The sequence below is a fragment of the Marinobacter sp. genome, from assembly GCF_046484525.1.
Classification (GTDB): domain Bacteria; phylum Pseudomonadota; class Gammaproteobacteria; order Pseudomonadales; family Oleiphilaceae; genus Marinobacter.
Window position 1 is genome coordinate 1 of sequence record NZ_JAWOIS010000054.1, and the last position, 44,208, is coordinate 44,208.

44 protein-coding genes, 2 pseudogenes and 1 riboswitch are annotated in these 44,208 nt (G+C 57.1%); of the genes and pseudogenes, 32 read left to right on the top strand and 14 right to left on the bottom strand.

The window, feature by feature from the left end; translation table 11 throughout:
• Nucleotides 1–707: 707 nt before the first annotated feature.
• The 10 genes and pseudogenes from R6W86_RS11735 (at nucleotide 708) to R6W86_RS11780 (ending at nucleotide 10,600) form a co-directional block, all read left to right on the top strand.
• Complete coding sequence (locus R6W86_RS11735) at nucleotides 708–1,778, top strand: YncE family protein (protein ID WP_410329547.1); 1,071 nt, start codon at nucleotides 708–710, stop codon at nucleotides 1,776–1,778.
• A 181-nt stretch (nucleotides 1,779–1,959) separates the two neighbouring features.
• Nucleotides 1,960–2,616 carry an outer membrane lipoprotein-sorting protein gene (locus tag R6W86_RS11740; protein WP_410329548.1) on the top strand — a complete coding sequence of 219 codons (657 nt, stop codon included), beginning with the start codon at nucleotides 1,960–1,962 and terminating at the stop codon, nucleotides 2,614–2,616.
• 9 nt (nucleotides 2,617–2,625) lie between these two features.
• Entirely contained in the window at nucleotides 2,626–3,312 is a 687-nt protein-coding gene (locus R6W86_RS11745; protein ID WP_410329549.1) for an ABC transporter ATP-binding protein, read from the top strand.
• Nucleotides 3,309–5,822 (top strand): FtsX-like permease family protein, encoded by a 2,514-nt coding sequence (locus R6W86_RS11750; RefSeq protein ID WP_410329550.1) that lies wholly within the window; start codon nucleotides 3,309–3,311, stop codon nucleotides 5,820–5,822. The genes R6W86_RS11745 and R6W86_RS11750 overlap by 4 nt, the downstream gene beginning before the upstream one ends.
• Nucleotides 5,815–6,948 (top strand): hypothetical protein, encoded by a 1,134-nt coding sequence (locus tag R6W86_RS11755; protein ID WP_410329551.1) that lies wholly within the window; start codon nucleotides 5,815–5,817, stop codon nucleotides 6,946–6,948. Before R6W86_RS11750 ends, R6W86_RS11755 begins: the two co-directional genes overlap by 8 nt.
• On the top strand, nucleotides 6,936–7,445 hold the full coding sequence (locus R6W86_RS11760) for a hypothetical protein (RefSeq protein WP_410329552.1): 510 nt from the start codon (nucleotides 6,936–6,938) through the stop codon (nucleotides 7,443–7,445). Before R6W86_RS11755 ends, R6W86_RS11760 begins: the two co-directional genes overlap by 13 nt.
• A gap of 164 nt (nucleotides 7,446–7,609) precedes the next feature.
• Nucleotides 7,610–7,810 (top strand): annotated as a pseudogene (locus R6W86_RS11765) (efflux RND transporter permease subunit); the annotation flags it as partial.
• Nucleotides 7,811–7,961: 151 nt separating this feature from the next.
• On the top strand, nucleotides 7,962–8,456 hold the full coding sequence (locus R6W86_RS11770) for a hypothetical protein (protein ID WP_410329553.1): 495 nt from the start codon (nucleotides 7,962–7,964) through the stop codon (nucleotides 8,454–8,456).
• Nucleotides 8,457–8,544: 88 nt separating this feature from the next.
• A complete protein-coding gene (locus R6W86_RS11775) occupies nucleotides 8,545–10,164 on the top strand; it encodes a BCCT family transporter (protein WP_410329554.1) in 1,620 nt (539 codons plus the stop codon).
• Nucleotides 10,136–10,600, top strand: coding sequence for a universal stress protein (locus R6W86_RS11780; RefSeq protein WP_410329555.1), 465 nt, complete (start codon nucleotides 10,136–10,138; stop codon nucleotides 10,598–10,600). Before R6W86_RS11775 ends, R6W86_RS11780 begins: the two co-directional genes overlap by 29 nt.
• Nucleotides 10,601–10,682: 82 nt before the next feature.
• On the opposite strand, the gene R6W86_RS11785 is transcribed toward R6W86_RS11780, so the two are convergent.
• The 3 genes from R6W86_RS11785 to R6W86_RS11795 form a co-directional block, all read right to left on the bottom strand.
• Nucleotides 10,683–11,591 (bottom strand): cation diffusion facilitator family transporter, encoded by a 909-nt coding sequence (locus tag R6W86_RS11785; RefSeq protein ID WP_410329556.1) that lies wholly within the window; start codon nucleotides 11,589–11,591, stop codon nucleotides 10,683–10,685.
• Between the two features lie 66 nt (nucleotides 11,592–11,657).
• Nucleotides 11,658–12,257 carry an SCO family protein gene (locus tag R6W86_RS11790; RefSeq protein WP_410329557.1) on the bottom strand — a complete coding sequence of 200 codons (600 nt, stop codon included), beginning with the start codon at nucleotides 12,255–12,257 and terminating at the stop codon, nucleotides 11,658–11,660.
• Nucleotides 12,254–13,093, bottom strand: coding sequence for a cytochrome c oxidase assembly protein (locus tag R6W86_RS11795; protein ID WP_410329558.1), 840 nt, complete (start codon nucleotides 13,091–13,093; stop codon nucleotides 12,254–12,256). Before R6W86_RS11795 ends, R6W86_RS11790 begins: the two co-directional genes overlap by 4 nt.
• Before the next feature lie 122 nt (nucleotides 13,094–13,215).
• Here R6W86_RS11795 and R6W86_RS11800 point away from each other — a divergent pair, with 122 nt between their 5' ends.
• The 7 genes from R6W86_RS11800 (at nucleotide 13,216) to R6W86_RS11830 (ending at nucleotide 21,544) form a co-directional block, all read left to right on the top strand.
• Nucleotides 13,216–14,904 carry an HAD family hydrolase gene (locus tag R6W86_RS11800; RefSeq protein ID WP_410329559.1) on the top strand — a complete coding sequence of 563 codons (1,689 nt, stop codon included), beginning with the start codon at nucleotides 13,216–13,218 and terminating at the stop codon, nucleotides 14,902–14,904.
• A 123-nt stretch (nucleotides 14,905–15,027) separates the two neighbouring features.
• On the top strand, nucleotides 15,028–15,744 hold the full coding sequence (locus tag R6W86_RS11805) for a response regulator (RefSeq protein WP_410329560.1): 717 nt from the start codon (nucleotides 15,028–15,030) through the stop codon (nucleotides 15,742–15,744).
• A complete protein-coding gene (locus R6W86_RS11810) occupies nucleotides 15,731–17,194 on the top strand; it encodes an ATP-binding protein (protein ID WP_410329561.1) in 1,464 nt (487 codons plus the stop codon). The genes R6W86_RS11805 and R6W86_RS11810 overlap by 14 nt, the downstream gene beginning before the upstream one ends.
• A 110-nt stretch (nucleotides 17,195–17,304) precedes the next feature.
• On the top strand, nucleotides 17,305–18,564 hold the full coding sequence (locus R6W86_RS11815; protein WP_410329562.1) for an ABC transporter substrate-binding protein: 1,260 nt from the start codon (nucleotides 17,305–17,307) through the stop codon (nucleotides 18,562–18,564).
• A 54-nt stretch (nucleotides 18,565–18,618) separates the two neighbouring features.
• A complete protein-coding gene (locus R6W86_RS11820; RefSeq protein WP_410329563.1) occupies nucleotides 18,619–19,545 on the top strand; it encodes a carbohydrate ABC transporter permease in 927 nt (308 codons plus the stop codon).
• The gene (locus R6W86_RS11825) at nucleotides 19,538–20,407 is read left to right on the top strand and encodes a carbohydrate ABC transporter permease (RefSeq protein WP_410329564.1); all 870 of its coding nucleotides are present in this window, start codon (nucleotides 19,538–19,540) and stop codon (nucleotides 20,405–20,407) included. Before R6W86_RS11820 ends, R6W86_RS11825 begins: the two co-directional genes overlap by 8 nt.
• Nucleotides 20,408–20,425: 18 nt before the next feature.
• Nucleotides 20,426–21,544, top strand: coding sequence for an ABC transporter ATP-binding protein (locus tag R6W86_RS11830; protein WP_410329565.1), 1,119 nt, complete (start codon nucleotides 20,426–20,428; stop codon nucleotides 21,542–21,544).
• Between the two features lie 16 nt (nucleotides 21,545–21,560).
• Here the strand turns inward: R6W86_RS11830 and R6W86_RS11835 are convergent, their stop codons facing one another.
• Nucleotides 21,561–23,093, bottom strand: coding sequence for a cryptochrome/photolyase family protein (locus tag R6W86_RS11835; RefSeq protein ID WP_410329566.1), 1,533 nt, complete (start codon nucleotides 23,091–23,093; stop codon nucleotides 21,561–21,563).
• Between the two features lie 296 nt (nucleotides 23,094–23,389).
• On the opposite strand from R6W86_RS11835, the gene hemN (R6W86_RS11840) reads away from it, so the two are divergent.
• Nucleotides 23,390–24,805: an oxygen-independent coproporphyrinogen III oxidase gene (hemN, locus tag R6W86_RS11840; RefSeq protein WP_410329567.1), complete on the top strand. Its 1,416-nt coding sequence runs from the start codon at nucleotides 23,390–23,392 to the stop codon at nucleotides 24,803–24,805.
• On the opposite strand, the gene R6W86_RS11845 is transcribed toward hemN (R6W86_RS11840), so the two are convergent.
• Entirely contained in the window at nucleotides 24,798–25,748 is a 951-nt protein-coding gene (locus tag R6W86_RS11845) for a TIGR01212 family radical SAM protein (RefSeq protein WP_410329568.1), read from the bottom strand. The two genes, hemN (R6W86_RS11840) and R6W86_RS11845, sit on opposite strands and share 8 nt — an antisense overlap.
• 217 nt (nucleotides 25,749–25,965) lie before the next feature.
• On the opposite strand from R6W86_RS11845, the gene R6W86_RS11850 reads away from it, so the two are divergent.
• Nucleotides 25,966–26,961 carry a peptidase U32 family protein gene (locus R6W86_RS11850; protein WP_410329569.1) on the top strand — a complete coding sequence of 332 codons (996 nt, stop codon included), beginning with the start codon at nucleotides 25,966–25,968 and terminating at the stop codon, nucleotides 26,959–26,961.
• Between the two features lie 13 nt (nucleotides 26,962–26,974).
• Nucleotides 26,975–27,871 (top strand): U32 family peptidase, encoded by an 897-nt coding sequence (locus tag R6W86_RS11855; protein WP_410329570.1) that lies wholly within the window; start codon nucleotides 26,975–26,977, stop codon nucleotides 27,869–27,871.
• Here R6W86_RS11855 and R6W86_RS11860 read toward each other — a convergent pair whose 3' ends face one another.
• Both R6W86_RS11860 and R6W86_RS11865 read right to left on the bottom strand, forming a co-directional pair.
• Nucleotides 27,872–28,342 carry a cytochrome c gene (locus tag R6W86_RS11860; RefSeq protein WP_410329571.1) on the bottom strand — a complete coding sequence of 157 codons (471 nt, stop codon included), beginning with the start codon at nucleotides 28,340–28,342 and terminating at the stop codon, nucleotides 27,872–27,874.
• Between the two features lie 148 nt (nucleotides 28,343–28,490).
• Nucleotides 28,491–28,745: a hypothetical protein gene (locus R6W86_RS11865; protein ID WP_410329572.1), complete on the bottom strand. Its 255-nt coding sequence runs from the start codon at nucleotides 28,743–28,745 to the stop codon at nucleotides 28,491–28,493.
• A riboswitch (cobalamin riboswitch) is annotated at nucleotides 28,706–28,922 on the top strand. Its footprint overlaps the gene before it by 40 nt.
• On the opposite strand from R6W86_RS11865, the pseudogene R6W86_RS11870 reads away from it, so the two are divergent.
• The 4 genes and pseudogenes from R6W86_RS11870 to R6W86_RS11885 all read left to right on the top strand — a co-directional run.
• Nucleotides 28,901–29,170, top strand: a pseudogene (locus R6W86_RS11870) (ribonucleoside triphosphate reductase); the annotation flags it as partial. Its footprint overlaps the riboswitch before it by 22 nt.
• Before the next feature lie 62 nt (nucleotides 29,171–29,232).
• Nucleotides 29,233–29,460, top strand: a complete 228-nt coding sequence (locus R6W86_RS11875) for a hypothetical protein (RefSeq protein WP_410329573.1) — start codon at nucleotides 29,233–29,235, stop codon at nucleotides 29,458–29,460.
• Nucleotides 29,411–29,713: a hypothetical protein gene (locus R6W86_RS11880; RefSeq protein WP_410329574.1), complete on the top strand. Its 303-nt coding sequence runs from the start codon at nucleotides 29,411–29,413 to the stop codon at nucleotides 29,711–29,713. The genes R6W86_RS11875 and R6W86_RS11880 overlap by 50 nt, the downstream gene beginning before the upstream one ends.
• A 36-nt stretch (nucleotides 29,714–29,749) precedes the next feature.
• A complete protein-coding gene (locus tag R6W86_RS11885) occupies nucleotides 29,750–30,112 on the top strand; it encodes a DUF488 domain-containing protein (RefSeq protein ID WP_410329575.1) in 363 nt (120 codons plus the stop codon).
• 313 nt (nucleotides 30,113–30,425) lie between these two features.
• Here the strand turns inward: R6W86_RS11885 and R6W86_RS11890 are convergent, their stop codons facing one another.
• On the bottom strand, nucleotides 30,426–33,185 hold the full coding sequence (locus R6W86_RS11890) for an EAL domain-containing protein (protein WP_410329576.1): 2,760 nt from the start codon (nucleotides 33,183–33,185) through the stop codon (nucleotides 30,426–30,428).
• 335 nt (nucleotides 33,186–33,520) lie between these two features.
• A complete protein-coding gene (locus tag R6W86_RS11895; protein WP_410329577.1) occupies nucleotides 33,521–34,243 on the bottom strand; it encodes an MOSC domain-containing protein in 723 nt (240 codons plus the stop codon).
• Nucleotides 34,244–34,457: 214 nt separating this feature from the next.
• On the opposite strand from R6W86_RS11895, the gene R6W86_RS11900 reads away from it, so the two are divergent.
• The 4 genes from R6W86_RS11900 (at nucleotide 34,458) to R6W86_RS11915 (ending at nucleotide 35,657) form a co-directional block, all read left to right on the top strand.
• Nucleotides 34,458–34,673, top strand: a complete 216-nt coding sequence (locus R6W86_RS11900; RefSeq protein WP_410329578.1) for a hypothetical protein — start codon at nucleotides 34,458–34,460, stop codon at nucleotides 34,671–34,673.
• An 11-nt stretch (nucleotides 34,674–34,684) separates the two neighbouring features.
• The gene (locus R6W86_RS11905; protein ID WP_410329579.1) at nucleotides 34,685–34,888 is read left to right on the top strand and encodes a DUF2892 domain-containing protein; all 204 of its coding nucleotides are present in this window, start codon (nucleotides 34,685–34,687) and stop codon (nucleotides 34,886–34,888) included.
• Nucleotides 34,889–34,903: 15 nt separating this feature from the next.
• Nucleotides 34,904–35,272 carry a hypothetical protein gene (locus R6W86_RS11910; RefSeq protein ID WP_410329580.1) on the top strand — a complete coding sequence of 123 codons (369 nt, stop codon included), beginning with the start codon at nucleotides 34,904–34,906 and terminating at the stop codon, nucleotides 35,270–35,272.
• Between the two features lie 70 nt (nucleotides 35,273–35,342).
• A complete protein-coding gene (locus tag R6W86_RS11915) occupies nucleotides 35,343–35,657 on the top strand; it encodes a hexameric tyrosine-coordinated heme protein (protein WP_410329581.1) in 315 nt (104 codons plus the stop codon).
• A 54-nt stretch (nucleotides 35,658–35,711) separates the two neighbouring features.
• On the opposite strand, the gene R6W86_RS11920 is transcribed toward R6W86_RS11915, so the two are convergent.
• Complete coding sequence (locus R6W86_RS11920; protein WP_410329582.1) at nucleotides 35,712–36,875, bottom strand: cytochrome P450; 1,164 nt, start codon at nucleotides 36,873–36,875, stop codon at nucleotides 35,712–35,714.
• 118 nt (nucleotides 36,876–36,993) lie between these two features.
• The gene (locus R6W86_RS11925) at nucleotides 36,994–37,707 is read right to left on the bottom strand and encodes a succinate dehydrogenase iron-sulfur subunit (protein WP_410329583.1); all 714 of its coding nucleotides are present in this window, start codon (nucleotides 37,705–37,707) and stop codon (nucleotides 36,994–36,996) included.
• A gap of 73 nt (nucleotides 37,708–37,780) precedes the next feature.
• Between R6W86_RS11925 and R6W86_RS11930 the strand changes: the two genes are divergently transcribed.
• On the top strand, nucleotides 37,781–38,014 hold the full coding sequence (locus R6W86_RS11930; protein ID WP_410329584.1) for a hypothetical protein: 234 nt from the start codon (nucleotides 37,781–37,783) through the stop codon (nucleotides 38,012–38,014).
• Between the two features lie 40 nt (nucleotides 38,015–38,054).
• Here the strand turns inward: R6W86_RS11930 and R6W86_RS11935 are convergent, their stop codons facing one another.
• Nucleotides 38,055–38,513: a hypothetical protein gene (locus R6W86_RS11935; protein ID WP_410329585.1), complete on the bottom strand. Its 459-nt coding sequence runs from the start codon at nucleotides 38,511–38,513 to the stop codon at nucleotides 38,055–38,057.
• Between the two features lie 17 nt (nucleotides 38,514–38,530).
• Nucleotides 38,531–39,202 (bottom strand): hemerythrin domain-containing protein, encoded by a 672-nt coding sequence (locus R6W86_RS11940; protein WP_410329586.1) that lies wholly within the window; start codon nucleotides 39,200–39,202, stop codon nucleotides 38,531–38,533.
• A 113-nt stretch (nucleotides 39,203–39,315) separates the two neighbouring features.
• Here R6W86_RS11940 and norR point away from each other — a divergent pair, with 113 nt between their 5' ends.
• Entirely contained in the window at nucleotides 39,316–40,893 is a 1,578-nt protein-coding gene (gene norR / locus R6W86_RS11945; RefSeq protein WP_410329587.1) for a nitric oxide reductase transcriptional regulator NorR, read from the top strand.
• Between the two features lie 16 nt (nucleotides 40,894–40,909).
• Here the strand turns inward: norR and hemN (R6W86_RS11950) are convergent, their stop codons facing one another.
• Nucleotides 40,910–42,289 (bottom strand): oxygen-independent coproporphyrinogen III oxidase, encoded by a 1,380-nt coding sequence (gene hemN / locus R6W86_RS11950; RefSeq protein ID WP_410329588.1) that lies wholly within the window; start codon nucleotides 42,287–42,289, stop codon nucleotides 40,910–40,912.
• Between the two features lie 369 nt (nucleotides 42,290–42,658).
• Here hemN (R6W86_RS11950) and R6W86_RS11955 point away from each other — a divergent pair, with 369 nt between their 5' ends.
• Both R6W86_RS11955 and R6W86_RS11960 read left to right on the top strand, forming a co-directional pair.
• On the top strand, nucleotides 42,659–43,105 hold the full coding sequence (locus R6W86_RS11955; protein WP_410329589.1) for a c-type cytochrome: 447 nt from the start codon (nucleotides 42,659–42,661) through the stop codon (nucleotides 43,103–43,105).
• 15 nt (nucleotides 43,106–43,120) lie between these two features.
• Nucleotides 43,121–44,208: cbb3-type cytochrome c oxidase subunit I (locus R6W86_RS11960; RefSeq protein WP_410329590.1), on the top strand; the 1,088-nt coding region annotated here is incomplete at its 3' end.

Genomic DNA, 44,208 nt, shown 5'->3' on the forward strand with positions numbered 1-44,208 from the left:
GTGGTTCCACATCAAGTGCTGGCAACACCGGTCAGGGGCCCCAGCGCCGCGCCCTTCGGGAGCCACTGAGAGCCTTGATAGCTGCGTTGCTCTGACTCGATTTGGAACCACCAAACCTTCGCCATCGCGCCTTGCTCTCAAGGCTCTCAGTGGCTCAGTAGGTCAGCGAATTAACCAGACGGGACACTAGCCAAGCACCCCCAGCCCAACAAGAGCAACCCTCAGCAAACTCGGTATGCCCCCGGAGAGCAGGATCTGGCATTCGAATGCTCTAACGTGAATGTTATTCCGGTCTTCGTCCAGATAGCTTCCCAGTAAGCGCTATGTTCGCGGAACACGCTCTGCTGCCCGTTGGCGTGGAAGGCAATCACCTGGTAATCCTCCTTCCGACCGGTTTCCATGCCGGGACACTGTCAACAGCAAAACACCCAGCAGGGCTGCAAGCAGTTGGCGCGAGGACATGTCAGTTTTCATGATTTGATTGGCTACACGTTGGCACAACTTGGAACACTGAGAATAGTGTAAAACTTTTAAGCAGGTCATACGTCAAACGACGGAATCGTTGTTTCCGATGGATGGTCGAGGATTTGATTGAGGTCAAGCAGATATATCTTTGGGGCGTGGCTTTCAGTTCTGTTTCAGCTTGGCATGTTGAACTCAGCTTGAGTCATTTCTTTTATTCCGGCTTCTGACCAAAAGGTGATCTTATGAAACTTCAGTTGCGAAAGCCTTGGCTGTCGGGTCTGACCGCCCTGATTTTGATGAGTCTTTCACTAACGGTGTCGGCAGCCGGGAATCATGCCTTTATTCCCATGGGAACGACCGATTCTGTGGGTGTAATGGACCTGGAAACCGGCCGATTGACATCGACGATCTCCGGTACGGTCAATACCCATGGGTCTGCGCTGACTCCGGATGGCCGCTACCTCGTTGTGGGAAGCTTGACTGCCCATGACAATCAGGAGCTGCCCAAGCGTCCGGAGGGCGTCACGGAGGATGATCATGCCGCCCATCACGGGGGAGGCGGTACCGGAGCTGCGGAATTAACCGGCACCGGTCGGGTTTATGTCGTGGACACCAGCACGAACGCCATTGACCGGGTATTCGAAGTACCGGGGCCAGTGCACCATGTTCTGGTAACAGAGGACGGTCGTTACGCGGTGTCCACACATCCGATGGGCGGCGGTATCAGTGTGGTTGATCTGGATTCCGGAAAGGTCGTTGAAGTGATCGCCACAGGCCCCTCTCCCAACTACATAGCAACGACGGGTGACGGCCAGACTTTATATGTCAGTAATACCGGTAATGGCACGATTAGTGAGGTGGACACGAGAAACTGGTTCGTGAAGAGTAATGTACGCATGGGCGGGAGGCCGGAGCACATGGCGCTCGCTCCAGACGGCGACCATCTTTACATCAATGATGTCGCCTCCGGTGAGGCTCTTGAACTCAGCCTTCCTGACGGTGTCGTGACGGCACGCTACCAAATTGGTGAAGCGCCTCATGGCCTGGGTCTGAGTGCTGACGGGCAGGCTCTTTTCGCCACCAGTCAGGGGGATGAAAGGATCGTTCGCATAGACCTTACCCTCGATGCGCGTAAAAGTGTGCCCTTGGTTCCTGCCCCCTACCACCTGGCGGTTTCGCCTTTCGATGGACGAATACTGGTTACCAGTCGTGCTGAGGCAAAGCTTTGGGTACTCGATCCGCTATCCCTTGCCATTGTAAATGAGGTTCCCCTGGAGGGGGTCGGTCATCAGATATCGATTACCACCCGGTGACGGATTTGGGTTCTATTCAATTCATCAAGGGAGCTGTCATGGATCGGCGTTATAAAATGACATTGGCGATACCTGAGCGGGGTTTTGGTCAATGAGAATCGGGATCAGTACTCCTGTTTTGTTGTTGATGTCGGGGAGTCTTTTCGCGGCGACTCCCTCCGCTGTCTCTTTGATCGAAGGCATGGAGCAGACCCTCTGGTCAGACAGTAACCACGGTCAGTACGTCATGCGTATCGAAAGTGAGTACTGGACCCGGGAGCTGAGGCTGGAAGCCTGGATGGACCGGCCCGATCACACCCTGATCCGTATTCACTCGCCGAAAAAGGAAGCGGGGGTTGGATCGCTGAGAATCGGCGATGCCATGTGGAACTACCTCCCCAAAGTGGACCGTACCATCAAAATACCGCCCTCGATGATGCTGCAGCCCTGGATGGGGTCCAACTTCAGTAACGATGATCTGGTCAAGGAAAGCTCGTTTGTCGACGACTATATCCATGAGCTGGCCGGGATGGATGATTCCGGCGAGCTACCTGTGTATCGGGTCGTTTCAACCCCGAGGCCCGACGCACCGGTAGTCTGGAGCCGGCTTGAATTTGAGGTTCGCGCGGACGCTATCCCCATGTCGGTGGCTTACTTTGGGGAGCGGGATCAGCTCGTCAAACAGTTGACCTATGACCAGATCAAAACCATGGACGGGCGCCGGATACCGACGCTTTGGACCATGGTTGATGCGGATAATCCCGAATCCCGCACAGTCATCCGAATTGAATCCATCGAATTCGATCTTCCTTTGGACGAGTCCCTTTTTTCACTGCGCCGTCTGCGCAACCTGGAATGAGTCCCCGCCATGAGCATCGTCAATGTGCAGAATGTCTCGCGGATCTACCGGCAGGACTCCATCGCCGTCAAAGCCCTGAATGACGTATCGGTGGCAATTGAGCCCGGTGAGTTCACCACGCTGGTGGGGCCTTCGGGGTCGGGCAAGACCACCCTGCTGAACCAGATCGGTGCCCTGGACGAGCCGGACAGCGGCCATATTCAGGTGGCGGGCGAGGAAATTACGGGGCTCAGCCGCAAGAAGTGCACCATTCTGCGGTTGTGGAAGATTGGCTTTGTATTTCAGGAGTACAACCTCATCGGCGTGCTGTCCGCCCAGGAGAATGTTGAGTATGTGCTCATGCTTCGCGGTGTTCCGTTTCGGGAACGACGAGCCGAGGCACAGCGAATTCTCGCGGAGGTCGGGCTGCAGGGAATGGAGCAACGTCTGCCCCACGAACTCTCTGGCGGCCAGCAGCAACGTGTGGCGGTGGCCAGGGCCATCGTCAGCAAACCCGCCATTGTCCTGGCCGATGAGCCCACCGCCAATCTCGACTCCGCGACCGGTGCGGCGCTGCTGGATCTGATGCGGGTGCTTAACGCCGAGCACGGGATTACCTTTGTGTTCTCCACCCACGATCCGATGGTGATGGAGCGGGCGAGACGGGTGATCCATCTCCGGGATGGTGCTATTGAGCGCGAGGAGCGCCGGCCGTGATCGCCTGGCTGCGACTGGCGTTTGGCAATCTTCGGGTCAATCGTCGGCGTACCGGCATTACGCTGTTGTCGGTGGCCGTCGGTGTCGGCGGGCTGGTGTTTCTGTGGGCGTTTATCGACGGCATCAATGCCCAGATGATCAACAACATGACCGGCTATGTGACCGGCGACCTTAAAGTGCATCAGCGTGGATTTCACGACGACCGGGAGATGAACATTGCCCTGGCCGAACGCTGGAACCTTGCCCAGGAGGTGTCAGCCGTAACCGGTGTCGCGGCGACCACACCGAGGGTGACAGGCAACGCACTGGCCAGCCATGGCGACCAGTCCAGGGCCTTGCAGGTAATGGGGGTCGACAGCGCAATCGAGCCAACGGTCACCCGGCTGGATCGGTCGATTGTCATGGGCCGCTATCTGGATGGGGGCAATGAGATCATTATGGGCGTGGATGCCGCCAGTGCCCTGGGTACCTCTCCGGGAGACGAGCTGGTGCTGGTGGTCCAGGCGGCGGACGGCTCCATTGGCGCAGACCGATTCGAGGTGGTGGGTGTTTTTGAAACCGGCATCAAGCGAATTGATGGCTTCGTGGTCCAGATGCCCCTGGCGTCCGCCCAGGCACTCTATGCCTTCCAGGGGCGGTTTACCGAGATTGCCGCCCGCGTAGAGGACTCCGACCGGCTCGAAGCGGTGGTTGGAGGCTTGCGGAATCAGATGCAGGCCCGCAACGTGGAGGTCCTTGGGTGGCCGGCGCTGATGCCATCGCTGGTGCAAATGGTCGCCTTTCATGATGCCGTCGCCTACATCGTGATCTTCGTGGTGTTTGTGGTGGTGGCGGCCGGCATCGTCAACACCATTCTGATGTCGGTGCTGGAGCGTGGCCGGGAATTCGGTGTGATGATGGCGCTGGGTACACCCAGTAGCCGAATTGTCTGGCTGGTGCTTCTGGAGACAGCGATACTGGCGGGTCTGGGATACCTGTTGGGTCTGGTTTTGGGGTTGTCGCTGACGGGCTACTTCGGTACCCATGGGCTGGACTTCAGCGCCTATATCAAGGCCATGGACACCATGCCGGGCCTGAGCGGTATCGTCTATCCCACCATCGAATTCCAGCGTCTGGTGGTGATTGGCATCGTGGTCATATCGGTGGCTCTGTTGGCAGCGGCCATCCCGGCCTGGAAAGCCAGTCGCAACAGCCCACTGGAGGCAATGGGCGCACGTCGCACTGTGATCAACCGTATCCGCCGGATCCATTGGCAGGTGACGTCTGATCATCGACTGCTGATATTCGCGCAAATGGCACTGCGCTCCGTATTCCGCAATCCACGACGATCCGTAATCACCGCCTCGGCCACCGCGTTCGGGCTGGCTGCCTATCTGTTCCTGTATGCCTTTGCCGATGGTTTCTTCGAGCAGATGATCCACAACTCGACACAGCAGCTCAGCGGGCATGTGCAGGTGATGGCGCAGGGCCACGACGTCGACCTGTCGCCAGCTTTACGCATTGCCGACAGTCAGGCACTGCAGCAGCAGTTGCAGGAGCGTCCTGAGGTTGAGGCGGCCGCACCCCGGGTAGTGCTGCGTGCCATGGTGGCAAACCCCGGGAAGAGTCTGCCGGTGGAACTGGTGGGTATTGCACCGGAGCAGGAGAGGGCGGTTACGGAACTTTCTGGATACATGGAGCAGGGCACTTACGTTCAATCCGGGGAGACGGGAATTGTGATTGGCCAGAAACTGGCCGAGGAGCTGGGTGCCCGGCTGGGGGACAAGCTGGTCATTACGGTCCAGCAGGCTGGCGGAGATATTGCCTCCAGTGCCCAGGCCATTCGCGGTATCTATCGCACTGGCAGTGACCTGTTCGACACCGAGTATGTCTTCACCGATAGCAACGCAGCCCGCCGTCTGGGTGGCCTGCTGGAAGACGAAGTCTCGCGGATCGTGTTGAGGCTGTCAGACCGAGCAGAGAGTGCGGCCCTGGCAAGAACCCTGAACCAGTCGCTGCCTCTGACCAACGACGGACTGGTGGCCCAGGGCTGGGAAACCCTGCTTCCGGTGGTTGTGCAGATGGTGGAAATGAGCCAGGTGGATTTCTATCTCATCCTGTCGGTGGTTTTTGTGGTGGTCGCCATAGGTGTCATGAACACCATGGTGATGTCAGTGATGGAACGTACCCCGGAACTGGGCGTGATGCTGGCGTTGGGCACCAGAGGGGGACAACTGCAACTGACGATTCTGTTTGAGGCGTTCTTTCTCGCAATACTGGGAATGCTGGCAGGAACGGTGGTTGGCGGACTACTTGTCTACTGGCTTGGCACTACCGGCATTGATCTGTCCTCAATCAGCGGTGCACTGGAAGCCATCCCCGGCATCACCGATCGGATCTATCCGGTGCTGATTTTCGATCACGTCTGGCTTCCCAGCCTGCTGTTGTTCCTGTGCTCGGTGCTGGTGGCGCTGTATCCGGCCTGGCGTGCCTCGCGACTGGATCCGGTGGAGGCCATCCGGCATGGTTAGGCGATCTCCGCTGATGCTGGCCGCGATGGCCTGGCTAATGCTGGCTTCAGGCGCTGAGGCGGACTTCAGCCATTCGGGATCGCTCAAGAATCTGAGCGCTGGCTCGCGCTCGTTGATTGACGACAATCGCTACTTCTCAAACCTTACCCGCCTGCGTATTGAGCCCCGTTACCGATATCAGGACTGGGTTGTCGATGCGGCCTACGACCTGGAACTGGTGACAGGCAGTTTCCTGGACAGCCCGGAGTTTGCCTTGCTCAGGGATGCTCCCGATCCGCGCTACTGGAATCTTCGGGGGGACGTGCATGAATCGGGAGATTTGTTGGCGCGCCATCAACTGTACCGTGGCACGATACAGTGGCGCTCGCCGGTCGGTGATTTCCGGTTTGGCCGCCAGCAGGTGAATTGGTCAACCGCCCTGATCTGGAACCCCATGGACATCCTCAATCCTGTCAGCCCACTCCAACTGGAGCCCGATGAGCGCATCGGCGTGGACGCACTGTTATGGGACAGGTCCTGGGGGGCAACGGGCCGGATCAGCGCCGTGCATGCGCCGCAACACAGGGACCAGAATGCCAGCACGGCGGCACGGGCCAAGCGTTTTTTCGCCGGGGTCGATGCCGGCGTGATGATGGGCGAGTTCGCCGACGTCACCAAAGCGGGTGTCAGCGGCAGTGGCTCATTGGTTGGCATCGGTTGGCGTACCGAACTCGTCTGGAGCAAGCCAGATTCGGCTGACAGTTACTGGCAGGGGGTAGTGGACCTGAACTGGGCACTTCGCAACGGGCTCAATCTGGCCGTTGAATATTTCCATAACGGTCAGCCGGTAGCGCCGGGAATGACACGTCTGGCCAACCTTGTGTCCGCACAGCCCCTGTATGCCGGGCGCCATTATGCCGGACTACTGGTATGGCAGGATATCAATCCGTTCTGGCAGTACCGGGTGGTGACCATCCAGAACGTCGATGATGCCAGTTGGGTGCTTTACCCGAGATCCACGTGGATACTGCCGCTGAGCCAAGAGATCTATTTCACTGCCGGAGCCCAATGGTTCGGGGGTGACCAGGACAGCGAGTACGGGAGACTGGAACCGCTTGGGCTAATGGAGATTCAATGGTTTTTCTGAATGTCAGATACCGGCGGCGGGCCGCCGTTGCGCTTGCCTCGATGATCTGGGGTGTCAGCTTTTTTCTGCACTTCGTCTGGGAGATGCTGCAGGTCCCGTTTTTTTCCGGTATGAGCGGGGCCGGTCATTGGGATGTGGTCTGGTTATGCACGCGTGCAACCATCGGTGATGCCAACATAGCATTCGGTGCGTACACATTGACCGCGTGGGTTTCAAGAGACTGGTTCTGGGTGGCGAACTGTTGGAACCGGATAAATCTATCAACTTACTTTTCGGTTGGACTGCTTGTGGCGATCGTTTTTGAGTACTGGGCAACAGGAGCGGGTGAAAGGTGGGTTTATAGCGAGCTGATGCCGGTGCTTTCATGGACCGGCACGGGAATATTACCGCTTATCCAGTGGGTGATCTTGCCACTGATGTCGTTATATGTGGTCAGATGGATGTTTCTTGGATGGCTTAGTTTGAGACCTCAGAAAAATAATGATGGTGGAAGTTGAGCGACTTCAAATAAAAATAATCAAAGATTTACTTGTTAAACGAGTATATTTTCAACGATTGCCTTTCTTTTGATGTATGCAATCGGTAATTGTTTTTTGGCAATAATGATTTAAATAAAGTCGTTTTTAAGTGATTGATCTTTTCAGAAATAGAAATATTTTAGGTGCGGCCCGTGATGATGACGGCAGCCGCCATTATCGGCGGGCTGGTGCCTATCATGGTCGGTAGCGGGACCGGTTCCGAAGTCATGGGACGGATTGCCGCACCGATGGATGGCGGAATGATCAGTGCCGTGATTCTGGCTCTTCTGGTGATTCCTGTGGGTTACTACCTTTGGAAAGCGAAAGGTTTGGCCGGTGACTGAACGCTCTGAATTCGCTGGTCCGTCGGTAAATGGACGGAATCATTTGAGCGAGATCAATTCGCTGCCGGATCGGTCAAAAAATTCAGGTTGAATTCAGCTCTTGAGCGCTAAATGGGGATGAATGTTCTGACCCACGCGATGGAGAATGATGATGATTTCAATCAGAAAGCTTGCAGCATGCACCGTTCTGGCGGCCGCTCCTGTCTGGGCGTTTGCTCATGGCGAGCAGGGTAACTTTCAGGGCCATGGTCCCGGAATGATGATGGACCAGGACCAGAGGCAGCAAATGCAGCAGAACTGGTCGCGCATGAATGGATTCATGCAGCAGATGCCCGGCGCAGGATCACCGGAGGAGCGTCAGCGCTTCCTTGAAAACCACTGGGAGGCCATGGAAGACCAGATGGAGTTGATGCACCGAGGCATGATGGGCCCGGGAATGATGGGAGGCTCCGGTGCCATGATGGGTGGTAACCAGGGGCAGGGCATGATGAACAATCAGCCTGGCCAGGGTAATCGCCAGGGTAATGCCGCTGGCATGTCGCCGGATCAGCGTTTGCAGTTCATGGAGGATCGGATGGATCAGATGCAGTTGATGATGGAGCAGATGCTACAGCATCAGCGGCAACTGAACAGAAACAGTAATTGAGGCAAATTGATCCCGGTTCCCCAATCGGTTTGACAGCTGTGCTAGGTTGAGAGGCATCTTTATCGATTTTCGGAATGCGGAGGCTTGCGTGCTGGAACCGCTGCAACGTCGATTGGGGCTGCAGACAATACCGGGAGTATTTTTCACTTCTGCCGGGGTGGCAACGCTGTTTGTTGCCCTGGCGGTGCCCTTTGATCAGGCCGTGACCGAGTATTTCGGCCTGCTGACCGGCTGGGTGGCCCGCAATCTTGGCTGGTTTTACATCCTCGCGGTCACCTCCCTGCTGGTGTTCCTGCTGGGCCTGGCGGTGAGCCGCTACGGCACCATCCGCCTGGGTGGCGATGACAGCCGGCCGGACTATTCCAACCTGACCTGGTTCACCATGCTGTTTGCCGCCGGCATCGGCACGATTCTGATGTTCTGGGGTGTGGCGGAACCGGTCTCCCATTTCGCCAGCCCGCCGTTCGAGGGGGTACAGCCCGGCTCCGAGCGTGCAGCCAGTGATGCCATGACCGTTGCGCTGTACCATTTCGGGCTGCATACCTGGACCATCTTCGCCATGCCTGGCCTGGCGATCGGCTACTTTGCCTACCGCCATAATCTGCCCATGCGCATCAGTAGTCTGTTTTACCCGATTCTCGGAGAGCGGGCCTTCGGACCCTGGGGTTGGGCGGTGGATGTGATCGCTGTGCTCGGTACCCTGTTTGGCGTGGCTACCTCTCTGGGACTCGGGACGCTCCAGCTCAACAGCGGCCTGAACTACCTGTTTGGCGTACCATCCACTGGTCTGGTTCAGGTCATTCTGATTGCCGTCATTGCCAGCATTGCTGCCACATCCGTGGCCTTGGGGCTGGACAAGGGGGTGCGCAGGCTGTCCCAGCTCAACATCCTGCTGGCCATGGTCTTGCTCGCCTTTGTGTTGGCTGTAGGGCCGACGGTTTTCATTGCAGAGGGGATGGTTCAGAGCGTAGGCGATTACTTCGATGCCTTGCCCTGGCTGGCATTCTGGACCGAAACCTTCAAGGAGAGCGACTGGCAGCGACAGTGGACTCTGTTCTACTGGGCCTGGACCATCTCTTGGGCGCCATACGTCGGCATCTTTATTGCCCGGATCTCCCGGGGGAGGACCATCCGTGAATTTGTCGGGGGTGTGCTTTTTGCGCCCACTGCTTTCACCCTGGTTTGGTTCGGTATTTTCGGCTTATCCGCCATCCAGGTAGAGATGAACGGCACGGTGGCGCTGGCGGAGCAGGTTCAGCAGGATCCCTCCGTGGCCATATTCGCCTTTCTGGAAGCCTTCCCGCTGGCAGAAGTGGCGTCGGGGCTGAGTGTGGTGATCATCGTGATCTTCTTTACCACCTCCTCGGATTCCGCCTCCCTGGTCATCGATCTGCTGACCCGACGAGACGATCAGCCCTCACTGGTGCGCCAGCGGATCTTCTGGGCGGCAGCGCAGGGTGTGATTGCCGCTACGCTCTTGCTGGCCGGCGGACTGGATGCCCTGCAAAACGTCATTACCTCACTGGGCCTGCCTTTCTGCATTCTGCTGATCTTCATGGCTGTGTCACTGTTCCGGGCTCTAAGAGCGGATTACCGTGGTTACAGCGTCGAAGCCCTGGTCCAGGGAAGAGCCTTCCCGGAAGTGGATGCCACCGCCGAAACCAAACAGGAGAACGAGTATGTATCGGAAGCTGTTGATCGCCATTGATCCGGAAGATGACGGCGAGGGTAAATGTGCCCTGGAGGCCGCTGTGGATCTGCTGGCCGAGGACGGGGAGCTTCACCTTGCCAGTGTCTATAGCCCCGGCGGTGGCGGATTTTTCCCCCACGTGACAGAGGACGCGCCGGAACAGAAGGAAGCCGAGGTCCGCGAAATGCTGGATCTGCTCGCTCGCAAATACCTGCCCCTGAATCGTAACGCCAGCTTCCATGTGGTGGCGGGCACCGCCGGTGACAAGCTGGTGGGGCTGGCCGGCCAGCTGTGTGCCGATCTCCTGGTCCTGGTGTCCCGTGGTAGCAGCGGCCACTGGCCCCTGCGCCGGGCCACCGTGGAGTATGTCTCGGTGAACGCGCCCTGCCCGGTGCTGGTGCTGCCGTCAATGGAGAAAGCCGAGCCGGAGGCAAAGGACGAGGAAAGCGACTGATCCGTCAAACAGCGACAACTGATCCGGTGGGGTCTGTCCAGGGCTCATTTCCTGCGCAAGGTGAACGGGGATCAGCCTGCCCTCAGCAATAGGCCATGTTCGGACAATGACTGGCGACGCGTTCCCACTGGATGGTGACGTGCTGGATGTTGAATTCGTGGGCCAGCATCTCGGTGGCCTGCTCGAGCATCCTGTCATCATCCCGGGGGTCGGGTTTGACCAGATGCACGGTGAGTGCATTTTCGGTCGTGCTCAGACCCCAGATGTGGAGGTGATGCACTGACTCGATGCCCGGCAGCTGACTGAGACTGGCAAAGACGTCCTCTGGGTCGATGTCCCTTGGGACCGCATCCACCGCCAGGTTCAGTGAATCTTTCAGCAGTTGCCAGGTGCCGATGAAGATGACTGCGGCGATCACCAGGCTGACCACGGGGTCAATCCAGTTCTCCCCGGTGTACAGGATGACCAGTCCTGCAACCACCACGCCGATGGACACAGCCGTGTCCGCGGCCATGTGCAGGAACGCGCCGCGGATGTTCAGATCGCCTTCCTGACCTTTCATGAACAGCAGCATGGTCAGACCATTGATCAGCACACCGATGCCGGCAACGACAATGACGGTCGTGCCGGCAACCTCCGCCGGCTCGCTGAAGCGACGGATGGCTTCCCAGGCAATGCCGCCAACTGCCGCAATCAGGAACAGGGCATTGAACAGCGCGGCCAGGATAGTGGATTTTTTCAGGCCGTAGGTGTTCCGATCGCTGGCCTTGCGAGTGGCCAGCCAACTGGCTGCCCAGGCCATGATCAGGCCCAGAACATCACTCAGGTTATGGCCGGCGTCGGCGAACAGTGCCAGAGAACCGGACAGCAGACCGTAGACAGCCTCAATGGCAACAAAGGCAATATTGAGCCCGATGGCCAGTGCGAACGAGCGGCTGTGGGTATCGAAATGACTCGCGTGGCTGTGCCCGTGGTCATGGTGGCTGTGCATGCCTTTTCACCTGGTCTGAAGATCTGGCAGGGAGTTAAAAGCCTGTAGCTACTACAGGGTCAAGTCTCAGCTGCGGGACTCCGAGGCCAGGTGCGCCAGATCCTCGCTGACCTGCTGCGGTGTCAGTCCGGGACGGAGCAGCAGACGGGCTTTTCCAGAACGATCGAAGACATAGACCGCACTGCTGTGGGAAACGTTATAGTTGCCATCGGCATCCGGCTCGTCATAGCCGAACGTGGTTCGATAACGTTTGGTGAGGGCGCGTAGCTCCGGCTCCGCAGCGGTCAGCCCCACGACGTAATCGCCGAAGAAATTGGCATAGCTTGCGAGGCGCTCCGGCGTATCCCGTTCGGGATCAACACTAACGAACAGCGTGGTGACATCGTCACGGTAGTCCTCTGGCAACTGGTTCACGGCCTTGCGCAGATCGGTGAGTGTGGTGGGGCAGACATCGGGGCAGGAGGTGAATCCGAAGTAGAGCAATCGGATGTTGCCCTCGGAATCCTCCGGCGTAACCGTTTGGCCGCCGGAGCCGGCGAGTTCGAATTCGAGTTCCGGCATCAGATCGGAGATATCCTTGCCATGCCACTGCTCTTCATCTCCGAAGCAGCCTGTCAGCGCCAGAACCGAAACAGTCAGGATCAGGGGCAACAGCCGTTTTGTCATAAATTCTCTCCCGCCAGTCTTGATGGCTTCACAACTCTGCCGTCCTCGTGCATGGCCCGGCGCAGGATCAGCAGGATACCGATGACGCTCATCATCGCCGGGGGAATCCAGGTGAGCAGACCTCCCAGGAGTTGGTCGGTTTCCGGCGCCATGGGCCAGGCCCGGCCACATACTTCGTAAACGTCATACACCATGCCCCGGGAAAACACGATCCAGGCACCGAGAACCATCTGGGGAATGGCCACTGCCGCCAGTATCAGGATGCGTTTGCCGTAGCCCAGCGCATTGGTCAGAACCGGTGAGCGTGGATCGAACATCAGCCACCAGAACAGCAGACCATCCAGCAGCATGCTCCAGTTCATGGTCCAGTACAGCTGGCGCGAAAGCATGGCGTCGAAATGGATCGGTGGCCATAGCCAGAAATAGATCAGGCCGACAAACAGGACAGCGGCAATCACCGGCTGCTGCAGGATTCGGTAGACCCAGCCCAGTGGGCGTAGCCAGGAGCGAAGGGTGGGCCCCATTTGTTCGTGCCAGAAACGGAAGATCGGTAACGGATTGGACAGGGCAATCAGGAACGGTCCCAGGTGATGCAGGATCAGGTGCTGGCCCCGGTGTACAAAGAACATGTACTGGGAATAGTAATCAAAACGGGTCTGCATGACGCCGTAACACAGCAGTACCCCGACCACGAAAGTAACGATGCGCACGGAGCCGGGGCGTTGCTCGGGTGCCATGTGCAACAGGGCGTAGCCGTAGCCTGCCAGTACCAGCGCGAAACTGAGTATTGTCAGGGGTGAAAAATCATAGGGGGCCAGGAGGCCGATATCGGGCATGGAAACCACTCTGTGTGCAATCGCAGCCAACCGGGTTTATCTTTTTTGTTATACAACACCGAGTTTTAACCCCTGCGGTCCGGATTGCAAGGGTAAAAACAGTTCCAGTGCGGAGACTCCAGATGGCGCGATTCAACGAGGCGATACCGGCTCCTTCGGTCCTGATTTTCGATTGGCACGGCACCCTGGTGGATACCCACGATGCCATGTTCAGCGCCATGGAGGAGATGCTGCCGCAGCTGGAAGAACTTGGCCTCGTGGAGCGGTTGTTACCGGAGGATCAATGCCGCACCCGGGATGATGCCCGGCTGGTGCGTTACATCCGGATTTTCCGGCGCCTGCATCCGCGGATCCTGGCCGAGCGTCGGGTCTCGCGAACCGACATCTTCAATGCGATCTTCGGTGAGGACAAGGAAGCCAAGCTGATCGCCCACCAGGCCTACAATACTGCCTATCGCAAGTATTTCGGCCAGGTGAGACCCTTCCAGCCGGGTGCTTATGAATACCTGTCGGCATTGAAAGCCATGGGCATCCGGTTGGCGGTATCCACCAACCGCAACCGGGAGTTTCTGGACAAGGAACTCAAGATGGTGGATGAGGGCCGTTGGCAGCACCTGTTCGATGCCACCGTGTGCGCCGACGATGTGACCGAGTACAAGCCGGACCCCCAGGTGATCCTGAAGGCCCTGGAAAAGCTCGAGCTGCCGGCCGACAGCCGGGCCTGGTACGTGGGTGACAGCTACGTGGATATGCTCACTGCCCACAAGGCCGGGGTCTCCGGAGTCTTCTACAACGGCGCCTGCTGGGAGCAGGGCCGCATCGACAGCTGGTTCACCAGACGGGATGCCCCGACTGCCATCCTGGACAGCTTCGAGGATTTGCTCAACCTGCTTGCGCTGCTGGAGCGCCAGGAACCGGATGCCTTTACCCAGACCCCGGCCGAGGTCCGGCCCAGGCCATTCCCGCCCCCGGAACGCCCGGAACCGAGAATCGAGCCGGACTGGCACCCGGCCGTGGTCCGGTTGATTCGCCCGGCGGTGGTGCTGTTCGACTGGCATGCAACCCTGGTGGATACCCTCGACGCCATGTATCACGCCGTGGATGACATGCTGCCGGATTTCCACAAACTCGACCTCATGGACCGGATGGTGGCACCAGAGGACAGCAAGACCCTTGAGGATGCCCGGTTGGTGTCCTATGTGCGCGAGTTCGCCAGGTTGCATCCTAAGGTCAAGGCGGACCGGAAGATCTCCCGTACGGATATTTTCGAAGTACTGTTTGGCGAGAATCAGGAGGCCAAGCAGATTGCCCACAAGGCCTTCAACCACCATTACCGTAACCACTATGGCACCGTTAAGGCTTTCGAGCCCAGGGTCAGGGACGTGCTCGAGGGGCTGAGAAAACTGGACATCCTGGTAGGGGTGATCACCAATCGAGACCGGGAGTTTTTCGAGCACGAACTGGATGCGGTGGAAGGCACTGGCTGGTCGCATCTGTTCGATGTAGATGTTTGCGGGGATGACACGCCACTGCGCAAACCCCATCCCGACCAGCTGCTACTGGCGGTCCAGAAGCTGGATTACCCGCCGGATCCCAGTGTCTGGTATGTCGGAGACAGCACCACGGACGTGATTGCCGCCAAGCGGGCGGGGATGACTTCCGTGTTTTTCAATGGAGCGCAGTGGGACCTGCCCTGGCTCAACAAGATCTTCCCGGGTACCCATAAGCACCCAGACAAGCCGGACGTGGTCGTCAACGATTTTTCCGAGTTCTGGGCGCTGGTGTTGGCCTGCGAGGTCGGGCCGCCGTAATGACCAGCCGTGACAGTTGAGGCGGTATCGTTATAGAGTTCCTGCGGCAGGCGATTGCAAACGCCCTGTTTGCGAGTTAGCGGGATGGCTCTGTAACCATGAAAAACAAAAAGAACGATCGTAATGACTGATTCCAAAGCGTCGATCCTGGTGGTCGATGATGATGCAGCCATCCGGGAGTTGCTGCAGGAGCACCTGTCCCGGGTAGGTTATGAGATACGTACCGCGGAGGATGGTGACCGGATGCGAGTTCTGCTCAATGAGCGACCGGCCGACCTAATCGTACTGGACGTCATGTTGCCTGGTGATGATGGCTTCACCCTGTGCCGGCAGATTCGCGAACATTCCCAAGTGCCGATCATCATGCTGACTGCCAGTTCCGACGAGACCGACCGGGTGGTGGGGCTTGAGATCGGTGCCGATGACTACCTGGCTAAACCATTCAGTGCAAGGGAGTTACAGGCCCGGGTCAAGGCACTGTTGCGGAGGGCACGGTTCGCCAGGGCCGAAAATCCCCGTTTCATCCAGTTCGACCGCTGGCGCCTGGACACCCTGGCCCATGAACTGATTGACGGGAACGGCCAGTCGACGGCGCTTTCCGGTGCGGATTTTGCACTACTGCAGCTGTTCCTGAGCCATCCCAATCAGGTTCTGGACCGGGATACCATTTCCGATGTCACCCGGGGTCGTGAGTCCATGCCCCTGGATCGGATAGTGGATGTGGCGGTCAGCCGTCTACGCCACAGGCTCGGGGATCAGGGCCGTAATCCCAGGCTGATCAAGACAGTGCGGGGCGCGGGGTATCTGCTTGCCGCCACGGTAAGTCATGGCCCTGAATAGTTCCTGCAAGTGGGGCTCCGTGCTCTGGCGTTGGGTTCCGTCCCTGCTCGGGCGGGTGTTGCTGCTGACGTTGCTGGCCATGGCCGGTGCACAGGTCATCTCCAGTGCTGCCTGGGTCGCAACCTATCGGGCCCAACAGGAGGAGGGCCTGGTGGCCACTACCCGCAACCTGGCCCAGTCTGCTTCGGCTACTGTGCAGTTTTTCAACTCCCTGCCCCAGGAATACCGTCACATCGTGCTCGATCAGCTGCGCGATATGGGTGGAACCCGTTTCTTTGTCTCCCTGAACAGCAAACGCATTGATATGACCCCGTTGCCGGATACTGCCCGCAAGCAGCTGGTCATGGAACAAGTGCGCTCGGTGCTGCGCCAAAGACTGGGTAACCGAATCAACTTGCATGTGGATTTCGTGCATCCCTACAATTTACGGATCCTCAATACCGAGTTGTCGCTGGACGCCTTGCCGCGTTCCTGGGCCCATTACGCGCTGACCCTGGAACCCCTGAATCCTCCGGTGCTGGTGACTCAGATCGAGGTGGATCAGGATGAATGGCTGTATCTGGCCGCCGCCCTGCCGGCGCCCTTTGTCTCCCTGGAGGAGGAAGGTATTCCCGGCCAGCAGATCCTGTTTGTGGTGGTCATGAGCGGCATCCTGTTCCCGGTGCTGGCGTGGCTGATCCGCCAACAGACGCGGCCGCTGCGAAAACTGGCGAGGGCCGCCCGGGACCTGCCGCTGGATGACGCTACACAGCCATTGAAAGAGCAGGGCAGTGCCGAGATTGTTGCCGTCACCCGAAGCTTCAACACCATGCGCCGGCGTCTGCAGAGCTACATCAGCGACCGGGACCAGCTGTTCCGCGCCATTTCCCATGATCTTAAAACGCCGATTACCCGATTAAGGCTGCGGGTTGACCTGATCGAGGACGAGCCGATGCGGCAGCGGCTCGAAGCAGACCTGCAGGAACTGGAGCTACTGATTAAGAATGCGCTTCAGTCCATGAAAGACACGGATATCCACGAGAATGCAGAGCCTGTGGATGTCGAGCGAATGTTGCGTGGTATGGGAGAAGCCTATCAGTCGGGGGATTCGCAGCGCGTCACCGTTCAGGGGCACTGCCGACGTTACCGGGGCAAGCCGCTCGCATTGAAGCGATGCTTGGGTAATCTGGTGGACAATGCGGTCAAGTACGGTCACGTCGCCCGGGTCCGCATTGAGGATGAGTCCGGCCGGCTGGTAATCCACGTGGAGGATGAGGGGCCAGGGGTGCCGGAGGATCAGTTGTCCCGCATTTTCGAACCTTACTACCGGTTGCATACCAGCGAGCGTCAGGGGCACGGACTCGGGCTGGGGATTGCCCGCAATATTGCCCAGAACCATGGTGGAGAGCTTGCCATTGCCAATCGCGACGAAGGTGGCCTGCACGTTACTCTGTCGCTGCCCCGGCATTGAAAGACCGATGTAACAAAGGTGTTACATCAATCTTTCAGTTTGATACTTATCGTCTCGGTTTCCTGCCATAGACTCCAGCACTGTGAAGACAACAAAAACAAGGAGTCAAAATGAATAGGTTCAAGAAATCTCTTTCAGCAGTTGCGATCTCAGCTGCCCTTCTGCCGGCTCACGCCGTTCAGGCTGGTGAAGTGGAAGTCCTGCATTGGTGGACCGCCGGTGGCGAGGCCCGTGCGGCAGCCGCCCTCAAAGAAATGATGGAAGAACAGGGCCATACCTGGAAAGACTTTGCCGTGGCCGGTGGCGGCGGTGAGGCGGCCATGACCGTGCTCAAGACCCGTGCTGTATCGGGCAATCCGCCTGCGGCGGCCCAGATCAAGGGGCTGGATATCCGCGAGTGGGCCAAGCTTGGCTTCCTGACCAGCCTGGACGGTGTGGCCGAGGCCAATGACTGGAACCAGTTGGTCCCGCCGGTGATCGCCGACGTTATGAAATATGAGGGCGAGTACGTGGCGGTTCCAGTGAACGTGCACCGGGTCAACTGGCTCTGGGCCAACCCGGACGTTCTGGAAGACGCCGGCGTGTCGGTCCCCGAGAGTCTGGATGAGTTTTATCAGGTCGCCGAAAAACTGGAGGCGGCCGGTGTGATTCCTCTGGCCCATGGCGGCCAGCCCTGGCAGGATGCCACCGTATTCGAGGCCGTGGCCCTTGCTGTCATGGGTCCCGAGGATTACGCCAAGGCCTTCGTCGAGCATGACATGGACGTGATCAACAGCGCCCTGATGGAAGAGGTCTTCACGGAGTTTGCCAAGGTGATGAGCTACGTGGACGACAATGCTGCGGGCCGTGATTGGAACACCGCCACCGGTATGGTGATCCGGGGCGAAGCCGCCATGCAGATCATGGGTGACTGGGCGAAGGGCGAGTTTACTGCCGCCGGCCTGACGCCGGGTGAGGACTACATCTGCGCGCCGGCTCCGGGCACTACCGGTGAGTTCACCTTCAACGTGGACTCCTTTGCCATGTTCAGCCTGAGCGATGAGGAAAACACCGAAGCCCAGAAGGATCTGGCCCGGACCATCCTGGAGCCGGAGTTCCAGACCGTGTTCAACGAGGCGAAAGGCTCGATCCCGGTCCGTACCGATATGGATATGTCCGGTTTTGATGCCTGCGCACGGGCCTCCATGGACACCTTCAAAAGCAGTGCTGACCAAGGCGGCCTGGTGCCCAGCTTCGCCCACGGCCTGGCCACCACCAGCTATGTCCAGGGCCAGATCTTTGATGTTGTTACCAACTTCGTGAATTCCGACGACAAGGATCCGGTCCGGGCCACCGACCAGTTGGCGGCTGCCATCCAGGCGGCACTCTGATCTGGTAGGGGGCCACCCCCTCAGGTGGCCCCCGATCCTCTCGGGAGAACTCTCATGGAACACATTCAACGTCACCCCGCCCGGGAGGCCGGGGTACCCTCGCGCCTGCTGGGCCGGCTGCAGCGCTGGTTACCGAAACTGGTCGTGGCCCCCACCTTTGTTCTGGTCGGCATCGGTATCTACGGCTACATGCTCTGGACCGGTGTGCTGTCCTTCACCAGTTCCAGCTTCCTGCCGGTCTATGACTTCGTCGGGTTCGATCAGTACGCCAAGCTGATGACCAATGACCGATGGCTGACGGCTTCGGTCAACCTGGGTGTCTTCGGCGGCCTGTTCATTCTCAGCTGCCTGCTGATCGGCGTGGTGCTGGCCATTTTCCTGGACCAGAAGATTCGTCAGGAAGGCGCCATCCGCACCATCTACCTCTATCCCATGGCGCTGTCCATGATCGTCACCGGCACCGTCTGGAAGTGGATCCTGAACCCCAGTCTCGGCCTGGAGAAGCTGATGCACGACTGGGGCTGGACCTCGTTCAGCTTTGACTGGCTGGTCAGCTCCGACATGGCCATCTACACCATTGTCATGGCAGCGGTCTGGCAGGCCTCCGGGTTCGTCATGGCGCTGTTCCTGGCGGGCCTCCGGGGCGTGGATTCCTCGATCATCCGGGCTGCCCGGGTCGATGGCGCCAGCCTGCCGCTGATCTACTGGAAGATCATCCTGCCCTCCCTGCGCCCGGTGTTTTTCAGTGCGGTGATGGTTCTGGCCCATATCGCTATCAAGAGCTTTGATCTGGTCATGGCCATGACCGCTGGTGGTCCGGGCTACTCAACGGATCTGCCCGCAGTATTCATGTACGCCCACACCTTCACACGTGGGCAGATGGGTCTGGGGTCAGCCAGTGCCATACTGATGCTGGGCGCCATCCTGGCCCTGATCGTGCCCTACCTGTACTCGGAACTGAGGGAGAAGCGCCATGACTGATGTGGTTCGTACCGGTTTCCGTCCCAGCCGCGTGGCCATCTACGGAGTGTTGCTCCTGGCTGCGCTGGTGTATCTGATCCCGCTGTTCATCATGCTGGTGACCAGCTTCAAGACGCCCATGGACATCCGCACCGGCAACCTGATGGCCCTGCCCACCGACTGGACCACCATGGGCTGGACCAAGGCCTGGTCCGAGGCCTGCACCGGCGTGGAATGCAATGGCATCAGCGGGTATTTTTGGAACTCGTTCAAGATGACCGTACCGGCGGTGCTGATCTCCACCCTGTTGGGCGCATTCAACGGCTACGTGCTGTCCAAGTGGAAGTTCAGGGGTTCCGACCTGTTCTTCGGTATGTTGCTGTTCGGCTGCTTCGTGCCCTTCCAGGTGGTGCTGCTGCCGATGGCGGCCACCCTGGGCCAACTGGGCCTGGCCAACACCACCACCGGCCTGGTGCTGGTGCATGTGATCTACGGGGTGGCATTCACCACGCTGTTCTTCCGGAACTATTACGTGGCCATTCCGGATGCGCTGATCAAGGCAGCCCGGCTGGACGGTGCCGGCTTCTTCACCATTTTCTCCCGCATTCTGCTGCCCATGTCCACGCCCATTTTCATGGTGTCGCTGATCTGGCAGTTCACCCAGATCTGGAACGACTTCCTGTTCGGCGTCGTGTTCGCCAGTGGTGACAGTCAGCCGATTACGGTGGCGCTGAACAACCTGGTGAATACCAGCACCGGGGTGAAGGAATACAACGTGGATATGGCGGCGGCCATGATCGCTGCACTGCCGACACTGGTGGTCTACATCGTGGCCGGCAAATACTTCATCCGGGGTCTGACCGCCGGATCTATCAAAGGTTGACCTGAGAGGATAACAACAATGTCTCAACTGGAACTTCGGAGTATCCGCAAAACCTATCCGGGTGTTGCCGAGGAAACCCTCAAGGGCATCGACATTGACATCGCTTCCGGTGAATTCCTGATACTTGTGGGCCCGTCCGGCTGTGGCAAATCCACCTTGATGAACACCATTGCCGGTCTGGAAACCATCACCGACGGCTCGATTGTCCTGAACGGCAAGGACATATCCACCATGGAGCCGAAAGACCGGGATATTGCCATGGTGTTCCAGTCCTACGCTTTGTACCCGACCATGTCCGTGCGCGAGAACATCGCCTTCGGCCTGAAAATCCGTGGTCTGCCGAAGCGTGAGGTTGACCAGGAAGTGGAGCGGGTGGCGGACCTGCTGCAGATTTCCCAGCTGCTGAACAAGAAGCCGGCGAACCTGTCCGGCGGTCAGCAGCAGCGGGTGGCAATGGGCCGGGCCCTGGCCCGCCGACCGCGCATTTACCTGTTCGACGAGCCGCTGTCCAACCTGGACGCCAAGCTGCGGGTGGAAATGCGTACCGAGATCAAGAAACTGCACCAGCGCCTGAAAACCACCATCGTGTATGTGACTCACGACCAGATCGAAGCCATGACCCTGGCGGACCGGATTGCCGTGCTCAAAGACGGCGAGTTGCAGCAGTTGGGTACGCCCAGGGAAGTCTATAACACCCCGGCCAACCTGTTTGTGGCAGGATTCATGGGGTCACCGGCCATGAGCTTTGTGCCGGTTTCCGTGGAGCAGGGCGAACACGGATTGCAGGTCGAAGTGCGGGGCAATAACGGTAGCGCCATCAAGCTGCCAGTCCCCGATTACCTGGTTGACCGGGTAGGACGCAAGATTATTCTGGGCATCCGCCCGGAGCACATCACCCAGCCCCAGGATCAGAAGAACGATCAGACGTTGGTCACCAAGGGCGAGTTCACCATCGAGGTGACCGAGCCCACCGGCCCGGACGTGATCGCCCTGATCCAGCTCAACGACACCAATGTGCACTGCCGGATCGATCCGGAGCACCCCGTGGAGTGGGGCGAGACCGCGGAATTGATGTTTGATATGAAAAAAGTGGTGTTCTTCGATCCGGAAACGGAGAAGCGGATCGTACCCAACTGAGGCTCCATCTCGGAGCTTAAAGTTGCTCCAGGTGCGCTAACAGATGTTCGGCGCGCTGGAGCAGCGCCTCCCGTTTTTCCGGATTCTGTTTGTCCCAGTTACGGTACATCATGCCCATGCGCGGATTGTTGGCGAAGTCAGCCCGGTGCCGGTCGATGAAGTACCAATACAGGGCATTGAACGGGCAGGCATCCTCTTCCGTGGCCTTGTTCACCTTGTAATGGCAGTTGGCGCAGTGGTCGGACACGCGCTGGATGTACTTGCCGCTGGCGGCATAGGGCTTTGACCCCAGATAGCCGCCGTCGGCGTGCATCACCATGCCCAGCACATTGGGCAGTTCCACCCAGTCGTAGGCATCGGCGTACACTGCCAGGTACCAGTCGCATATCTCCTCGGGCCTGATGCTGGCCAGCAGGGCAAAGTTGCCGGTGACCATCAGTCGCTGGATGTGATGGGCGTAGGCGTTGCGCCGGGTGGCGTCGATGGCCTTGTGCATGCAGCGCATCTTTGTTTCGCCAGTCCAGTAGAACCAGGGCAGGGGACGGGTGTTGCCCAGTCGATTTTCCTGCGCATACTCAGGCATGTTCAGCCAGTAGATGCCTCGCACAAATTCCCGCCAGCCAAGAATCTGTCGGATGAATCCCTCCACAGCATTGATCGGCGCCCGCCCCGAATACCAGACCTGGGCCGCGGCTTCGCAAACGGCCAGTGAGTCCAGCAGCCCGCAGTTCATGTAGGGCGACAGGATGGAGTGAAACAGCCAGTCCTCGGAATCTGAAATGGCGTCCTGGAAGTCACCGAAGCAGGGGAGGCCGAAATCGATAAAGTATTCCAGGGCCGCTTGTGCATCCTGTGAAGTAACGGCGAAATGGAAGTCCTCCGTGGTGCCGAAATGGTCGGAAAAGTGCTCCTCGACCAGAGCGATGACGTCCCGGGTGATCCCGTCAGGCTCGATCCTGAAGGGGGCGGGCGCCGCCGGCTTGCCGGTCCACTTCTTGCGATTGTCGGCATCGAAGTTCCACTGGCCGCCTTCGGGTTCTCCATCGGGTGTCATCAATAATCCGGTTTTTTTGCGCATTTCCCGGTAGAAGAACTCCATTCGAAGCTGTTTCCGGCCCTTTGCCCAATTGGCGAATTCGTCCTTGCTGGCAATAAACCGGGTGTCCGGCCGGATCTCCACCGGCACATCGAGGCGCTCATGCCACTGGCTGATTTGTTCATGGAGGCGCCACTCGCCGCACTCGGTGGTGATCACCTTGTCCGCGTTCAACTGCTGAACCTGATCCGCCACCACCGCCTCCAGGCTCTGGTGCGGATTGTCTGGATGGTAGCGCAGGTAATGCACCTGCCAGCCATCTTCCCGGAGACGGTCGGCAAAATGGCGCATGGCACTGAACAGCAGCACCAGTTTTTTCTTGTGGTGGTTGGTATAGCTGGCCTCGTCGTGCACTTCCGCCATGACAACCAGATCCTCATGGCGATCGGCTCCGTCGAGGGCGCTGAGGGTTGGGGAGAGCTGATCGCCCAGAATGAGAATGACGTTGGCCATATACGGTCTCCGGCAGTTGCGGGTTACACCAAAGAGGTAGCCAGAATACGCCAAGGGCGCAAGGGTGGTTCAGCGCTGGGGATGCTAGACTGAAAGTCATGATCAGCTGACCCGAATCAAACCCTTCAGGGCCGGAGTCGGCGATAATGTTCATAAAGAGGGGGTCAGAAGAAGGCTTTCTTCCGACCCCGGAGTAGTCCCCGAACTCTGACGCGAACGTGGGGTCTGATGAAAGCCTTCATCTGACCCCGACTTGGACTTTGACTCCCGACTTCACCGACCAACCCGAGTTACCTATGGCTTCCAACACCGCCACCGCGACCAAGAACGACCTCCCCGCCTTCATCTGGGACGACGCCCTGATCCGGCGTTACGACCTCAGCGGACCCCGCTACACCTCTTACCCGACGGCGGTGGAATTCACCCCGAACTACCGGGTAGAGGACATGGTCAAGGCGGCCGGTCGAAGCAAGGCCGCGGGTGGCCCGATCTCGCTGTACACCCACCTGCCATTCTGCGCGCATCTTTGCTACTACTGCGCCTGCAACAAGGTGATCACCAAGAAGCGTGACAAGGCCATGCCTTACGTGGAACGGGTGCTCAAGGAAGCGGCAATCCAGTCGAAACTGTTCGGAGCCGACCGCCCGGTCCAGCAGCTGCACTGGGGCGGAGGTACGCCCACCTTCCTTCCGAAGGATGTGATGCAGCACCTGATGGCAGGGTATGGTGAGCTGTTCAACCTGCAGACCGGCGACGACCGGGACTACAGCGTGGAGATCGACCCCCGGGAAGTCGACCAGGACACCCTGCCAACCCTATGGGATCTGGGCTTCAATCGCATCAGTCTGGGCGTTCAGGATGTGAATCCCGAGGTGCAGAAAGCGGTCAACCGCATCCAGCCCCGGGACATGACCGAGGCGGTGCTGAACGAGGCTCGCAGGATCGGCTTCCGCTCCATCAATCTGGACCTGATCTACGGTCTGCCGCACCAGACTCCGGAGAGTTTCGCCGAGACCCTGGAAGCGGTCATCGAGATGTCTCCGGACCGCCTGTCGGTGTTCAGCTACGCGCACCTGCCGGACCGGTTCTATCCGCAGACCCGGATCCGGGCCGAGACTTTGCCAAGCCCGCAGCAGAAGCTGACCATCCTGCACAACACCATCAACCGCCTGCTGGAGGCCGGTTACGAGTACATCGGCATGGACCACTTCGCCAAGCCGGACGACAGCCTGGCCGCGGCCCAGCGGGAAGGGCGCCTGCACCGGAATTTCCAGGGTTACACCACCCACTCGGACTGCGACCTGGTATCACTCGGTGTATCCGCCATTGGTCAGACCAACGATGCCTATTTCCAGAACAATCACGACCTGCCGGCCTGGGAGGCGGCCATCGATGCCGGCCAGCTGGCCACGGTCCGTGGTGTGAGCCTGAGCCGGGACGACCGCATCCGCCGCTGGGTCATCGGTCAGCTGATCTGCCAGTTCCGTCTGGATCGCCAGCAGTTTGCCGACGCCTGGGGCAAGGACTTCGACCGCTACTTCGCCGATGAACTCAACCGCCTGCGTCCCATGATCAAGGATGAACTGGTGGCCGACGAGGGTCAGTTGCTCCAGGTCCAGCCCGCCGGTCGGCTGCTGATCCGCGCCATCTGCCAGATCTTTGATCTGTATCGGAAGGAAGGGGCGAGCCAGCGGTTTTCGCGGATTATCTGAGGTCTCCCTGGCAGGTGCCCTGGGCCTTCATTCTGCGTTCTATAAACTCGATGGGCTGCATTTTCTGTGCAGTCCAGGCGGGCGCCACCAGTTCGTCCCAGCGGCTCGCCAGCCCGGCCAGCCGCTGAATCGAGATCTCCGGTGACAGGTGGCGAAGAAACAGAATCACTTTATCTGCATAAGTTTCCAGTGAGTCCGGCTGAAACTCACCGTTCCGGTAAAACACCGCCAGCTCGGTATTTTCAAGAACGTGCAGGTTGTGAAGTTTCACGTTATCCACCGGTAGTTCATTGATCAGCTGTGCGGTTTCAATCAGCCCTTCCGACGTTTCTCCGGGCAGCCCGAAAATCAGGTGAACACCGATGTCGGCCCGGGTAGCTTCTGCAAGTTTGTGGATGCCGGCAATATTCTGGGCCCGGGTATGGCCCCGCTTCAGATAATTCAGGTGGTTGTCGTTAAAGCTTTGCAGGCCCAGCTCTACCATGATGTAGTGTTCCCGGGCGAGCTCGCCTAACAAGTTTATGACGCGCTGGGGTAGGCAGTCTGGCCGGGTGCCAATCACCAGCCCCCTCACACCTGGCTGGGCCAGGGCAGTGCGGTAGCGAGCCTCGAGGTCTTCAATCCGGTCCAGTGTGTTTGTGTAAGCCTGAAAGTACACCAGATAGTCACATTCCTTGTAGCGCCGGCTTACCAGGGTCTTGTTGTGGTTGATCTGCTCGACCAGTTCGCGGTGTGCTTCCCGGGGGTAGGCAGCCGATGCCCACTCATCGCAGAAAATGCACTGTTCCAGGCGGGTATCGGGTCGGCGGTTGGGACACTGGTCGGCCACACTGACAGAGACCTTGGCGATACGTTTGCCGAATCGCTGACGGAAGTACTGGCTAATCGGATAATAACGGCGACCCTGCCATAGAGCCGTGACCGGAGTTTCTTGTGGTTCCAACCGGGATGCTCCTGCCATTTGATAATAAATCGTCCATTTTCCTGTTGCATCCGGGTAAATGCACTGACAAGCGTCAATCTGCACCTCGATGAGTTATGGGGCACTGGGGTGGTAGCCAGCAGGGCGACTTGATGCAGGTCAGCGCGCTGATAAACGTCAAGGTGGGGCGGCGGGTACAGAGCTACTCTCGGCAATATACTTTTTTGCGGAGAGTAGCATGGAACTCGTATGCCCGGCCGGCAGTCTGCCAGCCCTGAAAACCGCCGTGGATAATGGTGCCGACGCGGTCTATATCGGCTTCCGAGACAGCACCAACGCCCGCCAGTTCGCGGGTCTGAATTTCAACGACAAACGCGCCGCCGAGGGCATTGACTACGCCCACTCCAGAGGCCGCCGCGTATTCTGCGCTATCAATACCTACCCACAACCGGATGGCTGGGAACAGTGGAAGGCTGCGGTCGACCGCGCGGCGGGCCTGGGGGTGGATGCCATCATCCTCGCCGACATGGGCCTGCTCGATTACGCCGCAAGCCGTTACCCGGACATCCCCCGGCACCTGTCGGTGCAGGGCTCGGCCACCAGTTACGAAGCCCTGTCCTTCTACAAGGACAACTTCGATATCCGCCGGGCGGTGTTGCCCCGGGTGCTGTCCCTGGATCAGGTGCGTGGTGTGGCCAAGCACAGCCCGGTTGAACTGGAAGTGTTCGCCTTCGGCAGCCTGTGCATCATGGCCGAGGGGCGCTGTTACCTGTCGTCCTACCTCACTGACGAATCTCCGAACACCCGTGGTGCCTGTTCACCTGCCAAGGCCGTGCGTTGGCAGGAAACGCCTCAGGGGCTGGAGTCGCGATTGAACGATGTGCTGATTGACCGCTATGGCCAGGGCGAATCCGCCGGTTACCCGACTCTCTGCAAGGGCCGGTTCGAGGTGGAAGGCAGCGTCTATCACGCCATCGAGGAGCCGGTCAGTCTGAACACGCTGGACCTGCTGCCGGAGCTGCAGGAACTGGGCATCAGCGCTGTCAAGATCGAGGGCCGTCAACGCAGCCCGGCCTACATTGCCGATGTGGCCCGCACCTGGCGCCAGGCACTGGACAACCTGGAAAAAACACCGGGTATGTTCACCGTAGAGAATGACTGGCGCAACACTCTCTCCGGACTGTCCGAGGGTGGCCTGACCACCCTGGGCGCCTATCACCGTAAGTGGAAATAAGGTTCTGCCAATCATGATGAAACTCTCTCTCGGACCCATCCTGTGGTTCTGGTCCAAGCAGACCGTGTTCGATTTCTACGCCAAGGCTGCCGAATGGCCAGTGGACACGATTTATCTGGGTGAGGCGGTCTGTTCCCGACGCCGTGAACTGAAACCGGAAGACTGGTTTGATCTGGCCCGGGACCTGAAAGCCTGCGGCAAGGAGGTGGTGATCTCCACACAGACCCTGATTGAGTCGGAAGCGGACCTGCGTCGCCTGCGCCGGATCTGCGACCAGAACGAGTTCCTGGTGGAAGCCAACGATCAGAGTGCGGTGCAGGTCGCCATCCGTCATCACATTCCGTTTATTACCGGCCCTTCCATGAACATCTATAACGTCGCCACCCTCAGGGTGCTGGCGACGCAGGGACTAAAAGGCTGGAACCTGCCGGTTGAGCTGGGCAAGGAAACCCTGGAACAGCTGATCACCGGCCTGAAACAGGAGGGCCTGGATCTGCCAGCGGAGGTGTTTTCCTGGGGTTTCCTTCCTCTGGCCTGGTCGTCCCGCTGTTTCACCGCCCGTCATTACAACCTGCCCAAGGACAACTGCGAGTTTCGTTGTTTGCAGCATCCTGACGGGATGGAGTTGCGTTCCCGGGAATCCCAGGAACTGTTTCGTTTGAACGGCATTTCCACTCTCTCGGGTTCCCGCTATGACCTGATGCGGGAGCTGCCGGAAATGGAACGTATGGGCGTGAGCACTGTGCGCCTGAGTCCCGAGCACCAGGGCATGGATGAGGTGGTGAAACGCTTTGACCAGGTGCGGCGGGGCGAAACCCCGGCTACCGACCCGCTGCAGCTTGTGGAGGCGCCACCCTGCAACGGGTACTGGTATGGCAAGCCGGGGATGGATCTGGTTGTTAACGGCTGATCAGTTTTTGCCGGTATTCACCCCGGGAAAACGATCAGACACATACGTTCCGTGGCATGCAATACAATTACGCGTCATCTCGTCGTAGAGTTGGCGCTGTTCGTTTGTATTTTCCTTCCTGCCAGCTTCCGCCAGTGAAGCCGCGAGCTTGTGAAACTCCTTGTCCAGCGTGACAAAGCCCTCGGGAACGGCGGACATCAGGTCTTTGCGGTCTTGTTCGGTCAGTTCCTGTTGTAGGATGAAGCTGTCATGAATTTTCTGGGCACTGGTGGCAACAGTTTCATGCTCCCCGGTTACCATAGCGGTATGAATGGAAGCCATTGCCGACTGCACAGAGCGCATTTCCTGCTGTAACAGTTGGCTGAGCTTGTCTGTCAGCTTTGGCGTAACCGGTTCGGCGGCCATGACACTCGCGGACAGCGCAACCAACAGTGCAGTTGCTCCAATAAATTTGAGGTTATTTGCGGTCATTGGTGTCCCTCTTGATCAGTAAAAGATGTATTTGCACCGCCACATTTTTAAGGATGACACAGCGTGCCGTCAAACAAATCGGTTGGCTCGCGTGGTATTTGCAGGATTGGGCGGCCACCCGGGTCTTCGTCATGCCGTGTCCCCGTTGTTATGAGTGATGGATCGCCGCACCGGCATACAGTCGCAGCTGAAGCTTGTGGCTGTGGAAGACAATCCGGGGCTTCAGGTTATCAATACCCAAAGAACGGAGGCGTTCAGCCATCGGGTGTTGGCTGTTACCCACCCGGGCGCGAACACTGCCCGGCAGGCAGGCTTTGCCGCCGCCACGGGTGATCACCTGGGTGCGTAACAGCTCGTTGTTATGGCATGAGTAAAGCACCAGGTCCAGTTGCGGCCCCCGCATTCCCGGGCCGGGGTTGCCGCTGAGGGTGAGTATGTTGTCCTGGCCAGCCGCGCAGCGGTATTGGGGAGCGACCGTGGCATGATGACACTGGCGCAAGCCGGGAAGTCGCCACGCAAGGCAGAGCCGAAAGGCTCACGCCCCTGAGTCCGAAGACTTGCCAGGGCTACTCCCTCGGTGGCCTGATTCTGAATGCCGCCGGCAAGGTGGAAGCGGCACCACCGCAACATCTGTCCAGTGCCATCGGTCAGATAGTCAATTTCCTGGGCACCCAGACACCGTTCACCAACATCACCTTCGACTGGGTGTGCCCGGATGATCTGCGTGAGCAGATACCCGTTATCGCCGGTGAGGAAATGCCGTTCAGTTATGGCGACCTGCATGCCGAGATGGACATGACCAACCGGGTCTGCATCGAGGTGATGAGAAAATCAGCTGGCAGCAGGCCCATAGACATCTGAAGAGCCGGCAGGGGCTCCTGGATTCGGTGGTGTTCAGTGGTGGCGAACCCACTTTCCAGAAAGCCCTGTTGCCGGCCCTGCAACAAACCCGGGCCATGGGGTTCCGCAACGGCCTGCACACCGGCGCCCCGCACCTGAAGTTACTGCAGCCATGGTTACCCTGGCTGGACTGGGTCGGGCTGGATATCAAGGCCTTGCCCTCCGATTATGACATCATCAACACCAACCGCCACGCCGGAGCGTTGGGCTGTCATTGAGGCGCTGCAAAATGCCGGTGTGGATTTCCAGTGCAGGATGACCTTGCATGGAGCACTGCAGTCGCCGGATCAAGTGATCACCGTGGGGCGGCGGCTGGCGGATAAGGGCGTCCGCCGGTTCTCCGTGAAGATTGCCCGAAGTGACCAGATCCTGAATGAATCCATAGACCCCGGGTATCCGGGGGCAGAAGATAAACAGCGGGTACTCGAGTTACTCACGTCATTCTTTGAAACTCTCGATATCCGGGAGTAGGCTGAAAAGCCCACTTGGATATCCGGGAGCCTGCCCATGGAAATTCGCCTGAAACGAGCCTACGACACCGCTGCCCGCTCAGACGGACCGCGTATACTGGTGGACCGCATCTGGCCCCGGGGCGTGGCCAAAGAAGATGCCGACATCGCCCATTGGCTGAAAGGGCTGGCACCGACTACCGAATTGCGCAAATGGTTTGGCCATGATCCGGGCAAGTGGTACGAGTTCCGTGACCGCTACCTGGAGGAGCTAAAATCCGACGCCGCCGCTGAGGATCTGAACACGCTTCGGCAACTGATCGAGGAGCACAAACGCATCACGCTGGTGTTTGCCGCGAAGGATACCGAGCATAACAACGCTGTGGCGCTTCGGGATTATATCGTAAACGGCCGGCTCTGAGCTTTTTGGCTCCCCGTTTTACCCGTTTGCTTAATGTTTGTTGTTACAAATCCTCACCGCTCCGGATTTAAACATGCATGCAACATGAATCTGATTAAAGAGCTGGAGCATGGGTATGAGGGTTTGGCCGTCCACAAAGCATGGGGAAGTGCTGGAAGCAGAGCTGTCGGCATCACACGACGCATTTGCAGAAGTCGGAGAACAGAACCACAGGCTGGAAGCAGAAGTGGAGGAGGAGCGCAGGGTGCTTGCAGAGACGCGTTCGGAACTTGAGCTACGCCATCGGCTGATGACCGATCTCGGCCAGTTCGGTTCATCGCGAGGAGCTTACTGGACGGCTATTGTGCTTCAGCCATGTCAACAAACTGCCTAACGGCATGGGTTTGGCAAAAAGAAAACCTTGAAAAACACCACAGCCAAGTTGTTCGAAATAGTCATGTTGCTCTTCTGTTTCGATGCCTTCTGCGACCACTTTAAGGTCGAGATGTTTGCACAGAGTGATGATGGTGTGACAGATTGCCGCGCTCTTGTAGTCCCCCATGGCGCTGTCCACGAAGCTGCGATCAATTTTGATCTTGTCGATGGGCAGGCTACGAAGGTAGCTCAGGCTGGAGAAGCCGGTACCGAAGTCATCGATGCTGGTTTTTACTCCCATACTGTTCAGGGTGAGCAGTGTATCAATGGCTCCATCCGTGTCGCGCATCAGGATGCCTTCGGTCAGTTCCAGCTCGAGGTGCTTTGTGGGAAGTTTGGTTTCCTCCAGCACGCTGCGTAGTGTGTTCAGAAAATCAGGGCGATGGAACTGCAGAGGCGACAGATTGATGGCCACGCGCCCCTTCAACAGCCGCTTTTCCGCCAGTTCTCGGGCATCCAGGCAAGCCTGTCGCATAACCCATTGGCTTAGCGGGATGATCTGCCCGGTTTCCTCCGCCATGGGAATAAAGGTTGCTGGCGAAATCAGGCCTTTCTCTGGATGGTGCCAACGAACCAGAGCTTCCAGCCCCTCGGCTTCTCCCTGGCCGTTCATCATCGGCTGGTAGTGCAGACTGAGTTGGCCAAGCTCAATAGCCTCCTGTAGTTCACCGCGCATGCGGATACGCTGGCTGAGTTTGCTGTCCAGATTATCGGTATAGAATTGATAGGTGTTTCGCCCTTGCTGTTTGGCTTTGTACATTGCCATGTCTGCATGCTGTAGCAGTTCTCCGGGGTCCTTGATTCCTGCATGGTGGATAGCAATACCAATGCTCGCGGAGACATGAAACTCATATTTGCCGATTTTGTGTGCCTTGTTCAGTAATGCCAGGAGGCGCGTGGCTATTTCTTCGGCTTCGCCAGGATGGCCGAGTTCGGTAAGCAGCAGGACAAACTCATCGCCACCGAGACGGGCAAGGGTATCGCCGGCACGAAGGTCTTGCTGCAAGCGATTCGCCACACTGATCAGAAGCTGGTCGCCGATACGGTGGCCGAGGGAATCATTGATGGGCTTGAACTCGTCCAGATCGATGAACAGTACCGCCAGTCCTTTCTCGGTGCGGTTAGCCTGCTCCACATCATGGGCCAAACGGTCACTGAACAGGGCACGGTTACCCAGGCCGGTCAGCATATCGTGGGTGGCCTGGTGGACCAGACGTTGCTTCATCATGACCTGCTCGGTGACGTCGGAGAAGATCGCAACGTAGTTCGTCGGTTTTCCGGAATTGTCGTGTACGGCACTGATGGTCAACAGCTCAGCATAGAGTTCGCCGTCCTTACGCCGATTCCAGACTTCCCCTTTCCAGGTGCCAGTCGTTAGCAGTTGCTGCCATAGTTTCTTATAGAAATCAGGCTGTTGAATCCCTGAGTGAAGAATTCTCGGATTCTTTCCCTCAACCTCCTCGCGGGTGAAGTTAGTGATCTGAGTGAATGCCTGGTTGGTATCGATGATGTTCGCCTGGTGATCCGTCACCATAATGCCGTCATGGGTATGATTGAAGATGATGTCAGCCAGTTTCAGGCGTAGATAGAGGCTGCGAGTGATCAGATAGAGCAGAATCAGTGCAGTGAGTATGGACAACGGGGAGATTACCAAATAGTGCCAAAGTTCGAAGCTTGCCGCCTTCCGTTTATTGATGGTTTGAGACAAGATGGCCGCTGCCAGATTGTCTTCTGCGACCTTGAGCTGGCTAATATAGTCGCTTTGCCGGCTAAACCACTCTTCCGCCGTAGGTAAGATGCCGGTCGGAAGTGGGGAATCAATCGCCACTACATGTTCACTAAGGATTTGACGTAGCCGGGTGATATCTTGATGGCGCTGACCATGCACCAATGCCTGCAGCTGTTCGCCATGTTCTGTATCTGCAAACTCAAGAAAGACAGTATAGTACGTCCGCTGCTTGGCCCACAGCTCAAGCAGCTCAGTCCAGCTATCTGCTGTAATGATGCCGTCAGATAGTATATAGCTGATTCTGCCACGCTCTTGTCCAGCGAGTTCCCTATACATCGTTAGTGCGTGAAGGGCAGCGAACTGTAAAGCTATATCCGCATACTGGACGTTGTGAATATTACGGGTGCTCAGGGAACTCAGCTGAAGGTTGATTCGCGAGAAGTAGTCAAGTGCCTCCTGGTCACTGCTGGTGAAGTCGTCGATTCGCTGGCGAATGTCAGATAGCCTTCGCAGATTTCGGGCAATGTCAGTTAAAACGTAGCGTACGGAGGCAGCATCAGCTTCTTCGGAACCATCTTGTGCGCTCCTGGGTTCTTGTGAGTCTGTCGGGAAGTTAAGATCTCTATAGGCCAGAAACTGGCTGAGGTGTTGATCCGTGTTGGCCCTTGCCGCCGATAACCTGTCTGAGGAGAAGTCTTCTCCACCCCCTAGATAACCCAGACTCGCGCCGCGCTCGTACTGCAAATGAAAAGCCAGGTCAGCAGCCTGTATCGTCAGCCTGGAAAATCTCTCCACCTCCTGAAGTTCCGATACCCCCCGGTAGCGACTGAGGGCACTCATTGTCGTCATCCAGACAATGGCCACCAGTGGCATTCCAAGCGCCACAAGCAGGCGTGTTTTCAGGGAAAACCGGTCAAGAAAGTGCAACATGGCGCTCTGTTTCCATAACAGCATGGATCATGATCAGACGAATCATCACAGCAGGAGTAAGCTGACTCAGCGCCTGGGGATTGTGCCGGTAGATGTCCCCAATGCACTATTATTGATGCACCATATACTGGAGATTATGATCAGGCAACGGGCTTGTTGCCGTGGCGATCGAGGAGTTACGACAATTGGTGCGACATATTGCCATATGGTGGAGATCTTGATAAATGCCTCCACACAGTGGTGATCTTTGATCTGACTATGTGGCGGATCAAGATAAATGCGATAGCATTTGGGGTTATTCTGGCCAGTGTTGACTTGATTTCAGAGATGGGAGCTCAAATAGCCGGTAATAGCCTGTCGGAGATACTTCCCGGGCCAAACAGCCGCTTCTCCCAGTCCTCAACCTCTCCGGTTTCCAGCCGCTTGCGGGCCAGTTGCCGCAGGTTGGGGGAGAGCTGTTCCAGTTCCGCCATCTCCGCCAGGGCATCTTGCTCCAGTGGTGTTTCATACAGCAGTGACAACACCTGGCTCAGAGGCCATTCCGGCTTGGGGCGTTGCTCAAGGGTCAGTGTATCACCCTGGCGAACCATACCCTCCTGCAGCACCCGGTAATACCAGCCGGTTCTGAGTGTATTCTGTAGCCTGCGGGACATGTCCGATATGCCAAAACGGGCATTCAGCCGCCAGCAGGGTTGCCGTGGCTGGGATACCTGCAGGATTGCCTCCCCCAGATTATAAATGTCGCCAACACAGACATCGGTTTCAGTCAGCCCTTCGGTAACCAGATTTTCACCAAAACCGCCGGGCTGGCTGCGATCGGCGGCAGGTACCGGCAGGATTTTCTGTAGTCTGGCGTAATGGTCGGAAGCGAAGTGATGCAGGGCTTTCTCCGGCCCGCCATGGCGGCGGGTATCGCCGTGTTCGTCCTGCTCCAGCCCGGTTTCGCTCAAAAAGGCTGCTTTCACGTTTTGTTTGTAGATGCCAGTGGCTGCTCCGGTGTCTGCCAGATCCTGTAACTGGCCGGTTCTGAGCTGGAGTATTCTGGTCTGGTTGGTCATCAATAATCTCCGTATCTGAGGGGCCTGACTCTTAGTGCCATGCGCCCACAAGTGCGCCTGATCCCAGGATCAGTGTGCCACCTACCTGGGCAATAATCAGCAGTACCTAAAGCTGTGAATCAACCAGAATGGGAGACTGGCGCTGCCGAGTTTGTGCGGCTTGCGCGGCTGGTTGCTGGAGTCCTGAAGAAAGCCGTGAACGATGTAGGTGCTGATGGCCAGGGTGAAAAAGCCAGGGGCAGCGGCTTTCGGGCTGCTGGCCATGCACCGGTGTTTCCAGGTGCCGGTCAGCAGACCGGTCGCGAAAAACGGGAAAGCGGCGCTCAGGCAAATTTTTTCGGCCAGTGTTATTGTCGGTATTCCTGAAAAAGTGATTTGCGTCATTGCCAAACAAGAGCGACAGGTCAATGGTATATACTTATTCCCTTAAGGAGGTGCTTTATGACGGTCAATGAAGGTCTTCGCCTGATGGCAGGCGTGTTCACTCTGATATCCATTTTGCTGGCCCACTATGTGAGCCCTTACTGGCTTCTGTTCACCGGGTTTATTGCCCTTAATCTTATTCAGTCGGCCTTCACTAAGTGGTGCCCCGCGATGGTGGTCCTCAAAAAGATGGGGCTGAAAGAGGAAAAACCGGCTAACTGAGTAACATTGTGGCAAATGCACCGGCCGTTTGCGCGCCGCGCAATCCTGCCGACCGCTCTGTTGTCCACTTCCTGCATGACCATCTTCTGGGCCGGGTTTGCCTGGGGCAACATGCCGGCTGCGGTGCAGATGACAGTCGTGGGCCTGATTGCCGGTTCCCTGCTGGCGCCGGTGTTCCAGAAAGACCTGAAACCGAAATTCCCGCCGTTCTCTACCCTCGGTTTTCTCCTTGGGCGCAGTTATCGATGCGTGTCTACTGAAGTGGGGGAAGCCCAGTGCGAAGGTGACGGACCGGTTATTCGGCCCTCAGACATGACTCTGGAAGGTCAGGTTTTGGGTCTTTGGGAGGAGCGTTTTAACCTTAAAGATTCATTGCAAATGTAGATAATGTGGTCCATTACTGTTGGTACCTCTCCGATTGAGGTAACGACTGATGATATGTAAGGAGACCTGAATGATGAATACAAAAAAATGCCTCCTGACTGTTTGCGCTGCGTTGGCCTTGAGCGCACCAATGGCTGGCCATGCAGAGGATCAAGATAACGGCGATGTCTGGTTGGCCAGCCTCGTTACTGAAACTCCACAAGAAGGCTTTGAATTGGCTATCAAGTTGTCCCGCATGGGCGTTAAAAGCACACAATCCGATAAGGAAGTTCTATTTCGGGAGCGTGAAAAATACGCCCAAAAAGGTGAAGCATTGATTCATGCCTCAGAGGTGATTGCAGTTCACTTCCAGACAGTGGCAGCTGCCAACAATTACTGGAAGTGATGTTGTCCATGGCGGCCAGCAGGGTCGCCATGGTTATCACAGTTCCCCGGGAAGCTATTGTTTCCTGATAAGCATCGGCAAATAGCTGAATCCTCCAGTGGGGAACACGGCTCGCTCAGACTGTTCATCAGGTGCCGGCTTCAGAGTGTCGACAGCAGAGAGAAATTCCTCCATCAGGACCCTGAGCTCCATTCTGGCCAGAGGCGCACCCGGGCAGACGTGAATACCCGCGCCATAGAGCAGATTCTGGTCACGGTTCTTCTGTGGACAAAACGCGTCCGGATCGCCGAAGACTTCCTCGTCACGGTTTGCGGAGGCCCACAGGATGGTGATTTTTTCGCCGGCTGGAATCGTTCGTCCGCCAAGCTCCACGTCCCGGGTGGTGACCCTGCGGTTCGACATCAACGGCGCGTCCATACGAAGTATTTCATCAATAGCGTCTGGTAACGCATCGGTATCGTTCGTGAGGCTCTGTCTGAGGTCTGGATGTCCTGACAAGTAATTCAGGAGAATTGATACGCTGGAACTGATGGTGCCCAGTTCGCCGACCGTCCAGTTTCGCAGGAGGCTCGTGAGTTCCTTATCGGTCATTGGCTGACTATTAACAGTCTCTTCCATCAGGGAGGTTGTGACATCCCGGGGAGCATTGGCTCCAGCGCGACGGCGGGCCTCCAGCAAATCATGAATGTAGTTGTCGAATTCCCGGGCAACATCGGCCATGGCCTGTCGATCGCGGGCGAGCGTCGCCCGGTGGTTTTTTAACAGCCACTCCCGGAGTGGTTCATGGAGGGAGTCGGGCCATCCCATGAAAGCGCACTGAATCTTTAGTGCGAAAGCCCGGCTGAACTGTTCGACAACATCAAACGGTTGGCCATCGGGCAGGTTCCCGACGAGATTACGGGCGATCCTACGGCAGATTGGCTCAAACTTTTCCATTGCCTGACGTGAAAAGTAAGGCTCGATTACCTTGCGATAGTGAGTATGGTCGGGGGGATCCATGCCATTCGGTACCGAAAGATGACTGGATACCGCGCTGCTGAAGGCCTGATGGTCTTTCAGAACGCGCACGACATCTTCGTGCCTGAATAACGTCCAGTGCTGGTAGTCGCTCCAGGCAACAGGGCATTGACCACGCATCCTGTCGTAGACCCTTATCTGATCCTTTAAAACATCGTTGGCTCGCGGGTTCCAGTCGGGTTTGTGGGAATCGTCTGCCATTGCTGATCCTCAGGAAAATACATGTTCGGTCAGAGTATCAGGGCACCGGAATGTCTTCTTGAAGATAAATCAACTGGTCTTCGGGCAGATGATCTGAGTCAACACGCTGCCAGGGATTTCAGACCTGCTCCCGAACCAGCAGGGCTTTGATATGGCCAATAGCTTTCATGGGGTTGAGTCCCTTGGGGCAGTACGCCGCGCAGTTGCCAATGCCTCGGCAGCGAAACACGCTGAAAGGATCTTCCAGTTTTGCCAGGCGCTCCCTTGTGGCGGTGTCGCGCGAATCCACCAGGAATCGATAAGCCTGGAGTAGTCCCGAGGGACCGATATACTTCTCCGGGTTCCACCACCAGGAAGGGCACGCGGAGGTGCAGCAAGCGCAGAGAATACACTCATACAGACCATCCAGCTTTGCCCGGTCTTCCGGGCTCTGGAGCCGCTCGATGGCCGGTTCGGGATCATCGTTAATCAGCCAGGGCTGCACTCGCTCATACTGCTTGAAGAACAGGGACTGATCCACCACCAGATCCCGGATCACGGGCATTCCCGGTAGCGGGCGAATCTCCAGTGTGTCTTTCTTGCCCAGAATATCCGCTACTCTCGTGATGCAGCCCAGACCATTGCGGCCATTCATGCTGAGACCGTCAGAGCCGCAAACACCTTCCCGGCAGGAACGACGAAAAGACAATGTTGAATCACGGGTTTTGAGGTGTTCCAGGACATCGAGAACCATGCGGTTGCGGAATTCTCCGTCGACCTGGACATCCTGGTTGTAGGGGGCGTCATCCTGTTCCGGGTTGTAGCGATACAGGCGAACGGTAAAGGCGGACATTTGACGACCCTCCTGGAATTTCATTCATTGTCAGTATGGGTTTAATATCAGGTTAGCAGATGGGGGTGGTTTTATGGCAGCAGATGACCCTGAAAGTCAGGAGTCGGAAAGGTTGGCCTTTGTCGGGGGCCGCGACGGTTGGGCCGCGGCAGTGGCGTTCGCCCGGCAGGGGATCGCCCAATATGAGTCCGCCATCCGGGAGTCGGATTCCGGTGGCAATCAGTACGGTGCTGCCTACCGGGAAAGCCTGCTGGCATCCATCCGGGTATATCGGGAGTACCTGCAGAAACAAGAACCCCCGGCCTGACCGGGGGTTCATGAAACAGATGGGTGTTGATAATGCAGCACTAATACATCTCCAGCCGGCCAATGTCCCTGGATTGCAGGCGGGCCTCGGCCTGTTGGCTGGATGCTAATTCACGGAAAAGTTCCGCCTCACGATCATTCTGGGCCAGTTTGGACCGCAGCTCATACATTTCTGTAAGCGTTTTGTGTGAGCCCGGAATGTTCTTCAAAATATCCTGAATATCGAGGCAGCCGGTACACGCCGGTATCTGGCCAGGAATCCGGCGGCTGTCGAACTGCTGGGAGTCAACCAGCCAGGCATCCATCAGATCGTCATCGGCATCCTGCAGAAAATCCTCCTTGGCTTCTGCCTGAATATGCTCCCGGCTTGCCAGAAAACTGAGTGCCATGTGCATGCGCTCGTCTTTCCGCATGCCGGCAAGCGTCTCATACTGTTGTTCGAGTAGTTCGTGGTATTCGGTGATCCACTCGATAAGGTCTTTCAGTTGTTTGAAAGCCATAACACTATCTCTCCTTCTCAGAACTGGAAGCGCGGGAACAGCACATCCCGTTCCAGGTAAATTTGCTCGGAAAGCCGGAAGTCCAGAGCTTTCAGTTCCCGGTAGAAGCGCCTCCAGGAGCGGCAGGCGGATTCCGGTGCGTGGTAGTTGCAGGTCATCTGGCGGAGTTTTTTCAACTGGCGTTTGATGACAGAGTGCTCTTCGTTCATCTGGGCAATCGGTGTTTCCGGTCTGGGCGGCTGGTCATGTTTCATCCGTTTCAGAACATAGGCGTTCTCACGCTTAATGTGATCGGTGAGTGTGTGCTCCAGCTTTTTCACGGCCAACGTGATGCCTTTTGGAACCTCGGGGTTTGCCCTGTGCACAGCCTCGATCTTGCGGGCGAGCCGGTGAATCTCTGGCAGCTTTCCCAGATGCCCGGCATCGTAACCCCGTAATATGAGCTCCAGCAGCAGATCTGTGTCCAGTTCCTCAATCGGTGTCTGTTCCATCACCGTATCAAACAGTTCCTGACACAACCGCTTCGGCTCGACATTGGCAATGGATGCGACGATGTCGACGGTTGTCAGGCGGTGGGCCTCAATTTCCGGTACGTGCTTTCTGAATACGGCCAGGGTCTGGGGGCATCGGCTGACCAACTGGCCGACGGTGGTTTCACTGCAGCTGCCGAGAATGTCCTGATAGTTCATTGCTGATCCTCCTCTCTTGCATTAAGATATATATACAATACATGTTAATAGCCGTCAAGAATTGTTCTCATCTTCTCGGCGGATCAACAGGGGCATAAATTTGGAGGGTGAAAATGATTGATGCATTACTGGATATCGCTGTCGATCTGACAAAAGACCTGTCAGCGCAAGATCGTTACCAGCGGCTGCTCGGCGCAGTGCGTCGAGTTCTGCCATGTGATGCATCCGTGCTGCTCAAGTATGAAAATGACCTCTTGGTGCCGGTAGCGATAGACGGTCTATCGACCGACACTCTGGGACGGCGGTTTGATCCTGGTCAGCACCCCCGCTTCCAGCAGATCATCGCATCGGACCAACCGGTACGATTTCCCGCCGATTCCGAGTTGCCTGACCCTTATGACGGTCTGGTGTTGGGGCACGAAGGCAACCTGGAAGTTCACGCCTGCATGGGTTGTGCTCTCTATGTCGACCAACAGCTGATCGGTATTCTGACTCTGGATGGCTTGACGCCGGGCATGTTCGATGGCGTCGATGATCAGACCATGTCGGCATTTTCTGCTCTGGCGGCGGCTGCCATGCGCTCGGCTCTGCTGATCGAATGGCTGGAGCAGCAAGCCAGACATAAGAATCTGCTGGCGCAGGAACTGGTTAGTGAGGCGCTGAAACGGGATGGCGGAGAACTCATCGGCGAGAGCGCTGAAATGCAGCACCTCAACAAAGAGCTCGAACTGGTAGCGGCTTCGGATTTGTCTGTCCTGATTGGTGGTGAGACCGGCGTTGGCAAAGAGCTGGTAGCCCGGACCATTCACCTGATGTCATCGCGGCGGGACCAGCCGCTGGTTCATATCAACTGCGCAGCATTGCCGGAGTCTCTTGCTGAAAGCGAACTCTTTGGGCATTCCAAAGGCTCCTTCACTGGCGCCACCTCGGATCGCGACGGTAAGTTTGAGTTGGCGGACGGCGGCACCCTGTTCCTTGATGAGATTGGCGAGCTGTCTCCGCTCCTGCAAGCCAAAATGTTAAGGGTCTTGCAGAATGGTGAAGTTCAGAGGGTGGGATCGGATAAAATAAGGCATGTGGATGTTCGCATCCTGGCGGCTACCAACCGGGACTTGAAAGAGGATGTCAAAAACGGTCATTTCCGTCGTGACCTCTACCATCGACTCAGCGTTTTTCCGGTGGAAGTGCCTCCGCTGCGCTGCCGTCATGGAGATATTTCGCTGCTGGCCGGTTACTTTGCTGAAAAAATGAGACTCAAGCTCGGTTTGAAAAACCTCCGTATTGCTCCGGAAGCGCTGAGACAGATGGGCGCCTATTCCTGGCCGGGTAACGTCCGCGAGCTGGAGCACGTCATTAGCCGGGCAGCGCTCAGGGCGAGGTCCGAGCAGCAGCGGGGCATGGCCACTATTGAATCCCGGCATTGTGACCTTATCGATGGTGGCCAGGTTCAACCGATAATTTTCCGTTCTACCCGGGATGTCGAGCCAGACGCCTCTCCGGAACCGGAAGAACCTGCAGATACCGCCATGAACGATGCGCTGGCGGACTTCCAGAGAAGTCTCATTTTGGAGCGATTGGCGGCAAACAACCAGAACTGGTCACAGGCCGCAAAATCCCTGGGCATGGATCGGGGCAACCTGCACCGAATGGCCAAGCGGCTTGGTCTCAAAAGCTTGACCAGCGGGCCCTGAAGCACCCCCTTATCGATCAGATAACCCTGGAAAACTGCTGCAGGCTTCCGGCGGGATGGAGGTATGCATCGAATACCATGGCAATGTTTCGCAACAGCAACTGTCCCGTCGATGTGACAGTAACCCGGTGAGAATCGATAACAACCAGGTTATCCATGGCCATCTCGGCCAACTGCCGCATCTCTCTGTAAAAATAATCGAAGAAATCGATGTCATAACGTGTGCTGACTGTCTCGTAAACCACCTTGTTCTGACACATCAGCGACTGAATTACATCACGCCGGATCCGGTCGTCAAAAGACAGCCGATAACCTCGGGCGATAGCCAGAGAGCCGCCGTCGATGGCAGCAAAATAATCATCCTCCTGTCGCATGTTCTGACTGAAACTGTGATTCGTTTTACCGATTGAGGTCATGCCAATTCCGATCAGATCCGTGTCGGCGTATGTGGAGTAGCCCTGAAAATTCCTTTGCAACTGGCCGTTGTGTTTGGCCAGGGCCAGCTCATCGTCAGGCAATGCAAAGTGGTCCATTCCAAGATAGACATAACCGGCGCCCTGCAGCCGCTCAACGGTCATCTCCAGGATGGCCAACTTGGTTTCCGGTGATGGCAGATCGTCAATATTGATAAGTTTCTGGGCTTTTACCTTGTCAGGCATATGCGCGTAGTTATAGATGGCCAGACGCTCTGGTCTTTTTGATAGCACGGTATCCAAGGTGGTACTGAAGCTATCAACCGTCTGGTGCGGCAATCCGTAGATCAAATCCACATTAGTTGATCGGTAGCCCGCGGCACGCGCTGCATCTATCACTGCGAATGTCTGTTCCACCGACTGAATCCGGTTCACCGCAACCTGAACTTTGGGGTCAAAATCCTGAACACCCAGGCTGATGCGATTGAAGCCGAGCTCCCGCAGTAAAGGGATCGTGGTCTTGCGTACCGCCCGCGGGTCGATCTCAATGGAGAACTCGCGGGACTCAGGGGGCGCCAGGGTAAAATTCCTGCGGATTTCCCGTAACAGTGCCGAGAGTTGGTCATCATGTAGAAAAGTAGGGGTACCCCCTCCGAAATGAAGCTGACTGACTTCCCGATTCGGATCGATAAGCTCCGCCTGCCGGGCAATTTCGGTATGAATGCGCTCAAGATAGGGAACGCTGCGCTCTTGCTTGTGCGTAATAATTTTTGCGCAGGCGCAGTAGAAGCAGAGGGACTTACAGAAGGGAATATGAAAATAGAGGGATAGGGGCGTCTGCTGTTGGTTACTTTGCTCAAGCTCGCGCCGGTACTCAGTTTCTCCAAAACGATCAGAAAATTCCACGGCCGTTGGGTATGAGGTATAGCGCGGGCCGTAGGTGTCATATTTCACCAGAAGATCCGCATTGAAATCGATCGTCATAGGTCACTCCTCTTTGCCCGGGTGTCTGGACTGCTGTGTGGTTTGCCTGCAACAGGACAGCAATTCCGGGGCCAGCTCCTCAACCCACTGTTTTTGTAAGGAAAGATTTCTGCTTGCGGGAGTTATCCGAATATTGAGTATCACTTTGACACAGCCCGGTCACCAGTTTGACAACGCCTCTTTGTCATTGCGATGCATTGTCAAAATGACACTTGCTATCGAAATGATCTGAATTCGGCGTTGTTGTTTTTACCACGCACTCTTCTTATGCATCGGAAAAACCAATTAAAGCAACAACATAATAACTTGGCGCATCAATTGCTTGGCCGGTTCGCAGTTTGAAATACCAATGCACAACAGGAGTCAGCTATGGCTGAGAAATTTACCAAAGGTATGGCCAGGAACATCTACTACGGTGGTAGCTTTTTCTTTCTGTTGCTCCTCCTGGGGTTGACCGTTGATACCGTACGGCAACTCCCGGAGCGAAGCCGCAGTGAGAACATTACCCCAGAAGTAGCCCATGGCAAGGAGTTGTGGGAAACCAACAATTGTATCGGGTGCCACAGCCTGATGGGAGAGGGCGCTTACTATGCGCCGGAGTTGGCTAACGTCTTTGATCGCAGAGGCATGGCGAATGAAGAAGCCTTCAAGGGGTACATGCAGTCGTGGCTTGCGGCTCAACCAATGGATAACCCCCGGCGGCGCAAAATGCCCCAGTTCAATCTCACTCAGGAAGAAGTCGATGCACTGGCGGAGTTCCTGATCTGGACGTCCAGAGTCGATGACAACGACTGGCCACCCAATGTTGAAGGTTGAGGCAGGAAGACAATGATGAAGTACACATCTCAACAGGTTGCAAAACCCTATTTTATTTTTGCGCTGGTACTGTTTGCCGCGCAGATTGCCTTTGGCCTTTTGATGGGCATCCAGTATATCAATGGCGATATCGGATTCCCTGCCATCCCCTTCAATGTCGCGCGGATGGTCCACGTAAACCTCTTGATCATCTGGATACTCTTCGGGTTCATGGGGGCCAGTTACTATCTGGTTCCGGAAGAGTCTGAAACCGAGTTGTTCAGCCCTCGGCTGGCCAGAATTACCTTCTGGATTTTTGCTGTGGCCAGTGTTGTAACAGTGCTCGGATATCTTCTCGTCCCCTATGCGGAACTGGCGAGAATCACCAAGAATCACCTGTGGCCAACCATGGGCCGGGAATTCCTGGAACAGCCCACCATCACCAAGATTGGTATTGTGATTGTCTGCCTGTCTTTTGTCTTCAATATCGGAATGACCATTCTTAAAGGGCGGAAGACCGTTATAAACATGGTTCTGATCACCGGTCTGGTCGGGCTGGCGGTTTTCTATCTGTTCTCGTTTTACAACCCGGCCAACCTGACGCTCGACAAGTATTTCTGGTGGTTCGTCGTCCATCTTTGGGTTGAAGGTGTGTGGGAGTTGATTCTTGGTGCGATTCTGGCTTTTGTACTGATCAAGGTCACCGGCGTCGACCGTGAATACATTGAAAAATGGCTGTACCTGATCATTGCAATGGCTTTGATCTCCGGATTAATCGGGATGGGCCATCACTATTTCTGGATTGGTGCACCCGAATACTGGTTGTGGATGGGTTCGGTATTCTCTGCACTGGAGCCAGTGCCTTTCTTCATGATGGTGCTGTTTGCTTTCAAGGTGGTCAAAGAGCGTCGCCGCAAACACCATAATCAGGTCGCCGTGACCTGGGCTCTGGGCTGCTCGGTGATGGCCTTCCTTGGCGCCGGGGTCTGGGGCTTTCTTCACACCCTGGCTCCGGTCAATTACTACACTCACGGCACGCAGTTAACCGCTGCTCATGGCCACCTGGCGTTCTTTGGTGCCTATGCGATGATCGTGATGTGTATTATTTCCTATGCCATGCCGAT

Excerpts from the sequence above, each read along its gene's own strand:
- R6W86_RS11735 (WP_410329547.1), top strand. The coding sequence starts at position 708 with ATGAAACTTCAGTTGCGAAAGCCTTGGCTGTCGGGTCTGACCGCCCTG.
- R6W86_RS11955 (WP_410329589.1), top strand. The coding sequence starts at position 42,659 with ATGGCTGAGAAATTTACCAAAGGTATGGCCAGGAACATCTACTACGGT.
- R6W86_RS11900 (WP_410329578.1), top strand. The coding sequence starts at position 34,458 with ATGGCCAGGGTGAAAAAGCCAGGGGCAGCGGCTTTCGGGCTGCTGGCC.
- R6W86_RS11825 (WP_410329564.1), top strand. The coding sequence starts at position 19,538 with ATGACTGATGTGGTTCGTACCGGTTTCCGTCCCAGCCGCGTGGCCATC.
- R6W86_RS11910 (WP_410329580.1), top strand. The coding sequence starts at position 34,904 with ATGCACCGGCCGTTTGCGCGCCGCGCAATCCTGCCGACCGCTCTGTTG.
- R6W86_RS11795 (WP_410329558.1), bottom strand. The coding sequence starts at position 13,093 with ATGCCCGATATCGGCCTCCTGGCCCCCTATGATTTTTCACCCCTGACA.
- R6W86_RS11780 (WP_410329555.1), top strand. The coding sequence starts at position 10,136 with ATGTATCGGAAGCTGTTGATCGCCATTGATCCGGAAGATGACGGCGAG.
- R6W86_RS11800 (WP_410329559.1), top strand. The coding sequence starts at position 13,216 with ATGGCGCGATTCAACGAGGCGATACCGGCTCCTTCGGTCCTGATTTTC.
- R6W86_RS11915 (WP_410329581.1), top strand. The coding sequence starts at position 35,343 with ATGATGAATACAAAAAAATGCCTCCTGACTGTTTGCGCTGCGTTGGCC.
- R6W86_RS11885 (WP_410329575.1), top strand. The coding sequence starts at position 29,750 with ATGGAAATTCGCCTGAAACGAGCCTACGACACCGCTGCCCGCTCAGAC.
- R6W86_RS11805 (WP_410329560.1), top strand. The coding sequence starts at position 15,028 with ATGACTGATTCCAAAGCGTCGATCCTGGTGGTCGATGATGATGCAGCC.
- R6W86_RS11860 (WP_410329571.1), bottom strand. The coding sequence starts at position 28,342 with ATGACCGCAAATAACCTCAAATTTATTGGAGCAACTGCACTGTTGGTT.
- R6W86_RS11740 (WP_410329548.1), top strand. The coding sequence starts at position 1,960 with ATGGAGCAGACCCTCTGGTCAGACAGTAACCACGGTCAGTACGTCATG.
- R6W86_RS11755 (WP_410329551.1), top strand. The coding sequence starts at position 5,815 with ATGGTTAGGCGATCTCCGCTGATGCTGGCCGCGATGGCCTGGCTAATG.
- R6W86_RS11820 (WP_410329563.1), top strand. The coding sequence starts at position 18,619 with ATGGAACACATTCAACGTCACCCCGCCCGGGAGGCCGGGGTACCCTCG.
- R6W86_RS11770 (WP_410329553.1), top strand. The coding sequence starts at position 7,962 with ATGATTTCAATCAGAAAGCTTGCAGCATGCACCGTTCTGGCGGCCGCT.
- R6W86_RS11745 (WP_410329549.1), top strand. The coding sequence starts at position 2,626 with ATGAGCATCGTCAATGTGCAGAATGTCTCGCGGATCTACCGGCAGGAC.
- R6W86_RS11920 (WP_410329582.1), bottom strand. The coding sequence starts at position 36,875 with ATGGCAGACGATTCCCACAAACCCGACTGGAACCCGCGAGCCAACGAT.
- R6W86_RS11895 (WP_410329577.1), bottom strand. The coding sequence starts at position 34,243 with ATGACCAACCAGACCAGAATACTCCAGCTCAGAACCGGCCAGTTACAG.
- R6W86_RS11790 (WP_410329557.1), bottom strand. The coding sequence starts at position 12,257 with ATGACAAAACGGCTGTTGCCCCTGATCCTGACTGTTTCGGTTCTGGCG.
- R6W86_RS11925 (WP_410329583.1), bottom strand. The coding sequence starts at position 37,707 with ATGTCCGCCTTTACCGTTCGCCTGTATCGCTACAACCCGGAACAGGAT.
- R6W86_RS11880 (WP_410329574.1), top strand. The coding sequence starts at position 29,411 with ATGACATCATCAACACCAACCGCCACGCCGGAGCGTTGGGCTGTCATT.
- R6W86_RS11890 (WP_410329576.1), bottom strand. The coding sequence starts at position 33,185 with ATGTTGCACTTTCTTGACCGGTTTTCCCTGAAAACACGCCTGCTTGTG.
- R6W86_RS11865 (WP_410329572.1), bottom strand. The coding sequence starts at position 28,745 with ATGCGGGGGCCGCAACTGGACCTGGTGCTTTACTCATGCCATAACAAC.
- R6W86_RS11835 (WP_410329566.1), bottom strand. The coding sequence starts at position 23,093 with ATGGCCAACGTCATTCTCATTCTGGGCGATCAGCTCTCCCCAACCCTC.
- R6W86_RS11830 (WP_410329565.1), top strand. The coding sequence starts at position 20,426 with ATGTCTCAACTGGAACTTCGGAGTATCCGCAAAACCTATCCGGGTGTT.
- R6W86_RS11850 (WP_410329569.1), top strand. The coding sequence starts at position 25,966 with ATGGAACTCGTATGCCCGGCCGGCAGTCTGCCAGCCCTGAAAACCGCC.
- R6W86_RS11810 (WP_410329561.1), top strand. The coding sequence starts at position 15,731 with ATGGCCCTGAATAGTTCCTGCAAGTGGGGCTCCGTGCTCTGGCGTTGG.
- R6W86_RS11905 (WP_410329579.1), top strand. The coding sequence starts at position 34,685 with ATGACGGTCAATGAAGGTCTTCGCCTGATGGCAGGCGTGTTCACTCTG.
- norR (WP_410329587.1), top strand. The coding sequence starts at position 39,316 with ATGATTGATGCATTACTGGATATCGCTGTCGATCTGACAAAAGACCTG.
- R6W86_RS11940 (WP_410329586.1), bottom strand. The coding sequence starts at position 39,202 with ATGAACTATCAGGACATTCTCGGCAGCTGCAGTGAAACCACCGTCGGC.
- R6W86_RS11855 (WP_410329570.1), top strand. The coding sequence starts at position 26,975 with ATGATGAAACTCTCTCTCGGACCCATCCTGTGGTTCTGGTCCAAGCAG.
- R6W86_RS11760 (WP_410329552.1), top strand. The coding sequence starts at position 6,936 with ATGGTTTTTCTGAATGTCAGATACCGGCGGCGGGCCGCCGTTGCGCTT.
- hemN (WP_410329567.1), top strand. The coding sequence starts at position 23,390 with ATGGCTTCCAACACCGCCACCGCGACCAAGAACGACCTCCCCGCCTTC.
- R6W86_RS11815 (WP_410329562.1), top strand. The coding sequence starts at position 17,305 with ATGAATAGGTTCAAGAAATCTCTTTCAGCAGTTGCGATCTCAGCTGCC.
- R6W86_RS11935 (WP_410329585.1), bottom strand. The coding sequence starts at position 38,513 with ATGGCTTTCAAACAACTGAAAGACCTTATCGAGTGGATCACCGAATAC.
- hemN (WP_410329588.1), bottom strand. The coding sequence starts at position 42,289 with ATGACGATCGATTTCAATGCGGATCTTCTGGTGAAATATGACACCTAC.
- R6W86_RS11930 (WP_410329584.1), top strand. The coding sequence starts at position 37,781 with ATGGCAGCAGATGACCCTGAAAGTCAGGAGTCGGAAAGGTTGGCCTTT.
- R6W86_RS11785 (WP_410329556.1), bottom strand. The coding sequence starts at position 11,591 with ATGCACAGCCACCATGACCACGGGCACAGCCACGCGAGTCATTTCGAT.